This is a genomic window from Rhodococcus sp. O3, assembly GCF_048897285.1.
In the GTDB taxonomy this organism is placed as follows: Bacteria; Actinomycetota; Actinomycetes; order Mycobacteriales; family Mycobacteriaceae; genus Rhodococcus.
Genome location: NZ_JBMBTE010000042.1, coordinates 1 through 44,162 on the forward strand (window position 1 = coordinate 1; position 44,162 = coordinate 44,162).

Annotated in this window: 41 protein-coding genes and 1 pseudogene; 21 read left to right on the forward strand and 21 right to left on the reverse strand. The window is 69.7% G+C overall.

The genetic code is table 11. The features are described 5' to 3' along the window. From prcA to ACN675_RS13965, 5 genes are all read right to left on the reverse strand, one after another. The coding region (gene prcA / locus ACN675_RS13945) for a proteasome subunit alpha (RefSeq protein ID WP_420751407.1) at window positions 1-654 on the reverse strand (654 nt) is incomplete at its 3' end. Next, window positions 651-1,505 carry a proteasome subunit beta gene (gene prcB / locus ACN675_RS13950; protein ID WP_420751408.1) on the reverse strand — a complete coding sequence of 285 codons (855 nt, stop codon included), beginning with the start codon at window positions 1,503-1,505 and terminating at the stop codon, window positions 651-653. The genes prcB and prcA, both read right to left, overlap by 4 nt. Beyond that, window positions 1,502-1,693 (reverse strand): ubiquitin-like protein Pup, encoded by a 192-nt coding sequence (locus ACN675_RS13955; RefSeq protein WP_059384481.1) that lies wholly within the window; start codon window positions 1,691-1,693, stop codon window positions 1,502-1,504. Before ACN675_RS13955 ends, prcB begins: the two co-directional genes overlap by 4 nt. A 156-nt stretch (window positions 1,694-1,849) precedes the next feature. Next, window positions 1,850-3,343 (reverse strand): depupylase/deamidase Dop, encoded by a 1,494-nt coding sequence (dop, locus tag ACN675_RS13960; protein ID WP_248676276.1) that lies wholly within the window; start codon window positions 3,341-3,343, stop codon window positions 1,850-1,852. Between the two features lie 50 nt (window positions 3,344-3,393). Continuing rightward, the gene (locus ACN675_RS13965) at window positions 3,394-3,777 is read right to left on the reverse strand and encodes a nitroreductase family deazaflavin-dependent oxidoreductase (RefSeq protein ID WP_420751409.1); all 384 of its coding nucleotides are present in this window, start codon (window positions 3,775-3,777) and stop codon (window positions 3,394-3,396) included. Between the two features lie 81 nt (window positions 3,778-3,858). Between ACN675_RS13965 and ACN675_RS13970 the strand changes: the two genes are divergently transcribed. After that, on the forward strand, window positions 3,859-4,398 hold the full coding sequence (locus tag ACN675_RS13970; protein WP_420751410.1) for an NUDIX domain-containing protein: 540 nt from the start codon (window positions 3,859-3,861) through the stop codon (window positions 4,396-4,398). A gap of 51 nt (window positions 4,399-4,449) precedes the next feature. Here ACN675_RS13970 and arc read toward each other — a convergent pair whose 3' ends face one another. Next, window positions 4,450-6,219 carry a proteasome ATPase gene (gene arc / locus ACN675_RS13975; protein ID WP_420751411.1) on the reverse strand — a complete coding sequence of 590 codons (1,770 nt, stop codon included), beginning with the start codon at window positions 6,217-6,219 and terminating at the stop codon, window positions 4,450-4,452. Window positions 6,220-6,413: 194 nt separating this feature from the next. On the opposite strand from arc, the gene ACN675_RS13980 reads away from it, so the two are divergent. Further along, window positions 6,414-6,896 carry a nuclear transport factor 2 family protein gene (locus ACN675_RS13980; protein WP_420751412.1) on the forward strand — a complete coding sequence of 161 codons (483 nt, stop codon included), beginning with the start codon at window positions 6,414-6,416 and terminating at the stop codon, window positions 6,894-6,896. A gap of 68 nt (window positions 6,897-6,964) precedes the next feature. On the opposite strand, the gene ACN675_RS13985 is transcribed toward ACN675_RS13980, so the two are convergent. After that, window positions 6,965-7,816, reverse strand: coding sequence for a tRNA (adenine-N1)-methyltransferase (locus ACN675_RS13985; RefSeq protein ID WP_248676274.1), 852 nt, complete (start codon window positions 7,814-7,816; stop codon window positions 6,965-6,967). A gap of 195 nt (window positions 7,817-8,011) precedes the next feature. On the opposite strand from ACN675_RS13985, the gene ACN675_RS13990 reads away from it, so the two are divergent. After that, complete coding sequence (locus tag ACN675_RS13990) at window positions 8,012-8,839, forward strand: thioesterase family protein (RefSeq protein WP_420751413.1); 828 nt, start codon at window positions 8,012-8,014, stop codon at window positions 8,837-8,839. A gap of 99 nt (window positions 8,840-8,938) precedes the next feature. Here ACN675_RS13990 and hisG read toward each other — a convergent pair whose 3' ends face one another. The 6 genes from hisG to metH all read right to left on the reverse strand — a co-directional run bounded on the left by hisG (window position 8,939) and on the right by metH (window position 16,227). After that, entirely contained in the window at window positions 8,939-9,802 is an 864-nt protein-coding gene (gene hisG / locus ACN675_RS13995; RefSeq protein WP_420751414.1) for an ATP phosphoribosyltransferase, read from the reverse strand. 80 nt (window positions 9,803-9,882) lie between these two features. Next, the gene (locus ACN675_RS14000; protein WP_197250468.1) at window positions 9,883-10,164 is read right to left on the reverse strand and encodes a phosphoribosyl-ATP diphosphatase; all 282 of its coding nucleotides are present in this window, start codon (window positions 10,162-10,164) and stop codon (window positions 9,883-9,885) included. 34 nt (window positions 10,165-10,198) lie between these two features. Then, window positions 10,199-11,086 carry a pseudouridine synthase gene (locus tag ACN675_RS14005; protein WP_420751415.1) on the reverse strand — a complete coding sequence of 296 codons (888 nt, stop codon included), beginning with the start codon at window positions 11,084-11,086 and terminating at the stop codon, window positions 10,199-10,201. Window positions 11,087-11,088: 2 nt separating this feature from the next. Next, window positions 11,089-11,949, reverse strand: coding sequence for a rhodanese-related sulfurtransferase (locus tag ACN675_RS14010; protein ID WP_420751416.1), 861 nt, complete (start codon window positions 11,947-11,949; stop codon window positions 11,089-11,091). A 2-nt stretch (window positions 11,950-11,951) separates the two neighbouring features. Continuing rightward, complete coding sequence (locus ACN675_RS14015; protein WP_420751417.1) at window positions 11,952-12,665, reverse strand: HAD family hydrolase; 714 nt, start codon at window positions 12,663-12,665, stop codon at window positions 11,952-11,954. Continuing rightward, window positions 12,658-16,227, reverse strand: coding sequence for a methionine synthase (metH, locus tag ACN675_RS14020; RefSeq protein ID WP_420751418.1), 3,570 nt, complete (start codon window positions 16,225-16,227; stop codon window positions 12,658-12,660). The genes ACN675_RS14015 and metH overlap by 8 nt, the downstream gene beginning before the upstream one ends. Before the next feature lie 51 nt (window positions 16,228-16,278). Here metH and ACN675_RS14025 point away from each other — a divergent pair, with 51 nt between their 5' ends. Beyond that, window positions 16,279-17,172 carry a PAC2 family protein gene (locus ACN675_RS14025; protein ID WP_420751419.1) on the forward strand — a complete coding sequence of 298 codons (894 nt, stop codon included), beginning with the start codon at window positions 16,279-16,281 and terminating at the stop codon, window positions 17,170-17,172. After that, on the forward strand, window positions 17,169-18,392 hold the full coding sequence (locus ACN675_RS14030) for an MFS transporter (RefSeq protein WP_420751420.1): 1,224 nt from the start codon (window positions 17,169-17,171) through the stop codon (window positions 18,390-18,392). The genes ACN675_RS14025 and ACN675_RS14030 overlap by 4 nt, the downstream gene beginning before the upstream one ends. On the opposite strand, the gene ACN675_RS14035 is transcribed toward ACN675_RS14030, so the two are convergent. Then, entirely contained in the window at window positions 18,389-19,237 is an 849-nt protein-coding gene (locus tag ACN675_RS14035; RefSeq protein ID WP_420751421.1) for a FadR/GntR family transcriptional regulator, read from the reverse strand. The two genes, ACN675_RS14030 and ACN675_RS14035, sit on opposite strands and share 4 nt — an antisense overlap. 19 nt (window positions 19,238-19,256) lie before the next feature. Between ACN675_RS14035 and ACN675_RS14040 the strand changes: the two genes are divergently transcribed. From ACN675_RS14040 to ACN675_RS14065, 6 genes are all read left to right on the forward strand, one after another. After that, complete coding sequence (locus ACN675_RS14040; RefSeq protein WP_420751422.1) at window positions 19,257-20,480, forward strand: MFS transporter; 1,224 nt, start codon at window positions 19,257-19,259, stop codon at window positions 20,478-20,480. A 109-nt stretch (window positions 20,481-20,589) separates the two neighbouring features. After that, on the forward strand, window positions 20,590-23,097 hold the full coding sequence (nirB, locus tag ACN675_RS14045; RefSeq protein ID WP_420751423.1) for a nitrite reductase large subunit NirB: 2,508 nt from the start codon (window positions 20,590-20,592) through the stop codon (window positions 23,095-23,097). Beyond that, a complete protein-coding gene (gene nirD / locus ACN675_RS14050; protein ID WP_420751424.1) occupies window positions 23,094-23,420 on the forward strand; it encodes a nitrite reductase small subunit NirD in 327 nt (108 codons plus the stop codon). The genes nirB and nirD overlap by 4 nt, the downstream gene beginning before the upstream one ends. 83 nt (window positions 23,421-23,503) lie before the next feature. Beyond that, window positions 23,504-23,995, forward strand: coding sequence for a hypothetical protein (locus tag ACN675_RS14055; RefSeq protein ID WP_420751425.1), 492 nt, complete (start codon window positions 23,504-23,506; stop codon window positions 23,993-23,995). 561 nt (window positions 23,996-24,556) lie between these two features. Then, the gene (locus ACN675_RS14060; RefSeq protein ID WP_420751426.1) at window positions 24,557-25,078 is read left to right on the forward strand and encodes a pyridoxamine 5'-phosphate oxidase family protein; all 522 of its coding nucleotides are present in this window, start codon (window positions 24,557-24,559) and stop codon (window positions 25,076-25,078) included. A 5-nt stretch (window positions 25,079-25,083) separates the two neighbouring features. Continuing rightward, window positions 25,084-26,184 carry a serine hydrolase domain-containing protein gene (locus ACN675_RS14065; RefSeq protein WP_420751427.1) on the forward strand — a complete coding sequence of 367 codons (1,101 nt, stop codon included), beginning with the start codon at window positions 25,084-25,086 and terminating at the stop codon, window positions 26,182-26,184. Between the two features lie 36 nt (window positions 26,185-26,220). On the opposite strand, the gene ACN675_RS14070 is transcribed toward ACN675_RS14065, so the two are convergent. From ACN675_RS14070 to ACN675_RS14080, 3 genes are all read right to left on the reverse strand, one after another. Next, on the reverse strand, window positions 26,221-26,928 hold the full coding sequence (locus ACN675_RS14070; protein WP_420751428.1) for a hypothetical protein: 708 nt from the start codon (window positions 26,926-26,928) through the stop codon (window positions 26,221-26,223). Next, window positions 26,892-27,518, reverse strand: coding sequence for a hypothetical protein (locus ACN675_RS14075; RefSeq protein WP_420751429.1), 627 nt, complete (start codon window positions 27,516-27,518; stop codon window positions 26,892-26,894). Before ACN675_RS14075 ends, ACN675_RS14070 begins: the two co-directional genes overlap by 37 nt. Before the next feature lie 133 nt (window positions 27,519-27,651). Beyond that, window positions 27,652-28,110 (reverse strand): 6,7-dimethyl-8-ribityllumazine synthase, encoded by a 459-nt coding sequence (locus ACN675_RS14080; protein WP_420751430.1) that lies wholly within the window; start codon window positions 28,108-28,110, stop codon window positions 27,652-27,654. Between the two features lie 153 nt (window positions 28,111-28,263). Between ACN675_RS14080 and ACN675_RS14085 the strand changes: the two genes are divergently transcribed. Then, the gene (locus ACN675_RS14085) at window positions 28,264-29,349 is read left to right on the forward strand and encodes a helix-turn-helix domain-containing protein (RefSeq protein ID WP_420751431.1); all 1,086 of its coding nucleotides are present in this window, start codon (window positions 28,264-28,266) and stop codon (window positions 29,347-29,349) included. A 9-nt stretch (window positions 29,350-29,358) separates the two neighbouring features. On the opposite strand, the gene ACN675_RS14090 is transcribed toward ACN675_RS14085, so the two are convergent. Continuing rightward, window positions 29,359-30,417: an integrase gene (locus ACN675_RS14090; protein WP_420751442.1), complete on the reverse strand. Its 1,059-nt coding sequence runs from the start codon at window positions 30,415-30,417 to the stop codon at window positions 29,359-29,361. A gap of 238 nt (window positions 30,418-30,655) precedes the next feature. On the opposite strand from ACN675_RS14090, the gene ACN675_RS14095 reads away from it, so the two are divergent. After that, on the forward strand, window positions 30,656-30,973 hold the full coding sequence (locus tag ACN675_RS14095; RefSeq protein WP_420751432.1) for a hypothetical protein: 318 nt from the start codon (window positions 30,656-30,658) through the stop codon (window positions 30,971-30,973). 337 nt (window positions 30,974-31,310) lie between these two features. After that, window positions 31,311-32,384 (forward strand): hypothetical protein, encoded by a 1,074-nt coding sequence (locus ACN675_RS14100; protein WP_420751433.1) that lies wholly within the window; start codon window positions 31,311-31,313, stop codon window positions 32,382-32,384. 33 nt (window positions 32,385-32,417) lie between these two features. Here the strand turns inward: ACN675_RS14100 and ACN675_RS14105 are convergent, their stop codons facing one another. Further along, complete coding sequence (locus tag ACN675_RS14105) at window positions 32,418-32,780, reverse strand: Zn-ribbon domain-containing OB-fold protein (protein WP_420751434.1); 363 nt, start codon at window positions 32,778-32,780, stop codon at window positions 32,418-32,420. Window positions 32,781-33,308: 528 nt separating this feature from the next. Further along, the gene (locus ACN675_RS14110) at window positions 33,309-34,622 is read right to left on the reverse strand and encodes a PucR family transcriptional regulator (RefSeq protein WP_420751435.1); all 1,314 of its coding nucleotides are present in this window, start codon (window positions 34,620-34,622) and stop codon (window positions 33,309-33,311) included. A gap of 315 nt (window positions 34,623-34,937) precedes the next feature. On the opposite strand from ACN675_RS14110, the gene ACN675_RS14115 reads away from it, so the two are divergent. The 4 genes from ACN675_RS14115 (at window position 34,938) to ACN675_RS14130 (ending at window position 38,702) form a co-directional block, all read left to right on the forward strand. After that, window positions 34,938-35,714 (forward strand): ArsR family transcriptional regulator, encoded by a 777-nt coding sequence (locus ACN675_RS14115; RefSeq protein ID WP_420751436.1) that lies wholly within the window; start codon window positions 34,938-34,940, stop codon window positions 35,712-35,714. Between the two features lie 13 nt (window positions 35,715-35,727). Next, window positions 35,728-36,120: a VOC family protein gene (locus ACN675_RS14120; protein WP_420751437.1), complete on the forward strand. Its 393-nt coding sequence runs from the start codon at window positions 35,728-35,730 to the stop codon at window positions 36,118-36,120. A gap of 207 nt (window positions 36,121-36,327) precedes the next feature. Beyond that, window positions 36,328-37,812 carry a WS/DGAT/MGAT family O-acyltransferase gene (locus ACN675_RS14125; RefSeq protein ID WP_420751438.1) on the forward strand — a complete coding sequence of 495 codons (1,485 nt, stop codon included), beginning with the start codon at window positions 36,328-36,330 and terminating at the stop codon, window positions 37,810-37,812. Next, window positions 37,809-38,702 carry an aminoglycoside phosphotransferase family protein gene (locus tag ACN675_RS14130; RefSeq protein ID WP_420751439.1) on the forward strand — a complete coding sequence of 298 codons (894 nt, stop codon included), beginning with the start codon at window positions 37,809-37,811 and terminating at the stop codon, window positions 38,700-38,702. The genes ACN675_RS14125 and ACN675_RS14130 overlap by 4 nt, the downstream gene beginning before the upstream one ends. Window positions 38,703-38,712: 10 nt before the next feature. Here ACN675_RS14130 and ACN675_RS14135 read toward each other — a convergent pair whose 3' ends face one another. Further along, window positions 38,713-39,975 (reverse strand): PE-PPE domain-containing protein, encoded by a 1,263-nt coding sequence (locus ACN675_RS14135; RefSeq protein ID WP_420751440.1) that lies wholly within the window; start codon window positions 39,973-39,975, stop codon window positions 38,713-38,715. Between the two features lie 315 nt (window positions 39,976-40,290). On the opposite strand from ACN675_RS14135, the gene ACN675_RS14140 reads away from it, so the two are divergent. From ACN675_RS14140 to ACN675_RS14150, 3 genes and pseudogenes are all read left to right on the forward strand, one after another. After that, window positions 40,291-41,745: a TIGR02677 family protein gene (locus ACN675_RS14140; protein WP_420751443.1), complete on the forward strand. Its 1,455-nt coding sequence runs from the start codon at window positions 40,291-40,293 to the stop codon at window positions 41,743-41,745. Beyond that, the gene (locus tag ACN675_RS14145) at window positions 41,742-43,130 is read left to right on the forward strand and encodes a TIGR02678 family protein (protein WP_420751441.1); all 1,389 of its coding nucleotides are present in this window, start codon (window positions 41,742-41,744) and stop codon (window positions 43,128-43,130) included. The genes ACN675_RS14140 and ACN675_RS14145 overlap by 4 nt, the downstream gene beginning before the upstream one ends. Next, a pseudogene (locus ACN675_RS14150) lies at window positions 43,127-44,162 on the forward strand (TIGR02680 family protein); the annotation flags it as partial. The gene ACN675_RS14145 and the pseudogene ACN675_RS14150, both read left to right, overlap by 4 nt.

A 44,162-nucleotide genomic window follows, 5' to 3' on the forward strand; every position in this document is an offset into this window, starting at 1 on the left:
GCGGCGCGGCCGGGGCTTCTCGAGCACCGCGACCTCGAGCTCCCCGATGCCCAGGGTCCGCGGCGCCGCCTCCGATCCGGTGCCGCGCTGCAGCGCCGTCACCGCCACCGCGACCGCGGCATCGAGCTCGAGACCGGGCCGATAGGCCTCGCGCAGCGCGGTCGCGATCGGCTCGGTGGTGCCGCCCATCACCACGAACTGCGGTTCGTCGACGATCGACCCGTCGTAGGTGATCCGATACAGCTGCGGCGCGTCCTCGGTGTCGGACCGGCCCACCTCGGCGACGCAGATCTCCACCTCGTACGGCTTGGGCTGGTCGGTGAAGATCGACCCGAGGGTGGAGGCGAATGCGTTCGCCAGCGACCGGCCCGTCACGTCCCGCCGGTCGTACGCGTAGCCGCGCATGTCCGCGTGCATGATCCCGGAGCGGCGCAGGCTCTCGAACTCGTTGTACTTGCCGACCGCCGCGAAACCCACCCGGTCGTACAGTTCGCTGATCTTGTGCAGCGCCTTCGACGGGTTCTCCGCGACGAACAGCACCCCGTCCGCGTAGATCAGGGCGATCACGCTGCGGCCGCGGCCGATGCCCTTGCGTGCCAACTCCGAGCGATCGCGCATGATCTGCTCGGCGGACGCATAGTACGGAAGCGTCACTGCCCACCTCCTGCGGTGCGGTCGGCCACGATCGCGCGGGCCAGTTCGGACAACGTCGCCTCGGGCACCATCGTCGCCCCGGACGCGGTGATCACCGCGGCGGTCGGATAGATGCCGCGGGTGGTGTCGGGGCCGCCGGTGCCGCTGTCGTCGTCGGCCGCGTCGTACAGCGCCTCCACCGCGGTGCGCAGCGCGTACTGCTCGTCCGCGTCCGCCCGGAACAGCTTCTTCAGCGACGACTTGGCGAACAACGACCCGGATCCGACGGCGTGATAGCCGGCGCGTTCGTCGTACCGGCCGCCGACCACGTCGTACGAGACGATGCGACCGGCGCGGCGCGAATCGATGGCGTCGAGATCGAACCCGACCAGCAGCGGCACCACGGCCAGGCCCTGCATGGCCGCGCCGAGGTTGCCGCGCACCATCGAGGAGAGCCGGTTCGCCTTGCCGTCGAACGTCAACGGCACACCCTCGATCTTCTCGTAGTGCTCGAGCTCGACCGCGAACAGCCGCACCATCTCCACGGCCAGGCCCGCGGTTCCGGCGATGCCGGCCGCGGAGTAGTCGTCGGTGATGTGCACCTTGTCCACGTCGCGGCTCGCGATGAGGCTGCCCATCGTGGCGCGCCGGTCACCGGCGAGCAGCACCCCACCGTCGAAGGTCACCGCCACGATCGTCGTGCCGTGCGGGGCGATCTCGCCGAGCGTCCCGAGCTGACCGCCGAACCGGTTCTCCGGCAGCAACTCCGGGGCGTGCATCCGCAGGTGCTCGGTGAACGACGACATCTCAGACGCGAGGTGCAGCCGGGGCTGCACCTCGCGATAGGGAAGGGAGGAACGATCCGTTGTCACTGGCCGCCCTTCTGCACGTAGGCCCGCACGAAGTCCTCGGCGTTCTCCTCGAGCACGTCGTCGATCTCGTCGAGAAGATCGTCGGTTTCCGACGCCAGCTTCTCGCGCCGTTCCTGACCGGCACCACCGTCGCCGACGACTTCGTCGTCGTCGCCACCACCGCCGCGTGTGGTCTGCTCCTGCGCCATAGCCGCGACCTCCTCGATCACTGTGGTGTCCGGCTCCGGTCGACGACCGGACGGGCCACCATCCTGCTCAGAACTCCACCCTACCGAGCCGACCCGGTACCGAGTGCGACTTGTGGGTGCGGCGCGCCCGTGTGTCGGCGCGCACGCACCCTCCGGTCAGTGCGTCAACTGGTCCACCAGCTCGGCCGCCGACTCCACCGACTCGAGCAACGCACCGACGTGCGCGCGGCTGCCGCGCAGCGGTTCGAGCGTCGGGATCCGCACCAGCGATTCCCCGCCGAGATCGAAGATCACCGAATCCCAGCTGGCGGCGGCGATGTCCGCGCCGAAGCGGCGCAGGCACTCCCCGCGGAAGAACGCCCGGGTGTCCGCCGGCGGGGTGTGCACCGCGTCGAGCACCTGCTGTTCGGTGACCAGCCGCTGCATCGAACCGCGGGCCACGAGCCGGTTGTACAGGCCCTTGTCGAGGCGCACATCGGAGTACTGCAGGTCCACCATGTGCAGCCGCGGCGCGGACCACGCCAGCCCCTCCCGGTTGCGGAAACCCTCCAGCAGCCGCAGCTTCGCCGGCCAGTCCAGCAGGTCCGCGCATTCCATCGGGTCGCGTTCGAGCAGGTCGAGCACCATCGCCCACTTGTCGAGGATGTCGAGGACCCGCTTGTCCTCGGTGCCGTCGTGGAACTCGGCGGCCCGCTCGTGGTAGATCCGCTGCAACGCCAGCCCGGTCAGCTCCCGCCCGTCGACCAGCGCCACCGTCTTGCGCAGCGTCGGGTCGTGGCTGATGTGGTGCACCGCGGTCACCGGCCGCGCCAGCTGCAGATCGGACAGGTCGACGCCGGCCTCGATCAGGTCCAGCACCAGCGCGGTGCTGCCCACCTTCAGGTAGGTGGCCATCTCCGCCAGGTTCGCGTCGCCGATGATCACGTGCAGCCGCCGGTACTTGTCGGCGTCGGCGTGCGGCTCGTCGCGGGTGTTGATGATGCCGCGCTTGAGGGTGGTCTCGAGTCCCACCTCGACCTCGATGTAGTCGGCGCGCTGCGACAACTGGAACCCGGCCTCGTCCCCGGACTGCCCGATCCCGACCCGGCCGGACCCGCAGATCACCTGCCGGGACGCGAAGAACGGGGTCAGGCCCGCCACCACCGCCGAGAACGGGGTGTCCCGCGACATCAGGTAGTTCTCGTGGGTGCCGTAGGAGGCGCCCTTGCCGTCGACGTTGTTCTTGTACAACTGCAGCCGCGGCGCCCCCGGCACGCTGGACGCGTGCCGCGCCGCGGCCTCCATCACGCGTTCGCCGGCCTTGTCCCAGATCACCGCGTCCAGCGGGTCCGCGACCTCCGGCGCCGAATACTCCGGATGCGCGTGATCGACGTACAGCCGCGCCCCGTTGGTGAGGATCATGTTGGCGGCGCCGACCTCGTCGGCGTCGATGATCGGCGCCGGTCCGTTGAAGCGGCCCAGGTCGAATCCGCGGGCGTCCCGCAGCGGCGATTCCACCTCGTAGTCCCAGCGGGTGCGCTTGGCGCGCGGCACCCCCTCGGCCGCCGCATACGCCAGCACCGCCTGGGTGGAGGTCAGGATCGGGTTAGCCGTGGGTTCGTTGGGTGAGGAGATCCCGTACTCGACCTCGATACCGATGATCCGCTGCATGGCATCGAGACTAGGTGATCACCGCCGCGGCGGGAGTGCGGCGGCCCCGATCACCCGGCGGCGGCGGTGCAGTCCAGGTAGTCGTGGGCCCCGATCGTGGTGAGCACCCACCGCACCGGCGGCGGTGCCCACGCCGCGTGCGGGTCGTGGCCCGGCCGCGGGTCGGTCAACGGCACGGCGCGGCCGTGGGTGATCACGGTGCAGCCGCCGGCGGCCCGCACGTTGCGCAGCCAGTCCACGTCGGTGCCGTAGGTCAGCGCGAACCGGTACCGGTCGCCGTCGACGAAGACGTTGACCGGGGTGCGGTAGAGCCGGCCGGAGCGGCGGCCGCGGTGTTCGACGACCGCCATGTACGGCAGGTGCGCCGCCAGCGGCCGCACCAGGCGATTGGTGACGACCCGGTTGAATCGGGCCAGGGTCGTGGGCAGCGGCATCGGCGGACTCCCTCCGGGCGGTATGCCGGGCGCACCGCCTCGACGCTACGCCGCCCGGGCCCGGGTGGCAGCATGATCCCAATGGATGCGACACCCTGGTTCGAGCGCGGCTCCGACGAACTCGTCGTCGTGTACGACGCCGCCGGCCGCTGCACCGGGCAGGCCCCGCGCTCGCAGGTGTACGCGCAGGGGCTGTGGCACGGCAGCGCCGGCGTGTTGCTGCGCTCCCCGGACCGCACCCGCGTCTACGTGCACCGCCGCTCCGCGGGCAAGACGGTGTTCGCGGCGCACCACGACTGTCTCGCCGGTGGGGTGATCGACGCCGGGGAAACTCCGATCGAGGCGGCCCGGCGGGAGCTGGCCGAGGAACTCGGCGTGACCGGGGTGGAATTGACGCCGCTCGCGACGGCCTCGTGGGACGGCAGCTGGCGCGGCCATCCGCTGCGCTGTCACCTGTGGGCGTTCGAAACCTGCTGGGGCGGGGAGGTGACGCACCAGGACAGCGAGATCGCCGCGGGCTGGTGGTGGACCCTCGACGAGCTGCGCGCCCATCTGCGGAACCCGGCGTGGCCGTTCGTGCCGGATACCCGGGTGCTGCTCGCGAACCTGCTGCAGGCGTGACGGGGTGGGCCAGGAGTCGCCCTCCCGGCCCACCCCGTCATCGCACGCCGTTTACAGGTACTGGCCGGTGTTCGACTCGGTGTCGATGGCCCGGCTGGTGCTCGCGTTCTTGCCGGTGACCAGGGTGCGGATGTAGACGATCCGCTCCCCCTTCTTCCCGGAGATCCGGGCCCAGTCGTCCGGGTTGGTGGTGTTGGGCAGGTCCTCGTTCTCGGCGAACTCGTCGACGATGGAATCGAGCAGATGCTGCACCCGCAGGCCCGGGGCGCCGGTCTCGAGCACCGACTTGATCGCGTACTTCTTGCCGCGGTCGACGATGTTCTGGATCATCGCGCCGGAGTTGAAGTCCTTGAAGTACAGGACCTCCTTGTCGCCGTTGGCGTAGGTGACCTCCAGGAACCGGTTCTCCTCCGACTCGGCGTACATCCGGTCGACGACCCGCTCGATCATCGCCCGCACGCACGCGCCGCGGTCGCCGCCGAACTCGGCGAGATCGTCGGCGTGCACCGGCAGCGCGTCGGTCAGGTACTTCGAGAAGATGTCCAGTGCCGCTTCCGCATCCGGACGTTCGATCTTGATCTTCACGTCCAGGCGGCCGGGCCGCAGGATCGCCGGATCGATCATGTCCTCGCGGTTGGAGGCGCCGATCACGATGACGTTCTCGAGACCCTCGACACCGTCGATCTCCGACAGCAGCTGCGGCACCACGGTGGTTTCCACATCGGAGGACACGCCCGACCCGCGGGTCCGGAAGATCGAGTCCATCTCGTCGAAGAACACGATCACCGGGGTGCCCTCGGACGCCTTCTCCCGGGCCCGCTGGAAGATCATCCGGATGTGCCGTTCGGTCTCACCGACGAACTTGTTCAGCAGCTCCGGGCCCTTGATGTTGAGGAAGTACGACTTGGCTTCCTTCGAATCCTCGCCGCGGGCCTCGGCGATCTTCTTCGCCAACGAATTGGCGACCGCCTTGGCGATCAGCGTCTTGCCGCAGCCGGGCGGCCCGTACAGCAGCACACCCTTGGGGGGACGCAGCGCGTACTCGCGGAACAGGTCCTTGTGCAGGAACGGCAGCTCCACCGCGTCGCGGATCTGCTCGATCTGCCGGCCCAGGCCACCGATGTCGCTGTAGTCGACGTCCGGCACCTCCTCGAGGACGAGGTCCTCGACCTCCGCCTTCGGGATGCGTTCGAACGCGTACCCGGCCTTGCTGTCGACCAGCAGCGAATCGCCGGGGCGCAGCTTGAAATTGTCCTCGGTGTCGGCGAGGTCCGCGTTCCCCGGCTCCAGGGTGCGCGCGGCGGCGGCGGCGAGCGGCGCTGCCAACCACACCACGCGTTCCTCGTCGGCGTGCCCGACGACCAGGGCGCGGGTGCCGTCGTCGAGCAGTTCCCGCAGCGCGGTGATCTCCCCGACGCGTTCGAAACCGCCGACCTCGACGACGGTGAGCGCCTCGTTCAGCCGCACCGACTGTCCGGGTTCGAAATCCGCGGTGTCGAGATTCGGTGACACCGCCACCCGCATCTTGCGGCCCGACGTGAACACGTCCACGGTCTGGTCCTCGAAGGTGCTCAGCAGCACCCCGTATCCGCTCGGTGGCTGCCCGAGCCGGTCCACCTCCTCCCGGAGGGTGATCAGCTGTTGGCGGGCCTCCTTGAGCGTTTCCATCAACTTGCCGTTGCGGACCGTCAGGGAGTCGAGGCGTGCCTCGAGGTCGCGTACCTGGTCGGACGGCTCGGCGAGCCGGCGTCGCAACGCGGCGACCTCGGTTCGCAGTTCGTCGATCTCACGGGCGGCAACCGAATCCGGGTTCTCTGACATGTGCGACTCCCTCCACTGTGGGTGTTTCCACGCTACCGGCAGTCGGGCCGATGTGCGGGGGGACACGAAACAGGCGTGTTCCGAACATGTGTCGCCGCACTCACACCACCGGTGCCGGAACCCCCCGCGGCCACGATGTTAGCCTTGCCTATCTTCAGTTTCTGTTCCGACGGTTCACACGAAAGGTGTCCTCCGTGACCATCCGCAAGCTCGCCGCCGTCGCCGCGACCGCCGCCGCGCTCACCGCCCTCACCGCGTGCAGCAGCAGCGACGACGACTCCGCCGCCGAGACCACCACCTCGGCCGCCACCACGACGACCACGTCCGCCGCGGCCGCGGAGGCCCCGGTCACCGCCGAGGTCCTGCAGCAGCAGCTGAACACCTTCTTCGACCCGGCCGCCCCGGTCGACGCCAAGGCCGCCGTCGTCGAGCACGGCGCCGACCGCACCGCCGTGCTCGAGCAGTTCAACGGGGTGCTCGTCGGCTACCCGCTCACCGGCACCGTCGGCGAGGTCACCGCCGTCGACGAGGACACCGTCACCGCCACCACCGAGGTCGCCGGCCCGCACGGCGGCGCCCCCATGCCGCTGACCTTCGAACAGGTCGACGGCCAGTGGGTCATCGCCGACGACAGCGTCTGCTCGATCTTCGACATGGGCCGCCTGCCCTGCAGCTGAGCCCGGCTACGCCGTGGCCCGGCACGCACCGAGCCACGGCACCCCGGCGAGGCCGGGCCGTGTGACTGTCAGCCCTTGCTCGGGCGGCGCTGCGGCTTCGGGGTCTCCACCCCGTCCTGCAACCGGCGGGCACTGACCAGGAACGCGGTGTGCCCCTGCATCCGATGCTCCGGACGCACCGCCAAACCCACCACATGCCAGCCGCGCACCATCGACTCCCACGACCGCGGCTCGGTCCAGCACGTCTGCTCCCGCAGCGCCTCCACCACCCGCGACAGCTGCGTCGTCGTCGCCACATAGACGATGAGCACCCCACCGGGCACCAGCGCCTTCTTCACCGTCTCGAGCACATCCCACGGCGCCAGCATGTCCAGCACCACCCGATCGACCCGCCCGTGGGTCTCCACGTCGTAGTCCGCCAGATCCGCCAGCTGCGTCGTCCAGTTCTCCGGGCGCTCCCCGAAGAATGTGGTCACGTTCCGCTCGGCGTGCTCGAGATGGTCCTCGCGCACTTCGTACGAGATCACCCGGCCGGTCGACCCGACCGCCCGCAGCAGCGAACACGTCAACGCCCCGGACCCGGCACCCGCCTCGAGCACCGTCGCCCCCGGGAAGATGTCGCCCTCCTGCACGATCTGCGCGGCGTCCTTCGGGTAGATCACCTGTGCCCCGCGCGGCATCGACATCACGTAGTCCACCAGCAGCGGCCGCAACGCCAGGTACGGGGTGCCGTTGGTGGAGGTCACCACCACGCCCTCGTCGGTGCCGATCAGATCGTCGTGCAGGATCCCGCCGCGATGGGTGTGGAACTCCTTGCCCGGCTCGAGCACCACGGTGTACTTGCGGCCCTTGGCGTCGGTCAACTGCACGCGATCACCGACCTGGAACGGTCCGCTACGCCCGAGTCCGCCTGCTGCCATCGCCGTGTCCACCCTCGTCTGCTCGCCTGTCGAATCGGCCCTGACCCTGCGCCGGACCGTCCCACAGCCTGCCAGGTCCCGCTCCCGTCGCTGCACACACCCCACCCGCCGCCGCCCGGATCCGGCACTCGGTGTCATCATCGTCGGACGGCGGTTCACCCCCGGCCGCCGCGAAGTCCCGAGGAGAGAACCGAAGTGAGCGACGCGGCCTACTACGTGCCGACGACCGGCCCGGCCGGCACCACCGACAGCGCAGTCCACATCGAGTGGTTCCGCCCCACCGACCGCACCGTCAGCACATGGGGCACCACCCTGCAGCACGGTGCGCCCCCGTCGGCGCTGCTCGCCCGCGCCCTCGACCGGTGCGAAGCCCGCCCCGGCACCCGCCTGACCCGCATCACCGTCGACCTGCTCGGACCCGTCCCGCTCACCGACCTCGAGGTCCGCTCCTGGATCGAACGCCCCGGCCGCAAGATCGAACTCGTCGTCGCCGAACTGTGGGCCGCCGGACCCGACGGCACACACCGTGCCGTGGCGCGCGGCTCCGCGTGGCGCCTGGAAACCGTCGACCTGCCCGAGGTCGCGAACGCCGCCGACGAACCGCTGCCCCCGGTGTCCGAGGCCACCCCCGCCGAACCGGACGGCGACTTCTGGCACCACGGCTACGTCGAGACCCTCGACTGGCGGCTGCTCACCCCGCTCGGCCGGCCCGGCCCCGCCTCGGCGTGGCTGCGCACCGACACCGCCCTGGTCGAAGGCGAGGAACCCACCGGGCTCGAGAAGCTGTTCAGCGTCGCCGACGTCGCCAACGGGGTCGGCTCGAAGCTGCATCCCGGCAAGTGGCTGTTCCTCAACACCGAACTGACCGTGCACCTGTTCCGCGCCCCCACCGGCGACTGGACCGGCATCCGCGCCGAAACCTCCTACGGCCCCGACGGAGTCGGCATGACCGCCGGCTCCCTGCACGACGAGCACGGCCCCCTCGGCCGCATCGTGCAGAACGTGCAGGTCCGCGCCCGCTGAGCTGCGCCCGCCGACCCTGCCCGACCCTCGATGGAACGCCGCGGCGCCGCCCCCGAACGGGGACGGCGCCGCGGCATACGTCTACAGGCGCAGGCGGGATCAGTCCACGCCGCGCATCGCCCGGCACGAGCGGATGTCCGAGGCCAGGATCGCGCGGGCCCCGATCTCGGCGAGGCGATCCATCACCGCGTTGTGGCCCTTGCGCGGCACCATCGCCCGCACCGCCACCGAATGATCGTTCGCCAGCGGCGAGATCGTCGGCGACTCCAGACCCGGCGTCACCTTCACCGCCTCGTCCAGCAGGTGCTTCGGGCAGTCGTAGTCGAGCATCACGTACTGCTGTGCGAACACCACACCCTCGATCCGGGCGATCAGCTGGTTGCGGGCCGCATCGTCCCGGTTCGACCCCTCCCGCTCGATCAGCACGCCCTCGGATTCGCACAGCGACTCCCCGAACGCCACCAGCTCGTGCTGGCGCAGCGTGCGACCCGACCCGACCACATCGGCGATCGCATCGGCGACACCGAGCTGGATCGAGATCTCCACCGCACCGTCGAGCCGGATCACCGTCGCCTCGATCCCCCGCGCCGCGAGATCCTTACGCACCAGATTCGGGTACGACGTGGCGATCCGCAGCCCCGCCAGATCCTCCACCTTCCAGTCCCGGCCCTTCGGCGCCGCATACCGGAACGAGGACCGGCCGAACCCCAGCGACAACCGCTCGGTCACCGGCGCACCGGAATCCCCGGCCAGATCCCGGCCGGTGATCCCCAGATCCAGCTCCCCGGAGCCGACATAGATGGCGATGTCCTTCGGACGCAGGAAGAAGAACTCGACCTCGTTGACCGGGTCGAGCACCGTCAGATCCCGCGAATCGGTGCGACGCCGGTACCCGGCCTCACTGAGGATCTCGGCGGCGGACTCGGACAGGGAACCCTTGTTGGGAACGGCGACGCGCAGCATTCGGGACTCGGCCTCTCTGGGGGAACAGCGACAAACGGGGGCGGGACGGTTCGGGCAAACAGACTGGGATCGATCGACGATCACAGATGCTTGTAGACGTCCTCGAGCTTCAGACCGCGCCCCACCATCAGCACCTGCACCCAGTACAGAAGCTGCGAGATCTCCTCGGCCAACTCCTCGTCGCTCTGGTACTCGGCGGCGATCCACACCTCGCCGGCCTCCTCGATCACCTTCTTGCCCTGCGCATGGACGCCGGCGTCCAGGGCGGCAACGGTGCCGGACCCCTCGGGACGGGTCACGGCACGCTCGGACAGCTCGGCGAACAGGGATTCGAAGGTCTTCACGGGAGCCCATTGTTTCATGACCGGCCCGATGCCCTGCGCGCGGCGTCCCCCGTCAGAATTCCAGCACCCGGCGACTGTCGAAACGCCGCGGCCGCCCGGTCAGCGGATCGTCGAACTCGAGGGTGCGCGCGAGCAGCCGCAGCGGATCGGTGAAATCGTCGGGCGCGCGGCGCCGGAACTGCGGATAGAAGTTGTCCCCCACGATCGGCGCCCCCAGCGAATTCAGGTGCAGCCGCAACTGGTGGGTGCGGCCGGTGCGCGGAAACAGCCGGTACCGGGCCCGGTCCCCGGCCCGCTCGACCAGGTCGATGCGGGTCTCGGCGTTCGGCTCCCCCAGCACCTCGACGGCGGTGAGCTCCCCGTGCCGCTTCCGGATGCGGCTGCGCACCACCCGCGGGAACTGCACCTCGGGCCGGTACGGGGCGATCGCCTCGTACACCTTGCGGACCCGCTGCCGCTCGAACAACTCCTGATAGGGGCGGCGCAACGCCGGGTCCGTGGTGCACAACAGCACGCCCGCGGTCATCCGGTCCAGCCGGTGCACCGGCACCAGATCCGGCAACCCCAGGTCCCGGCGCAGCCGCACCACCACCGTCTCCCGGATGTGCGCACCCCGCGGGATCGTCGCCAGGAAATGCGGCTTGTCGACCACCACCAGGCCCGCGTCCCGATACAGCACGTCCACCGCGAACGGCACCGGCACCTCCGGCGGCGGCTCCCGGTAGAAGTACACGAACCGGGTCGGCTGATAGCGGGTGTGCACGTCCACGGCGCGGCCGTGCTCGTCGACCAGCTCCCCGGCCGCGATGCGCCCGGACCAGTCCTCCCCGGGATGCGCGGCATGCAGGTATTCGACGACGGTGCGCGCGGCGGCCCCGGCGGGCATCCGCACCCGGTCCGGGCCGAGCCCGTCCCGGATCGGCAGCGGCGCGGCCGGCACGGTCAGGAACCGACCGGGTCGGGCACGCAGTCCCCGCACACCAGCGTCTGCGCCCGCCCGTTGACGTCCGGATGGTTGCGGTACCGCGAGGTCGGCGCGTCGCACAGCGAGCACCGCCCCAAGGTCACCGCCTCGTCGGAGAACTCGACGTTCATGCGCCCGTCGAACACATACAGCGAGCCCTCCCACAGGCCGCCGTCCCCGAACGTTTCGCCGTAGCGGACGATGCCGCCGTCGAGCTGATACACCTCGGCGAAACCGCGGTTGCGCATCAACGCCGACAGCACCTCGCAGCGCACCCCACCGGTGCAGTAGGTGACCACGGGCTTCGACTTGAGGTGGTCGTAGCGGCCGCTGTCGAGTTCGGCGACGAAATCGCGGGTGGTGGCCACGTCCGGCACGATCGCATCCCGGAACCGGCCGATCTCCGCCTCGAACCGGTTGCGGCCGTCGAAGAACACCACGTCGTCGCCGCGCTCGGACATCAACGCGTGCAGGGCCAGTGGCGACAGGTGCTCACCGCCGCCGACGACGCCGTCCTCGTCGACCTTCACCTCGTCCGGCACCCCGAAGGTGACGATCTCGGGACGCACCTTCACCGACAACCGCGGAAAATCGGTGCCGGTGCCGTCCGACCACTTCACGTCGGTCTCCTTGAACGCCGGATAGCTGCGCAGCCCCCGCACGTACTTCTTCACATCGGCGATGTCCCCGCCGACGGTGCCGTTGATGCCGTGCTCGGAGATCAGGATGCGCCCGGTCAGGTTGTGCGCCGACGCGAGGGTGTGCTGCCACAACCGGATCGCCTCCGGATCGGGCAGCGGCGTGAACTTGTAGAACAGCACGATCTTCGGGACGGCCATGCTCAGCGCTCCCCGGAGGCGTGCAGTTCCCGCAGGTCGTTCACCGTCAACCCCTCCAGGGTGGACCGGAACACCCGCCGCGGCGAGCCCGGCACCGTCGTCAGCGACGGCACCACCAGCACCGTGCAGCCCGCGGCGTCGGCCGCGGCCGCCCCGGTCGGGGAATCCTCCACCGCCAGGCACTGCGCCGGATCGAGCCCCAGCAGTTCCGCGGCCCGCAGGTACGGCGCCGGATCCGGCTTGCCCGCCGGCACCTCGTCCCCGCACACCGTGTGATCGAAATGGGTGCGGTCGAGGGTCTCGAGCGCCACATCGCACAACCGGCGGCCGGTGTTGGTCACCAGCGCCTGCCCGAGCCCGGCCTCGCGGACCGCACCCAACGCGGCCCGCGCCCCGGGACGCCACGGCAGCCCCTGCGCGAACAGCTCCGCCATGAACGCGTTGAGCCAATCCTCCGCGGCGGTCTGCTCGTCCGGGGTCGGAGCGAGCCCGAGACCGTCGAAGGTGCGCCACACCGACAGATCCAGCGGCCCGCCGATCGTCGCGATCCGGGTCTCCTCCGACATCGGGCCACCGAGATGCAGCGACAACTCGCGCATCCCGATGTCCCACAACTGTTCCGACTCGAGCAGCGTGCCGTCCATGTCCCACAGCACCGCCCGCAGCGCACCGGACTGGGCCGATGTGCCGAGGACGGAATCGATCAGCTCAGACATTGAAGTACTTGGCCTCCGGGTGGTGCAGGACGAACGCGTCGGTGGACTGCTCGGGATGCAACTGCAACTCCTCCGACAGCTCCACCCCGATCCGCTCCGCCTCGAGCAGTTCGACCAGCTTGATGCGATCCTCCAGATTCGGGCACGCCCCGTACCCGAAGGCGAACCGCGCCCCCCGGTAGGCCAGCTTGAAGTAGTCCGCCACCTCGGCCGGATCCTCGTCGGCGGCGGTCCCGCCCCCGGCGAACGCCAGCTCCTGACGTACCCGCCGGTGCCAGTACTCGGCCAGCGCCTCGGTCAACTGCACCCCCAGGCCGTGCACCTCCAGGTAGTCGCGGTAGGCGTTCGCGGCGAACAACTCGTTCGCGAAATCCGCGATCGGCTGACCCATCGTCACCAGCTGGAACGGCCACACGTCGACCTGCCCGGTGCGCTGCGCCTCCTCCCGCGACCGCAGGAAATCGGCGATGCACAAGAACCGGGGCCGCTGCTGGCGCGGGAACGTGAACCGGTAGCGCTCCGGCGCGTCCGGCCGCGGCTCGGTCAGCACCACCACGTCGTCGCCCTCGGACACCGCCGGGAAATACCCGTACACCACCGCGGCGTGCGCCAGAATGCCCTCGGTCGACAACCGGTCCAGCCAGTACCGCAACCGCGGCCGGCCGTCGGTCTCGACGAGTTCCTCGTAGGTCGGGCCGTCGCCGCCGCGCTGCCCTCGCAACCCCCACTGCCCCAGGAACAACGCCCGCTCGTCGATCAAACCCGCATAGTCGGCGACCGCGATGCCCTTGACGACGCGGCTGCCCCAGAACGGCGGCGTCGGCACCGGCAGATCCGCCGCGACATCGCTGCGCGCGGGGATCTCCGCCGGGGTCTCCGCGGCCTTGCGCTTCTCCGCGATCCGCTTGCTGCGTTCGTGCCGGGCCTTGCGTTCGGCGGCCTTCTCCCGCGCGGCGATCGCCTCCGGGCTGTCCGGCGCCGGGCCCTCCCCACGCTTGACGGCCATGATGCGGTCCATCAACGCCAACCCCTCGAACGCGTCCCGCGCGTACGACACCTCGCCCTGGTAGATCTCCGCCAGATCGTCCTCGACGTATCCGCGGGTCAGCGCGGCGCCACCGAGCAGCACCGGGAACTGCTCCGCCACCCCGCGGGCGTTGAGTTCCTCGAGGTTCTCCTTCATCACCACGGTCGACTTCACCAGCAGCCCGGACATGCCGATCACATCGGCGCGCTTGTCGATCGCGGCGTCGAGGATCGTCGCGATCGGCTGCTTGATGCCGAGGTTGACGACCTCGTAGCCGTTGTTGGACAGGATGATGTCCACCAGGTTCTTGCCGATGTCGTGCACATCGCCCTTCACGGTCGCCAGCACGATCCGGCCCTTGCCGTCGTCGCCGGTCGACTCCATGTGCGGCTCGAGATACGCCACCGCCGCCTTCATCACCTCGGCGGACTGCAGCACGAACGGCAACTGCATCTGCCCGGACCCGAACAGCTCACCGACCGTCTTCATCCCCGCCAGCAGCGTGTCGTTGATGATCGCCAGCGGCGGCACCTCGGTCATCGCCGCATCCAGGTCCGCCTCGAGACCGTTGCGTTCGCCGTCGACGATGCGCCGCTCGAGCCGCTCGAACAACGGCAGCGCCGCCAGCTCCTGCGCGCGGGATTCCCGCGCCGACGCCGCCGACACCCCCTCGAACAGCTCCATCAGCTTCTGCAGCGGGTCGTAGCCCTCGCTGCGCCGGTCGTACACCAGATCCAGCGCGACCTGCCGCTGCTCCTCCGGGATCCGCGCCATCGGCAGGATCTTCGACGCGTGCACGATCGCGGTGTCCAACCCCGCCTCGGTGCACTCGTGCAGGAACACCGAGTTCAGCACCTGCCGGGCCGCCGGGTTCAACCCGAACGACACGTTCGAGATGCCGAGCGTGAAATGCACCTGCGGGTAGCGGCGGTGGATCTCCCGGATCGCCTCGATGGTCTCGACGCCGTCGCGGCGCACCTCCTCCTGACCGGTCGAGATCGGGAACGTCAGCGCATCGACGATGATGTCCTCCTGCGCGAGCCCCCAGTTCTCCGTCAGGTCGGTGATCAACCGCTCGGCGATCCGCACCTTGTGTTCGGCGGTACGCGCCTGCCCCTCCTCGTCGATGGTCAGCGCCACCACCGCGGCACCGTGCTCGACGACGTGCTCCATGATCCGCTGGAACCGCGACCCGGGGCCGTCCCCATCCTCGTAGTTCACCGAGTTCACCGCGCAGCGGCCGCCGAGATGCTCGAGACCTGCCTTGATCACATCCGGCTCCGTCGAGTCGATCATGATCGGCAGCGTCGACGCCGTCGCGAACCGCGACGCCAGCTGCGCCATGTCCGCCGCCCCGTCCCGGCCGACGTAGTCGACGTTCAGGTCCAGCATGTGCGCGCCATCGCGGATCTGATCCTTCGCGATGTCCAGGCACTTCTCGTAGTCGGCCGCCAGCATCGCCTCCCGGAACGCCTTCGACCCGTTCGTGTTGGTGCGCTCACCGATCATCAGGATCGACGCGTCCTGCTCGAACGGCACCGCCGCATACAGCGACGACACCCCCGGCTCGGACTCCGGCCGGCGCTCGGCCGGTGTCAGCTCCCGCACCGCTTCCGCGACCTGCCGGATGTGCTCGGGCGTCGTCCCGCAGCAGCCGCCGACCAGCGACAACCCGTAGTCGGTGACGAACCCGGTCAACGCCTCGGCCAGCTCCTCCGGCGACAACGGGTACTCGGCACCGTTCGCGCCCAGCACCGGCAGACCCGCGTTCGGCATCACCGACACCGGCACCTCGGAATGCTGCGACAGATACCGCAGGTGCTCGGTCATCTCCGCCGGACCCGTCGCACAGTTCAACCCGATCAGGTCGATGCCCAGCGGCGCGAGCGCGTTCAGGGCCGCCCCGATCTCCGACCCCAGCAGCATCGTGCCGGTCGTCTCCATCGTCACGTGCGTGATGATCGGCACCCGTCGGCCGGCACGCTCCATCGCGCGGCGGCTGCCGATGATCGCCGCCTTCGCCTGCAGCAGGTCCTGGCAGGTCTCGACGAGGATCGCGTCGGCCCCACCGTCGATCATGCCGAGCGCGGCCTCCAGATAGGCATCGCGCAACGCGTCGAACGGCGCATGCCCCAAGGTCGGCAGCTTGGTGCCCGGACCCATCGAACCGAGCACGAACCGGCCCATGCCGTCGGGGCCCGGACCCATCTCGTCGGCCACCTCCCGGGCCAGGCGGGTCCCACGTTCGGACAGGTCACGGATACGGTCGGCGATGTCGTAGTCGGCGAGATTGGGCAGGTTGCAGCCGAAGGTGTTCGTGGAGACGGCGTCCGCGCCGGCCTCGAAGTACGCGCGGTGGATACCGCGGATCACATCCGGCCGGGAGTCGTTGAGAATCTCGTTGCACCCCTCGAGGCCACGGAAGTCGTCCAGCGACAGATCCGCGGCCTGCAACATGGTGCCCATCGCCCCGTCTCCGACGACAACGCGCCGCGACAGCGCATCGAGCAAGGCAGAGTGCAATGGGGTGGACATGGCCACCAGACTAGTGGGCGCCCCATCGGCCGCTGGCCGTAGGCTGGACAGGTGAGCGAAAGTCAATCCGCCGACGGCACGGAAACGGACGTCCCCGTCCTGCGCAACCCGGTGCTCATCGCCGCGTTCGAAGGGTGGAACGATGCCGGCGACGCCGCCAGCGGCGCCGTCGAACACCTCGAGCTGATCTGGGACGCCGAACCGTTCGCCGAACTCGACTCCGAAGAGTTCTACGACTACCAGGTCAACCGGCCGCAGGTGCGCCTCGTCGACGGCGTCACCCGCGAGATCGACTGGCCGGCCACCCGCCTGTCCGTGTGCTCGCCGCCCGGCAGCGACCGCGACGTCGTGCTGCTGCGCGGCATCGAACCCAACATGCGCTGGCGCAGCTTCTGCGACGCGATCCTCGAACTCGTCGAGGAAATCGGCGCCCACACCGTCGTCATCCTCGGTGCCCTGCTCGCCGACACCCCGCACACCCGGCCCGTCCCGGTCACCGGCACCGCCTACAGCGCCGAGGCCGCCAAGAAGTTCAACCTCGAGAAATCCCGCTACGAAGGCCCCACCGGCATCACCGGGGTCCTGCAGGACGCCTGCGTCCGCCGGGGCATCCCCGCCGTGTCGTTCTGGGCGGCGGTCCCGCACTACGTGTCCCAGCCCCCGAACCCCAAGGCCACCGTCGCGCTGCTGCGCCGCGTCGAAGACGTCCTCGACATCGAGGTCCCCCTCGGCGAACTGCCCACCCTCGCCGAGGAATGGGAACAGACCGTCACCGAGATGACCGAGGACGACGAGGACATCACCGAATACGTCCGCACCCTCGAAGAACGCGGCGACGCCGAAACCGACCTCGACGACAGCATCTCCACCATCGACGGCGACGCCATCGCCGCCGAATTCGAGAAGTATCTGCGCCGGAGGGGACCGGGCGGCCTGTCCCAGTGAGCAGCGCCCGCACCACCCTGCAGCGCGCGGCACTGTACGTCGGAGGGTTCCTCGGACCCTTCGGCGGCGGTGTCGTCATCTCGATGCTGCCCGAGATCGGCGCCGACACCGGAGTGAGCACCGGCGACGCCGCCCTCACCATCACCGCCTACCTCGGCCCGTTCGCCCTCGCGATGCTCGTCTCCGGCACCCTCGGCGCCCGCTGGGGCCGCGTCCGGACCGTGCGCACCGCCTACGCCGTGTACGCCCTCGCGGCACTGGCCTCGGCGCTCGCACCCACCATGACGCTGCTGCTCGGCACCCGGGTCCTGCAAGGCGTCGCCAACGCCTTCACCACCCCGCTGCTGCTCGCCGCGCTCGCGATGATCACCCCGAAAGACCAGCTCGGACGCGCACTCGGCCTGTTCGGCGCCATGCAGGCCGCCGGCCAGACCATCGCGCCGCTCGTCGGCGGCCTCGCCGCGGAAGTCGGCTGGCGGTGGGCCTTCCTGGTGCTCGCCGCAGCCGCCCTCGTGCTCGCCGTGATCGGCCTGCCCAGCGGGATCGGCCGCCCACCGGACGCCGCCCCCGCCCGGCTCCGCGATGCCCTGCGACCACGCGTGCTGCGCATCGGCATCGTCGCGCTGCTCGGATGGGGCGCCCTCGGCGGACTGAGCTTCCTGCTGGCCTTCCGCGCCGAGGACATCTTCGGACTCGACCCCGCCCCCCGCGGCGCCCTGCTCACCGGATTCGGCATCGCCGGGATCCTCAGCGCACGGCGCGTCGGCGTACTCGTCGACCGCATCGGCGCGACCACGACCGTCCTGATCGGCTCGATCTCCGGGGCGGCGCTCGTGATCGTCATCGGTATCGCACCCACACTGTGGCTGGTCGCGGCCGCCTGGTTCGTCGCCGGCGTCGCCTCGCAGTGCGTGCTGGTCGGGGTCAACGCCGCGGTGCTCGGCGGGGAGGGACGCAACCGCGGCGGCGCCGTCTCGGTCGTGCAGGCCTTCCGGTTCGGCGGCGGCGCCGCGACGCCGATGGCGCTGACCCCGCTGTACGCGGCGGCCCCGGTCGCGAGCTTCGTGCTACCGGCGCTGTTGCTGGCGATCGTCGCGCCGCTGGCAATGCCCAAGGACGGCGCACCACCGAAGGAGACGGCGACACCCGAGGAGACCGCGCCACCGAAAGGCACCGCGACGCTCGAGGACAGTGCCGGTCCCCGGGAGGACCCGGCCTAGTCCGCGCGGCCCCGGTGCCCATCGTCGGCCCGGCCCCGGTGCACATTGTCGGCTCGGCCTCCGTGCACATTGTCGGCTCGGCCTCCGTGCACATTGTCGGCTCGGCCTCCGTACCCGCTCGCGGCGGATTCGTGCACAGCCCCGACTATCGGATCCAGATAACCGCGGGCCGCGGCCTGCGCCCGCACCTCGTCACGGGCCTCGATCGCGTCGACCACCTCATCGTGCACCTCGGTGCTCGACGCCGGATCGAACGCACCGTGGGTGAACTCGTAGGTCGCGCGGATCACCTCGGACAGGAGCGCGAACAGATCCTCGAGCACGGGATTGTGCGCGGTCCGCACCACCGCGGTATGGAAGGCGATGTCCGTCGAGGCATATCCGGCCTCGTCGGTGCCGTCACAGAAGCGGGCGCGCGCGGCCAGCGCCGCCCGCAACTGCGCGACGTCCTCGTCGGTGCGGCGTTCGCACGCCAACCGCACCGCCTCGAGTTCGAGCGCGCGGCGCACCTCGAACGCGTGCAGGATCTCCGCGACCTCGACGCGGCGGTTCAGCAGGCCGCCGAGTTCGCTGCGGGCCCGGACGTACGTGCCGTAACCGCGTCGGATCTCGAGCATGCCCGTGGAGGTGAGGTACTTGACCGCTTCGCGGACGGTGTTGCGTCCGACCCCGAGGATCGACACCAGTTCCGCCTCGGTGGGGATCCGGTCGCCCACGGGCCAGTCGCCCGATTCGATGCGCGTGCGCATCCACTCCAGCGCCTGCTGGTACACCGATTCCGGTCTCACGACCACCATTTCCCGATCCTCCCACGACGACGCGAAACAGATCGTACAATCGGACATGGGATGTAGGATGTCCTACGTGGCTTCAGCAATTTCGCCGATGAAGACGGTGACCCCCACCGACGAAACCCCGCCACGAAGCTCCGGCCGGCACTACTACGGCATCGGCTACGCCCTCACGATCCTCACGCTCGGATCCAACATCCCCACCGCCCTCTACGGGCTGTACCGAGCCGACCTCGGCTTCAGCCCCCTCACCCAGACCGCGATCTTCGCCGTCTACGTCGCCACCCTCGTCCCGGCACTGTTCCTGCTCGGCCCGCTCTCCGACCGCACCGGCCGCCGCCCCGTCCTCCTCGCCGGCCTCCTCACCGGAGCACTCGGCGCCGCCGTCCTCGCCGCCGCCCCCACCACCGGATGGCTCTTCGCCGGCCGCCTCCTGCAAGGCCTGTCCATCGGCGCCTGCTCCGCCGCCGGAGCCGCCGCCCTCCTCGAACACGTCCCGGCCGGCAACCCCCGGCGCGCGGCACGAGCCGCGACCGTCACCGGAGCAGCCGGATGCGCACTCGGACCGATCTGGGCCGGCCTGGCCGCCGAATACCTCCCGCTGCCGCTGGTCACCCCCTACGCCGTGTTCGTGCTCGCGCTCGTCCCCGCCCTCCTCGCCCTGTGGGCCCTGCCCGACACCGCGACCACCCGCCCCCGGGGCCGCCTGCTCGAACTGCCCCGCGTACCCGCAGCGATCCGATCGGTCTTCGTGCGCGCGGCACTCCCGGTCGCCGCCTCCTGGGCCGTCGCCGGACTGTTCCTGTCCGTCGTCCCGTCCTGGACCACCGATCTGCTCGGCACGTCGAACCTCCTGGTCGGAGCCATCGCGGCGTCCCTGATGCTGCTCTGCTCCGTGACGACCCAACTGTCGATGCGCGGCACAGATCCGCTCACCGCCCAACGCATCGGCCTCGCCTGCAACCTCGTCGGCGTGATCGGCCTGGCGTTCGTCGGCGCAGCCTCGAGCCTGGGCCTGCTGCTCGCCGTCACCGTCTGCGTCGGCATCGGACACGGCCTCACCTTCGCCGGCGGCATGCAACGGGTGAGCGCCGCGATCGCCACCGGCGCCCGCGACACCGGCGGCGCAGTCCTCGCCGCCTTCTTCACCTGTGCCTACACCGGAATGGCACTGTCCTCCCTGGCGGTGGGGCTGCTGATGAACCACCAGAGCGCCAGCACCGCCGTGATCGAATTCTCGATCGCCACCGCACTCGTCACCGCGATCGCCCTGCTCCTCAACACGCGGCGGTCCTGACCACGAGCGAGGCACCTGACAGCACCGGACTCGCCGCTGTGAGGTCTTCCTGATCGCCGCGTAACCCTCGTGCCGTCGAACCGTCACCGCGGCGTCCGACCCTCGACGCATGACACCGACACCGCCCACCCCGGAGACCCCGCGCCGGCGGCTGCTCGTCGTCGGAAACGGCATGGCCGGCGCACGCACCGTCGAGGAAATCCTTGCGCGCGGCGGTCGCGAGCAGTTCGACATCACCATGATCGGCGACGAGCCGTACGGCAACTACAACCGCATCATGCTCTCGCACGTGCTCGCCGGTGAGGCCGGCGTCGACGACGACGACCTCGTGCTCAACCCAATGAGCTGGTACCGCGAGAACGGCGTCACCCTCTACGCCGGCGACCGCGCGATCGAGCTCGACCGGTTCGCCAAGACGGTCACCTGCGAATCCGGCCGCAAGGTCGACTACGACCTGCTCGTCGTCGCGACCGGATCCAACACCTTCTTCCCGAACATGGACGGCCTCCGTGAAACCGACGGCCGCCTCGGACGCGGCGTCTTCGGATTCCGGACCATCGCCGACACCAACGGCATGCTGCAGATGGCCGAGGCCCACGACGACGTGTCCGCAGTCGTCATCGGGGGCGGCCTCCTCGGTCTCGAGGCCGCCTACGGTCTGCGCACCCAGGGACTCGCCGTCACCGTCGTGCACTCCCCCGGTCACCTGATGAACCAGCAGCTCGACGAGCGGGGCGGACGGGTGCTGCGCACCGAGATCGAGAAGCGCGGCATCACCGTCCGCACCGGCACCCGCACCACCGCGATCCTGCGCGACGACCGCGGCGCCGTGACCGGCGTGCGCTTCGCCGACGGGGAAACCGTCGCCACCGACATGGTCGTCGTCGCCGCCGGTATCCGCCCCAACACCGAATTCGCCCGCAACGGCGGCCTCGTCGTCGAACGCGGCATCCTCGTCGACGACCAGATGCGCTGCGAGGACGAATCCAGCGTCTACGCCGTCGGCGAATGCGCCCAGCACCGCGGCGAGGTGTACGGCCTCGTCGCACCCGTGTGGGAACAGGCCGTCGTCCTCGCCGAACACCTGACCGGCACGAACCCCGATGCCGCCTACACCGGTTCCCGCACCACCACCAAGCTGAAGGTCGCCGGGATCGACGTCGCCGCGATGGGCGTCAAGGGACCCGAACGCGAAGACGACGAGTTCGTCCAGTTCTACGATCCGCGCAGCGGCGTGTACAAGGCCGTCGTGGTCCGCGACGGCACCCTGATCGGCGCGATGCTGCTCGGCGACATCGGCAAGGCCTCGATGCTCGCGCAGGCATTCGACGGCAAGATCGACCTGCCCGAGGACCGCGCGGCGCTGCTGTTCGACATCGGCGAACCCCAGGGTCCCGACGTGGCCGCGGACCTGCCCGACGACACCCAGGTGTGCAACTGCAACGGCGTCACCAAGGGCGACCTCGTCGCCTGCGTCCACAGCGGCGCCGCCACCCTCACCGAGGTGTGCGCGAAGACCCGTGCCGGCAAGGGATGCGGCTCCTGCAAGGGCCTGGTCGCCGACATCGTGGCCTGCGCGGCCGGCGGTCAACTCGCCGACGACCCCGCCGCCGACTGGTACGTACCGTGCATCCCGCTCAGGAAATCCGACCTGATCACCGCGATCCGCGCTCAGGACCTGCGCTCGGTGTCGCAGGTGTTCGCCGCGCTCGCCCCCGCCGGGGAAGACGCGGCCGCGAAGATGCCGCTCGCGTCGCTGCTCCGCGTGGTGTGGGGACCCGACTGGATCGACGAACGCGGCGCCCTGTTCATCAACGACCGCGTGCACGCCAACATCCAGCGCGACGGCACCTTCTCGGTCGTCCCCCAGATGAAGGGCGGCGTCACCACCCCCGACCAGCTGCGCCGCATCGCCGACGTCGCCGACCGCTACGCGGTGCCGATGGTCAAGGTCACCGGCGGCCAGCGCATCGACCTGCTCGGCATCCGCAAGGAAGACCTTCCGAACGTGTGGGCCGACCTCGGCATGCCGTCCGGATACGCCTACGGCAAATCCGTGCGCACCGTGAAAACCTGCGTCGGCAGCGACTACTGCCGGTACGGTCTCGGCGATTCCACCTCGCTCGGCATCGCCATCGAGGACCGCTTCCAGGGCCTCGAGACGCCGGCGAAGCTGAAGTTCGCGGTCGCCGGCTGCCCCCGCAACTGCTCCGAGGCGCTGTGCAAGGACTTCGGGGTCGTCGCGGTCGGCGACGGCCGCTGGGAGATCTACGTCGGCGGAGCCGCCGGCGCGCACATCCGCAAGGGTGACCTGCTCGCCACCGTCGACTCCGGTGACGAGGTCCTGACCATCGCGGGACGGTTCATCCAGTACTACCGCGAGAACGCGCGGTGGCTCGAACGCACCTACGACTTCGTACCGCGCCTGGGCATCGACCGCCTGCAGGCATTGCTGCTCGACGACGAGGAGGACATCGTGACCGGATTGGACAAACGGATCGCCGCCGCGATCGCCGGCTACCGCGACCCGTGGCTCGAACGCACCGCACCGAAATCCCCGGCGCAGTTCGCCCCGTCGCTGCCGCTGCTCCCGCTCCCCCAGGTTCCGGTCCGATGACCGCCCTGCACGACGGGGTGACCGTCGACGTCGGAGCGATCACCGACCTCACCGCGGGAGAAGGCCGCACCTACGCCGTCGACGGCCGGCAGATCGCCGTGTACCTGCTGTCCGACGGCACCGTTCGCGCCACGGACGCGATGTGCCCGCACAAGGCCGGCCCGCTCGCCGACGGCCAGATCGACGACGCGGTCGTCGTGTGCCCGCTGCACCAGTACGCGTTCTCCTTCGACACCGGTGCCTGCACCACCCCCGGAATCGGTTCCGTCCGAACCTATCCGGCACACGTTGTCGACGGACGGATCCTGCTGACGGTGACTTAGAGGCGGTCGCAGACCGCGGGGACCTGGAGGCCATCGACGATCGCGGTGGCTACGGTGGGCGGAACCGGCGAAGGGACCGTCCGATGAGCCAACCCGTGATCGTCGAACACGACTCGATCGTCGCCGCCGAGCCGGCCGACGTGTGGACCCGCATCACCGACCCGGCCGGCATCAACGACGAACTGGCGCCCCTGCTCGCGATGCGGATGCCGCGCCGGATGCGCGGCACCACCGTCGACCGGGTTCCGCTGGGAGTACCGCTCGGGAAAGCCCCGCTGCTGCTGTTCGGTGTGCTCCCTGTGGAATACGACGCTCTCACCATCGCCGAACTCGAACCCGGGCGGCGCTTCCACGAGAAGTCGACGATGCTGACCATGCGCCGGTGGGAGCACGAACGCACACTCACCGCGATCGGCCCCGGTCGTACCCGCGTGCACGACCGGCTCACGATGGAACTGCGCGCGCCTCTCGCGCGGCTCCCCTACGGTCACGAGCTGGCCCGGCAGATCGTCACCCGACTCTTCCAGCACCGTCACCGGCGCCTCGCAGTTCATTTTGCGACCTCTGCCCTGTAGGGGTTGGTGAGAGGTCGGGAACGTGAGTTTGCTTTCTTGGGTGATTGGTACGGGGGTGGGGTGAGATTCGGTTTTTCTGTATGTTCCGTCATATTCGGAATATTTCCACCTTCTTCTTGCGGTAGCCCAGAGATCGACGTTGGAGGTCTGCAGAGTTTCGAAGTGCGAGGTCGACGACACCCCTGCTTCCGGCGGTCCCCGGGCATGTGCCCGTCGACGGCTCCCCTCCCCTCCCCTCAACGGCACATAGGCACGTGAACGCTTCTCCCCCTGAGGGATTCCACCTGGCCGGCGACGCGCGATCCTTGCCGGGAGCCGATCGAACCGACGTCCGCTCCCCGATCGGATCCGGAGACTGGGATTCTGTACTCCGGGAAGGATGCGGGCCGACGATCGAGTGTACCGCTCGGAAGAATTCTGCATTTCTGTAAGTTCCGTACGTTCCAGAGACTTGCCTCCCGCTGAAGTACTGCTCCGGAGCTCCGCTTGCGGGGATACGCTTGCTATCGCTGCTGATTCAGCCGGTCGACAGATCATTCCCACCGACTTAGGGACATTCACATGTCGGAAAACGAACCGGATGTCGTACTGGGGCCCTTCTCATCTCCGGATGCGCAAGCAACGCCGTGGGCGTGCGCGTTGACGATTCTCGATGCGGCGGAGGTGTTCTGGCTTTCCACGGTGCGCCCGGACGGGCGTCCGCACGTGACGCCGTTGCTGGCGGCATGGAGTCTGGGCGGTCTGTGCTTCACAACCGGTGCTCAGGAGCGCAAAGCGCTCAATCTCGAGCACAATTCGCATTGTGCGCTCACGACCGGCACGAATTCTCTGACAGGTGTGGATGTCGTCATCGAGGGCGTCGCAACCGCAGTGGGTGAGCGCACCGAACGTGCACACGCCCTCGCAGACTTCGAGCGGAAGTACGGCCCGCACCTGACCGGCCGCGACGGCGCCTGGAATCGATTGGGCGAAGCCGTCATTGCCGGTGACATCCGGCTCTATCGAGTCGAGCCCACGGTCGGATTCGCGTTCGGCAAGTTGCCGACATCCAGCCAGACCCGCTACACGTGGCCGAGGCGGTGAGGGCGATGTCGGTGTTGCAGCACCGGATCCGAAGTCTGCTCGACGAATTCGTCGACACCGGAGCCGAAACCGGCCTACAGGTCGCCGTTTATCACCGCGGCGCGCTGGTCGTCGACGCCGTCGCGGGCGTCGCCGACAGCCGGACCGGGCACCCAGTAGCCTCCGAGACCCTGTTCTTCAGCTTCTCCGCCGGCAAGACCATGACGTCGCTGATCGCTCACCTGCTCGTGCGGACCGGCGCCCTCGACTACGACACACCGGTCGTCGACCTGTGGCCGGAGTTCGGTGCCCACGGCAAGGAGACCGCGACTCTTCGTCACGTGCTGACCCACACCGTCGGGGTACCGGCCATGCCTCGTGACATCGGCCCGGCCGACCTGACAGATTGGCCCCGGGTCTGCACCGCCATCGCCGCCGCGAAACCACGCTGGCGCCCCGGCACCGAGACGGGGTACCACTCCTACACCTTCGGCTTTCTTGTCGGCGAGATCGCACGCCGAGCTACCGGCAAACCCATGCGGCAACTCCTCCACGACTGGGTCGCCGCACCGCTGGGTCTCGACCGTGAGCTGTATTTCGCAGTGCCGCGGACCGACCTGGACCGACTCGCACGGCTCGAAGATTCCGTCCCGCAACCACTTCCCCCGGACGTCGGCGGCATTCTCGCGCCGTGGGAAGGGCAGCCCACCGCGGCCATGGGCAACAGTCCCGGGATCCTGGAAGCGGACATCCCCTCGGTCGGCACCTTCACCGCGCGAGGAATCGCCGCCGTGCACGCCGCGGTCCTCGATGGCAGGCTGATCGATTCACGCCAACTCCAGGAGGTGACGGCGCCGGCTTTCGAAGGCACCGACCAGGTATTCGGCACCCAGGCGCGCATGGCCCTGGGCTATCCCCTCGGCCGCCTCGGTGCTCGACCGGACGAGACACCCACCACGTTCGGCTGGGTCGGGGGCGGCGGCAGCTACGTCTGGGCCGACACCGCCACCGGCACCGCTTTCGCCATGACCAAAGCCCGCCTCACCCCGCATTTCGACACCGCCCAACGACTCGCCGACGTGACCGCAGCCGAGATCACCCGGCATTCTCGAGACTCGACGCCATGACGGCTCTTCCGTCACGGAACCCCGTCGTCCGTCCCGTCAGGGTTCGGCGGTCACATCGTCTCCCGGGCTTTTCGGCTGCCCGGCCGGACGTCGCCGCAACCAACCGATTCCCATGCCCAACGCCACGATCGAGACACCCACCACCACTGCCGAAACCCGATGTCCACTACCGCTCGTCGTTCCGATCCCCTCTCCCTGCAGCGGCGCGTATGCGGTCCACCCGTATCTCGCAGACAGGGGCACGAGGATCGCTGCCGGGGCCGCGAGTGCCGTCATCATGATGGTCGGCGCCGCCGGCAGACACGAGGCGACGAGAAACGCGGCCGCGAGGGGAAGGACCCCGAGCACGGCGACCAGGTGGATGTTGTCCCACGGTGGGCTCTCCACCAGGCCGGTCACGGCCACGACAACGAGTCCGACGATGCCGAACCACGGGCGGCGCACCCGGATGCCCACCACCGACCCGAGCGCGGCCAGCGCCGCCGGAATCAGCAGCGTCCACCACTGCTCCGTGTACCACGCAAGTTCGCTCGGACCGACGAACGCCACCGCTGTCCCGGCGAGCAGCACAGCGCCCGACGGACCCGGAATCCATGCGGCCGCAGCGAGGGTGACCGGAATCAGAGCCAGCCCACCCCACCACCAGCCCGTGAACACCGTGTTTCCGTGCAGGCCGCTCACCGCCCCGACGAAACGCCAGTGCAGGATCAGCCAGACCGCGGGGAGAACGATCCCGACGAGCACTCCCTCCCCCGCAACCGGGCATCTTCCGTGGGGACGGTCCCGGTGTCCGCCTGCCACATCAGCACGAACACGGCGAGTACCGCCGCTGCGACGAGCACCAGGAGAACCACGTCGGGCTCGGACGACGCCGGCAGATAGTCGGCATACCGGCGCGGCGACGACTCACGTCCCAGCCGCGCAAGAGGTTCGGCACACAGGATCCCTGCGAGAGCTCCTGCTGCGACAGCGACCTGACCGCGTCCAGCGCCGAGTGGTGGAACAGTCCCGGCCAGGGCACCGAGGAGCAGGCCTGCCCCGGACGCTGCAGCGAACACCCCGTACTCGCCTCCCCACTGTGCCGCCGAGAGACCGATCAACACGAGTCCGACCGCGGCCGCAAACGCCCGGTGCGACCGAATCCGCATTCCCCAGGCGACCACCGCAGCGATGAATGCGCCCAGGGTCACTCCGACGGCGCCGCCGGAGAACAGCAGGCCGACCCTGCTGCCACCGGTGATGAACGCGAACGAGTCGGTGGTGGTCGATGCCAGGGCCGATCCCGCGGCGAACGCTCCGACGGCGAGACACAGTTGGAGACTGCGAGGGCGCATGAATCACACGTTTCAGGACGGTGTGGGTTTCGGACGGGCGGCGCGCCGAGCGGGTGATCAGTTCGAGATATTTCGGGTTTCCGTCTCGTCCGGATCAACGCCCGGACGAGACGGAACGGGAATGGGAGAAGCGCTACTCGGTCGGCAGCGACCGCAGCGACTTCACCGTCGCATCGACGGCCCGTGCAGCCTCGGCGCCCTTCTTCACGAAGTGCCGGGTGAAGTACTCGATGTGCTCGTCGTGCTCGTGGAAGTTGTGCGGCGTGAGCACGACGGAGAAGACCGGCACGTCCGTGTCCAGCTGGACACGCATCAGGCCGTCGATCACCGCGGTCGCGACGAAATCGTGCCGGTAGATGCCGCCGTCGACGACCAGCCCGGCCGCAACGATGCCGTCGTAGCGCCCGGTCTGCGCGAGCCGGCGGGCATGAAGCGGAATCTCGAACGCGCCCGGCACCTCGAAGAACTCCAGCGAGTCCGTGGAATGCCCCAGCGCCACCATCTCGTCGGTGAAGCCCACCCGGGCCTGATCGACGATGCTGCGATGCCACGTGGCCTGGATGAACGCGTACCGACCGAGACTGTCACTCATGGCGTCGAAACTATCGCATCGGGCTCCCCTGCCCCGCGCCGACAGGCGCAGCGGACTCCCCCGGGGCCGTCCTGGTGACCAAGGGCCCGCAACGGACACCGATTCCGAAATTCTTGCCGTTCCGTTGCGGACAGAGAGAGTACTGTGGTTGGTGTGACTGTTGCGGATGATTCCACGGGGTCGGTCGAGGTCGTCGGTCCTCGCCCCGAACGCCACATCGATATCTACCGCCGAGCGGTGGCGAGCCTCGAGGCCTGCCTTCCCCTCGGATGGTCGGTGACCGCCGACCGCGCCCGCTCCCCCGAGGCACCCAAGCGCATTCTCGTCACCGCTCCCGACGGCGACTCCGTCTCCTATTCCGTCATCACGTCCCGCGGTGTACTCAGCGGCGACATCGCGCGGATCGCGGCCGAACTCACCGAGTCCGACCGCGGGTTCGTGTGCGCCCACTACCTGTCCGATCCGGTGCGCCGCCAGCTCGACCAGCACGGCATCTCCTACGCCGACGCCACCGGCAATCTCACGCTCGTCGCCGCCCGGCCCGCGATCTGGGTGCGTAACCGCGGTGCCGATGCGGATCCGTGGCGTGGGCCCGGCCGGCCTTCGGGCGTGCTGACCGGCGAGCCGTCCGAGCGGGTCGTGCGGGCACTCGCCGACCATGTCGGCGACATGTCGGTTCCCGAGCTGATCAAGCTGTCCGGCGCATCCACCGGCGCCGCGTACCGGGTGGTCGAGGTCCTCACCGAACGCGAGCTGATCCGCCGGATCCCCCGAGGCCCGATCACCTCCGTGCGGTGGGAACCGATGCTGCGAGCCTGGGCGGCCGATCGGAAGCCTTGTGCCACTCGCAGTTTCGCCGCGCCCGACGGTCTCGATGCGGTGCGGACCCAGCTCGCCGAGCGAATCGACCTCGGGTATGTCCTGACCGGCGTGGGTGCGACCGACTACGCACCCACGGATCTGCTCGAGGTGTACGCCGACGATCCGGACGAGTTCGCCGCCGCCCTGGGGCTGCGCCCGGTCGACCGCGCCGCGGACGTCGTGGTGGCGATCCCGTGGACGCCGGTGGTCTTCGACCGGATGGAACGGCGGGAGGGGTTGCGGTTCGTCGCACCCGCGCACGTCTACGCGGATCTGCTGGCCGGACCGTTCCGCAATCCGGACGCGGCCGACCATCTGAGGTCCCGCATGGAGGCGGACGAGTCGTGGTGGCGGCGGCCGGTCGGACGCGGTCGGTGACGGTTCCGCTCAGAGCCCGAGCTCGGTGACGGCATTGCCGACGAGGCCGGCGTGGTGGCGGCTGTAGAGCGCGACCATCCGCTCGTCGGCGTGCCCGGTCTGCGTCATGATCGTCTGCGTCGTGGCGCCGTTGCGCACCGCCTGGGTGACGAATCCGGCGCGCAGGCTGTGCCCGCCGAGCGTGGCCACGAGTTCCGGGCTGAAGCCGGCCTGACGGGCCCGTCGCTGGATCATCGAGTGCACCGACTGGCCGGTGAGCACTCCCGAACCGATCGAACCGGTGCGATGGACCGGCCGGAACAGGGAACGGTCCGGGCCGGCCGTGTTCGACGCCAGGCCGCGGCAGTGGTGATCGCCGAGCTCGTCCGCCGCGTCCTCGAGCAACGACACCGCGGCCGCGCGACCACCGTCGTCCCACACGTCGAGCACCTCGCGCCACCGCCGGTACGCGCACACCGGGCACGTCTGCGGATCGCGGCCGTACGGCAGCGTGACGACACGGCCGTGGGCGTCACGGTCGGTCTTGGAACGGCGGATGGTCACGTAGAGGCCGTCCGAGCGGTGCGCGACGACGTCGGAGACCGCGATGGCGCACAGTTCCGAGCGGCGCAACGCGCCCGCGAGCCCCATCAGAAGCAGCGCCGAATCGCGACGTTCGGCGACCCGGTCCGCGAACCCGGTCGCGGTCGCACGCATGGTCCCGACGATGGCCCGCACGTCCTCGGTGAGCAGCGGCGTGCGCCGAGCGGCCGGGGTCGCGCGGCTGCGCCGGATTCCCCGCAGCAGGTCGCGCACGGTCTCGTTCCGCCCCGGGACCGGCAGGCCGGCGAGAGCGTGCACCTTGTTGATCGTCGCGACCCACCGCGCCAGAGTGGACGGCGCGTACGCCCAGCGGCCGTCGGGACGGAGTTCGCCCGACTTCTCGGTGAGATACCAGCCGAGCAGTTCCGGCGATGCCGGCAGCGGGGTGTTTCCAGATCTCTCACACCAGCGAACGAACTTGTCCCAGTCGGCGGCGTGCGCGGCACGGGTGTTGTCGGAGGACGCCTTCTCGCGCAGCCGGCGCATCGCGTCCTCGGCGCCGGCCGGGAGAGTCGGTGGCGCCCCGGCCGGTCCGGGATGCGCGGGAACGCCGGAGGACACCAGTTCTGCGCCACCGACATCTTTCGTCACTGTGACACTCCCCTTCGTCCCAGTCCGCGGCCCATCCGACTCAACGCACCGTATCCACCGCGGTGAAGCACCGCCCGATGCGACGGTGGATCGGCGTGTCGACCGGAAACCCACCACAGTTCGAGGGAGGGCCATGAACATCCACGCAGTCGCCGATCCTCTGCCGACCGCCGGTGCCCGCGTCTACGGAGAACCGCACGAGACGGCGGACGGCACCACCATCATCACCGTGACGGACCTCCGTCGCCCCCGGTTCCGGCGCACCGACGCGGCGCCGGTTCCGAAGCCGTTGGGGGTCTTCGTCGTGCACGGCGGCGAGGTCCGCTGGGAAGCGGCGGTCGACGGGACCCGGATCGCACTGGTGGGCGAACTGATCGGGCTGGTCGCCGCTACGATCGCCACCCTCGCCATTCTCCGCCGGCCACCATGGCCGGATCTGCACATCAGCTGACGCTCGCACGTCCGTTTTCCCAGGTCGAGGAACCCTTCTCGCCGGTACCCGCGGGGTGCCCGGCACCGCGGTGCCGGGGGCACCCCACCCCTACCCAGTTTTTCGATCCTCGTTGCGGTCTGATCGTCATAAGTGGGGATTATGACGATCAGATCATTTTCATGCGTACGTATGCATCTATGCATGCGTGGAACGAATTTTTCTGTGGTCGGGACGAACTATCCGATGACGCCGCTGGTAACACCCAACCTGACCTGCAGTTTTACAACCTCTCCTACTTTCATTTCATTTCATTTTGTGTTACGTTACTTGTGTTGCAACGATATAAATGGTGTTCATGACGCTGAAGGGTCGAAGAATGGGCGAGAACGACGCTGCCGAGGAGTCGAAGCCGCGTGTCGGCCGGCCACGCAAGTACGCCTCCCCCGCGGATCGGGTGCGGGCGCACCGCGAACGCGAACGGCAGCGCAAGGAAGCAGCCCAGCTCGCCGAACTCACGTCCCCCGCAGATCCGGCCGAAGGCGCGAGCAACCTCGCGGCAGCGGTGTCGTCACTGCGCGCGTTGACCGCGGCGAGTCTCGAGCAGTACAACGCCGTCGCGGCACAGATCACTGCGGCCCTCGACAAGCTCACCGATCCCGCCGCGCTCGAAGCGCAGCTGAACCGCGCGTCCACCGAACTCGCGAAGGTCAAGGCCGATGCGGACGCGAAGATCGTCCGCCTGCGTGAGCAGCTGGCGAAGGCAACCGAGGATCGCGAGAACGCCGATGCAGCCGTGAGCGCCGTCGATGCCGAACTCGCCGACGCCCGCGCCGCCCACGCCGAGCAGGTGCGGGAGCTTCGGGACGCGCACCACGCCGAACTCGCCCGAGTGACCGACGATCACGCCGCGACGTTGCGTCGCTGGCAGGAACAGCTGGACGATACCCAGGAGGAGCACGAGCAGATCACCGCGGAACTGCGGAGCACCGTCTCCGAGCTGACCGCGAAGATCACCGAAACGCGGGACCTTCTCGAGCGGGCCGCCGAGGAGCGCGATCGCCTGTCCGCCGACCTGCAGGCCACGCGCGCCGAACTCACACGTGTCCGCGCGTCGCTCGAGAGGGAGTCCGCCGCGCTGGAACGCGTCGAATCGGAACTGGGCTCAGAGCGGGAACGCAGCGCGGACCTCCGCGATCGGCTCGAGCAGGCACGCGTCGCGGCCGCGTCTTCGGCGGCCGCCGAGGCGGCCGCGCGTGAGCGCGGTGACGAACTGCGTGCCGAAATCGCCGAACTGCGGACCGAGCTCACGGCCACCCGAGCCCTCCGTGCCCCCGAAAGCGTAAGGGCCCCTGAAAGTACCGAAAGGGCCAGCGAAAGCACTGAACGAACCGAGAGCAGCGAGGAGGCGAAGCGTCCCCCGGCGCAGTGACCGGCACCGCGTGTGAGCGGCCGGCGTGGGGAGTCAGGCGGCGCAGACCTCGAACACGGGGAACCGTTCGGCGGGGCACACGGACCGCAACTCCACCCGCACCGGTGCGTCGGCGCAATCGGGGAACGACCCTTCGATCTCCGAGTAGACCCACGGTCCGTCGTCGAGTTCGACGATCGCGAGCGTGACCGGCTCCTGGTCGCGGTGCCGCCCGTTCGCTGCGTGGGGCAGCACTTTCCAGGACACGATCGAGCCGGCACCGGAACAACACACCGACCGGAGTTCCGAGCTTCCGCACGAGGAGCACTTCGGTGTCTGAGGTGCCAGGGGCGTGTCGCAGTGCTCACACCGCAAGATGGTCATGCCGGAGCGAACTGGTTCGAGGTCGGCGGCCATCGAGGTCCTTTCCGCGCTAGGGATCGTCTACGAGACACAGCCGGAGCACCACGTCGCGGCTGCGTCTTTCCCCATCGAGAGGGTGACGACGGGACTCCCGTCATCACCTTCGTTCGACGGTAGGTCGCCTCCGTCCGGATTCCATCGGGCTGCCGGCACACAGAAGCCTGCGGAGCACTGGGCTGTCCGCACAGAAAACGTGGCCTCGTCCGGCTCTGCCATGGGGGTTCGTCCCGCTCGGGGCCTCCGGTGAGGACTGTCACGCCGCCGACCGCGTGCCGGGCGACGACGGCACTGTGCGCTCCGCCCGACCGGAGCAACATTCAGTGGGCACGCAGACCGGTGAATCCTCCGTAGCGCACTCCGAACTGCAGGTCCGGGGTCGGCAGATGCACGTCCTTCAGGCCGCGGCCGACCTGTTTCCCGAATCTTGCGGGCAATCGCCGAGATCGGAGAGTTCGTCCGGGCCACGGTTCCGAGCTCTCCGGCGGCCGCCGGTTGGACGGGGGTTGTCGGCGGGATTTTCGTTCACCTGGCGGGTGCGGGAGCCGCGGCCGACGGGGTGAGCACAGCGGCGCCGAGCCAGTGACACAGGGCCAGGGCGTTCTCGAGGTCGAGCCGGGATTCACGCACGCTCCGGCCGAGCAGTTCTTCGGCCTTGTTGATCCGATAGGCGACGGAGTTGCGGTGCATGTGCAACCGGGCCGCGGCGGCGATGTAACTGCCTCCGCTGGAGAGGAACTCGTACACGGTGCGGCGTAGCTGCTCGGCGCCGAGATCGTCTGCGGCGAGCGGCCCGAGGACGTCACCGACCCACGACCGGGCCGCGTCGAGGTCGTGGCACATCAACGCCACCGCACCGACCGCGCTGATCGGAACGAATCGCGGTCCCGGCAGCTGCGAGGCCTGCGCCACCGATCTGGCCTGAGCGGCCTGCCGATGGGTGCGGACGAACCCGTCGACTCCGTCTTGCGGGTCTCCGAAGGAAACGATGAACGGACGCTCCCAGCTCGCGACGATCGAGGGCAGTTCCGTGAATTCGACCTGCGAGACCCCACCGAGCGGAATCGACGCCCAGCCCGTGTGCTCGTCGAACGGTTCGAACAGCGTCCGGCTTCCCGCCCCGAAGTGGTCCGCGAGGGTGGTCACCGCCTGTTCGAGTTCGGTCAGCTCGTTGTCGACGGTCTCGGTCTCGTCGGTCCAGATCATCACGCCGAGGTGGTGCTGACCGAGCCGGTAGCCGAGTGTGGCTTCGGCGTCCGTCACCTCGATCGGGCGGCCGGCGAGGATGTCGTGGATCCGCGCGGAACGGGACGCGTTGCGGTTGAACAGCCACATGTCGCGCTCGGCCTCGTACACCGCGAGCAGGCGCTCGGATATCCCGTCGATACCGACGGACAGTTTCGTCAGGATCGCCACGCCCGCCTGCATGACCGCCTCCGCGTCGTCGCTGAGGCCCGCGAGCACCTCGAGGCACCACCGCAGGATGCAGTCCTGGGCGAGGCGATTGCTCCGGTCCACGACCGTGACCGGAAGTCCTTGCCGGGCGAGCATCCGGACGAGACCGTACGACGCGTCGGGGATCTCGATCTCGTCGAGGTCGTCGCGCAGGAACCGCGTGATGACGGCGACGCCGTCCTCCGCGGCCCGGTCGAGCATGCTCCGGGTCGGACGATCCGTGGACATCGCGCCGATCTCGGAGGTGAGCCGGTCGATCATGGCTTGCACGATCTCGGCGTGTCGTGTGACCGACAGTTCGGCGACTTCGGTCACCAGTGCGCGGGCAGCAGCACCGGGTTCGGCACCACCGCGGGCGTCTGCACGAACCTCACGAGCGGTCATCATCCTCGTTTCGGGGAGAACCTTCGATGACCGAGCGTACTGCGCTGCCGGGAAGCGGGGCGGTCGATGCCACGGGAGCCGATCCGTGAACCCCGACCCTGACCACGCGCGCCGAGCGCACCGAGGATGCGGGCTCCCGCGCGATCGAGATGCTCGGGCGGCAGACCTACCTGGGCGAGGTGGAACCGGCTGGGAACGTGCTGCCGACGCAGTTGGTGGTCCGTGGGTCCAGGGGTGCGGCCCCGTCCTGATTGTTCTCGCGTAACCCGGAAATTACATCGAATTGGTTTGATGTAATGGTGATACCCTGGGGTTATGGAGTCGGCGCGCTCTGTCCCGTCCTTCGTCCAGCTGGCCGCACATCCGGTGCGGTGGCAGTTGATGACCACCCTGTCCGGAAGCGACCATCGGGTCCGGGAGATGGTGTCCCTGATCGGGGAGCCGCAGAACCTGATCTCCTACCATCTGCGCCTGCTCCGCGACGGCGGGCTGGTGCGGGCCACCCGCAGCAGCTTCGACGGCCGCGACAGCTACTACCACCTGGACCTGGACCGGTGCACCGAGATGCTGGCCGGCGCCGGCGCCGCACTGCATCCGGCGCTGGGCCGCACCCTCGTACCCCCCGTGCCCATCCCAGGTCCTGCACCCGCACAGGTGCTGTTCGTGTGCACCGGCAACAGTGCCCGCTCGGCGATCGCGGAGGCGCTGCTGCGGCGGCGCACCGACGGCGGCGTCGAGGCGATCAGCGCCGGGACCCGGCCCAAACCGGACATGCACCCCAACACGGTGCGGGTGCTGCGCGAGGAGTTCGGGATCGACATCGCCGATCGACGTCCCCGCCATCTCGATACCCTCGCCGGCCGACGGTTCGGCACGGTCGTGACCTTGTGCGACAAGGCCCGGGAGGTCTGTCCCGAATTCGGCGACGACGACACCCGCCGGATCCACTGGAGTATCCCCGATCCGGCAGCGGCCGGCGGTTCCGACGAGGACACCTATCCGGCCTTCCGGGCCAGCGCCACCGAGATCGACACCCGCATCCGCTACCTGATCGAGGCTCTCACCGCCCCAGCACGACCCGCCCGACCCTGACAGGGAGTATCCGATGACCACCTCCGACGATTACGTCAGCGTCCGCTACCTCGTCGACGACGTGCCCGCGGCGATCGACTTCTACACCCGCCATCTCGGCTTCACCGTGCTCACCAACCCCGCACCCGCCTTCGCCGACGTGATCCGGGGTTCGTTGCGGCTGTTGCTGTCCGGGCCGGCCAGTTCGGGTGCTCGCGCCACGCCCGCGGAGTTCGCGGATCCGGGCCGCAACCGGATCCATCTCGTCGTCGGCGACCTCGACGCCGAGATCGCCCGCCTGCGCGGGGACGGCGTCGAGTTCCGCAGCACGGTGGTGGCCGGGCCGGGTGGCCGGCAGATCCTGCTCGCCGACCCCGCCGGCAACCTGGTCGAGCTGTTCCAGCCCGCCGATCGGCCCGCCGCCTGAGCTCCCTCCACCCAGCAGAATCGGACGAAAACCCCACCGATCCCCGAATCGGACCCTCCGGTTTGGCGGAACACCCCCGGATGCCGTACAAATTGTGTCGCGTCACACAACTGTGATGTGAATCATGGTTCGAGGGCACATTCCGGCGGGGTCGCAGGGGAACCCGCCACGACCTGCTCGTAACCCGAGCGGAGGAAACACATCCACATGCGTCTACCCATGTCGCCCACCGATTCGATGTTCCTTCTCGGCGAGACCCGTGATCGCCCCATGCACGTGGGCGGCCTGATTCTTCTGCAGCCCCGCGAGGGCATGACGGCCACCGACCTGAGCGCCCGGTTCACCAACTCGCTCCGCGACGACCACGTCGATCCGCTGTGGCGGAAGCGCGCGGTGCGGTCGCTCGGCACGCTCGGCCAGTGGGCCTGGGAGGAAGACCGCGAGTTCTCGCTGTCGTACCACGTCCGGCGCAATGCGCTGCCGCGGCCCGGCGGCCTCGACGAGCTGTGGGACCTGGTCTCGCGGCTCCACAGCACCTTGCTCGATCGCCACCGCCCCCTGTGGGAGGTGCACCTCATCGAGGGTCTCGCCGACGGCCGTCTCGCGGTCTACACCAAGATCCATCACGCGCTCGCCGACGGTGTCGGTGCGATGAAGTTGCTGCGCCGGGCCCTGAGCCCGGACCCGGACCGCACCGGCATGCCCGCGCCGTGGGAACCGATCGAGCCGCCGAGCCGCACCCATACCGCCGGGACCGCACTCGGTCTGCCCGAGGCCGCGATGCAGACGATCCGTGCCGCCGCCGGGGAGGCGATCGGTCTCGTTCCGGCCCTCGTCGGCACGGTCGATCGCGCGCTGCACGGCCGCGGTGGCTCCCTGTCGCTCGCCGCACCGAACACCATGATCAACGTGCCCATCTCCGGAACCCGCCGGTTCGCGGCCCGGTCGTGGCCGCTCGAGCGGCTGCGCGCGGTGGCGAAAGCGGCCGACGCCACCGTCAACGACGTCGTGCTCGCCATGTCGTCGGGGGCCCTGCGCGCGTTCCTCGGCGATCACGACGAGCTGCCCGACAAGCCGCTCGTGGCGATGGTGCCGGTGTGCCTGCGGCCCGACAAGGGCTGCTCGGGCAACGAAGTCGGCGTCCTGATGTGCAATCTGGCCACCGACGTCGCGGATCCCGCCGAGCGGCTCGCGGCGGTGTCCGCGTCGATGGGACAGGGCAAGGACGCAATGCACGGCATGTCCACGCTGTCCCGGCTCGCCACCAGCGCACTCGGCGTCGCCCCGCTGGCGGTCGGCATGCTCACCCGGAACCGGGCGCTGCCGCGACCTCCGTTCAACGTGATCGTCTCCAACGTGCCCGGCCCGGCGCACCCGCTGTACTGGAACGGCGCGCGCGTGGACGCGGTGTATCCGCTCTCCGTTCCGGTCGACGGCCAGGCCCTGAACATCACCTGCACGAGCACCGACGACTCCATCGCCTTCGGTCTGACCTCGTGCAGTCGGAGCCTGCCGCATCTGCAACCGCTGCTCGACCGCCTCGACGACGCCCTCGGCGCTCTCGAACGCGCCCATGGTCTCGCACCCGGGGCGAACGCAATCACCGTCGACCCGCTGCCCCTCCGCTCGCCGGATCCCGGGCACCGACCCGTGCAGGTGGTGGCCGAACCGGTCCCCGCGCACGCGGGGTGAGCCCGGGCCCGCGCGAAGCCGTGGACGGTGGCCCCGAGTGGGCCGCCTGGGTCGACGAATCGCCGCGTCTGCTGGCACGGATCGTCGACGAGTGGCGGCTGACGCCGGACGGCGCCGCGATCCACGGCCACCGGTCGCGGGTCCTGCCGGTGCGCGACGCCTCCGGTGGCCCGGCCGTCCTCAAGGTCGGCTTCCCCGACGAGGAGTCCGCACACGAGTACCTGGCGCTGCAGCACTGGCACGGCGACGGCGCGGCCAAACTCGTCCGGGCCGATCCCGCGCGCCGCGCGCTGCTGCTCGAGCGGCTCGGTTCCGAGGACCTGACCGGGTTGTGGGATGTGGAGGCGTGCGGGATCGCCGGGGAGCTGATGCGGCGGTTGCACCGTCCGGCGGTCCCGCGGCTGCGCCGGTTGTCCGCGCACATGGGGCGGGAGGCCGAGATCCTGGAACGGCTGCCCCGCGATGTTCCGATCCCGCACCGGCTGGTCGAGCAGGCCGCGGCGCTGGCGCGGGAGCTGACGGCCGACGAGGACGCGGCGGTGATCCTGCACGGCGACCTGCACTACGGCAACATCCTGGTCGGGGACCGTCTGCCGTGGCTCGCGATCGATCCGAAACCGCTGGCCGGGGACCCGAACTTCGAGCCGGTGCCGCTGTTGTGGCACCGCTGGGACGAGCTGGCCGGTGATGTCCGGGGTGGGTTGGTGCGCCGGTTCGAGGCGGTGGTCGATGCCGGGGGGCTCGACGAGGACCGGGCCCGCGGCTGGGTGGTGGTGCGGTCGGTGGTCGGCGCGCGCCGGACGCTCGAGAATGCTCGGGGTGCGCTGACCTCGGAACAACGCAATCGGGTGACCCGGTTCGTGACGATCGCGAAGGCGGTGCAGCGCTGATCGTCGGGGTTCACTCCCCAGCGTCGAACTGCGCGAGGGAGGCCAGGGCGTTGTCGAAACCTTCCCGGACCGTGTCGACCAGATCAGCGGTGATTTTCGTCGGGTCCGGTACGGGGATCGGCGGGATCGAGGGCGCCGGCTCGACCGGTGTCGGCCGGCCGGGGCCGGTGGCCGGTCTCCCCGGAACGGCCGGGGCGTTGCCGACGGCCTCCCTGACCGCGGCTGTCAGGTCTGCGGCGACCTTCGCCGGGTCCAACGGAGGGATCAGGCGTGCCGGGGTGGGCTGCCAGGGCGGGATGCTGCGGTCGTAGCCCTGTTCCACGATCTCGCGGGCGGTCGGCTCCACCACGTCGATCGCCGATTCGGGGACACCGAGTGTGCGCAGCGGACCGAACAACGGCAGGTCTTCGGTCGGGAAGAAGTAGTAGCTCGTGTCGCCGTGGGTGCCCTGGAAAGCCGACGACGCCGCAGGATCGGCCAGGCTGACGTCGAACGGGTACGAATGCACGTAGAAGAAGCCCAGAAGCGCGTTCACATCGGCGACGAGGTTGAGCGGATACGCCGGGAAGTCGGCGAAGAAATCGTACTGCCGGGTGACCACCACCGTGTCGAACTGGGTGTCGGTCGGCTCGGGGCCGTCGAACGACCAATCGAGGATCGGGATGTAGAGGCCGGGGAACCGAGCGAAGAAGCCACCGTTCGGAACGTTGAAATCCCCGCCGAGCACGAAGTCGACATCGGGAGCCGGGGTTCCTGCCGGATATTGCTCGGCGAGCTTGCGCTTCTCCATGTTCGCCAGGATCGCGCTCTGCGAGTACCCGTAGATCACCAGATGGTCGTTGCCGTGCGCGGCCATCGCCTGCTCCAGATCGTCCAGCCCTGCCCGCAGCGACTGGTTCAGGGTGCGATCGAAGAGCCCCGAAAGTTTCCACCACGGCTCGTCCGGCCAGCCCGGGGCACCGGGTCCCCAGATTTCCGGGGGTCCGAGCACGAATTCGAGGACGCGCAGGACTCCACCGAGGGGCCAGCCCTCCTCGGGGGTCGTCACCGCGACGGGCGTGATCGTCTGCCCCGGATGAGTCGGCACGATGAACTTGTCCATCACGTTCTCGACCCAGTAGTCGTCGGGGGTCGGGACGGTTGAGGTGCCCATGATCAGCGCGGTTGTCGCCGACAACGTCACCGGCGGCGCCACCGTCGTCGTGACGCCCAGCACGATGCTGCCGAGCAGCGCCATCGCGGCGAGGCCGACAGCCTCTGCGGTGCGTGCCACCGCGCGACCCGGACGCTTCGACCGGACCGCGAAAACCGACGTCTCGAAGCATCGTGGGTGTCCCATGACAACGCCTTTTCGCTGGCCCGGGGTCTCATTCCATGATCGACGGATCGGCAGTTCCTGTGGGCCGGATTACGAAAGTTGGGCTCGTGGCCGATCGTGCCGCTCGGGAAGCAGTTCGAGATGGCGTGACCGACACGGTCGGCGGGTGATGCGGGTGCGGCGCCCCGGTCCGCCTACCCTGTCACGGTGAGTGAAACAGTGCAGTCCCATCCCGGCAGGGTCGAGGACCCGATCGCGCGGGGTGAGCGGCTGCGGCTGTTCTCGTTCGCGACCGCGGAGAAGCGCGCCGAGTATCTGTGGGTGTTGCGGGCGTTCGACCATGCCCGCGCCAACTATGTGGTGTTGCTGCATGCCGGGGAGGTCGCGTCGATCCTCGGGCGGATCGGCGGGGACGATCCGGCGGCGGCGTTGTCGGCGCAGGACGTCACCCCGCTGCTCGAGCAGCTGCACGCGTGGGGTCTGCTCGAGCGCAGCTACGACGGGACGCGGGCGGCGACGCTCGCCGAGTACCGGAACCGGCATTTCGTGTATCAGTTCACCCGGCCCGGTTATCACGCGTTCCGGGCGGTGGAGGACGTGCTGAGCGGCCGCGGGGAGGATGCGTCGCTGTCGCGGCTGGCGCTGGCGGATCTGCTGGCGGATCTGACCGATCTCGCGGCGGCGAACGAGGCGGGTGACGGTGAGCTGGTCATCCGCAAGCTCACGCGGCTCGATGCGACGTTGTCGGACATGGCCGAACGCGCGGCCCGGTTCTATCTCGTGCTCGGTGACATGGTGCGGACCACGGAGATCACACCGGAGGTGTTCCTGGCGCACAAGGACGCGTTGCTGATGCACATGCGCGAGTTCAGTTCGGATCTGGCGCGGTTCGCGCCGAAGCTGACCGCCGCGCTCGAGCGGGTGCAGGACACCGGTGTCGAGCAGCTGCTGGCGCGGGCCGCGGCACACGACGAACGGGTCCTGTTGCCGGTCGAGGAGCGGGAGGCGGACTGGCGGTCGCGGTGGCGCGGCATCGAGCACTGGTTCGCCGGGGTGGGATCGGCGCCGAGCGAGGCCGATCGGTTGCGTGAGGGCACGATGAGCGCGATCGCCGCGGTGCTGGCGTTGCTGCGGCGTGTCACCGAGACCCGCAAGGGCGGGGTGAGCCGGGAGTCGCAGTTGCGGCACCTGGCGGGGTGGTTCGCGGCCGCGCCGAGCGAGGAGGCGGCGCACGCCCTGTTCGGGGTGGTGTTCGATCTGGGCCGGCCGCGGCATTTCGCGATGCCGCACGCGGATGCGGAGGCGGTGCCGATCGGGATGTCGTGGTGGGAGGCGCCGCCGGTGGAGATCTCCCGGACGCTCGCCGAGACGGGCCGCACCCCGTCGGCGGGGGCGCCGGGCAAGGTGGTGCGGAACGAGTCCGGGATCCGGCGGCTGCGGGAGGTGCAGCTCGAGGCGCAGCGTCGCCGCGCGGCGGCCGCGGCGTCGCTGGCCACCGGGGGTGTGCGGGAGCGGGAGTTGTCGGAGGCCGAGACCGAGGTGCTGTTGGGTCTGCTGGATGCGGCGTTGTCGGCGCGGGTGCCGATCAGTGCGCGCGTGGGTCATTCGGCGACGGGTTCGGGGAACGGGGTGACGTTGACGTTGACGCCGAGCGCGGAGTCGATGGTGGTGCACACGGCGCGGGGCCGGTTGCATCTGGACGGTCTGTCGGTGGACGTGCGGTGAAGGCGCGGAGCATTCCGTCGCTCGAGCTGGATTCGTTCCAGCGGGCGGTGCGGTTGATTCTCACTCACCATCTGGTGACGGTGTCGTATCCGGATCCGAATGCGCTGCCGCTGGTGCGGCGGTGGGCGACGGAGTTGCGCGCCGATCTGCTCGAGGTGTTCGGGTATCGGCTCGAGGTGACCGAGACGACGGCCCGGTTGTTCACGGTCACGGATCGGCTCGACCCGGGTGCGGGCACGTCGACGGTGTCGGATCGGCCGTTCGATCGGCGTCGCTACGCGTATCTGGCGTTGGCGCTGGCGGCGCTGGGGCGGGCCGGCAACCAGATCAGCCTGTCCGAGCTGGCCGAGCACGTGGCGGCGGAGGCGTCGCAGGTCGACGGGGTGGAGCTGGCGGCGGACCGGGCCGCGGACCGGGACGCGTTCGTCGATGCGGTGGCGTGGTTGTGCACGCGGGGTGCGATCACCTTGGCCGACGGGGATGCGGGCCGGTGGGCGTCGGATCCGGAGGTCGGTGAGGCCCTGTACGACATCGACCGGGCGGTGGTGACGGCGTTGTTGCGGCCGCCGCGGGTGTTGCAGCATCTGCGGTCGGTGCGCGGGTTGCTGGCCGACGGCGGCGTCCCGGCGGATCCGGAGCGTCCGGTCGCGGCGGCGGAGGTCGCGCGGCGGGTGCGCCGCGCGCTGGTGCAGCGGCCGGTGCTGTACGCGGAGGAACTCGACGACGCGGAGGCGTTGCAGTTGGCGTTGCCGCGGACCGCGGCGGATGTGGAGTTGCTGACCGGTCTGGTCGCCGAGCGTCGCGCCGAGGGCGTGGCGCTGGTGGATTCCTCGGGCCGCCTGTCGGACCTGCGGTTTCCCGGTACCGGGTCGGTGGCGCAGTTGGCGTTGCTGCTGGCCGGGGAGATCAGTGTCCGGGTGCTCGAGGACGGGGACGACGGGCTGCTGCGCATGCCGTTGCCCGCGGACGGTCACGAGGCGCTGGTGGCGGCGGTGGATGCGGCGATCCCCGCGGCGGGGGTGTTCGCGGCGCTCGTCGTGGAGGACGGCGCAGGGTCGGGTTCCGATCCGCTGCCGGAGCCGGCCGAGGAACGGCCGGCGGCGCTGCATCCGCTGATCGAGGACGGCTGGCTGGCCTCGACGGTCGGGCAGCTCGTCGACGCCTACGGGCGCACGTTCGCGGCGCAGTGGCAGGCGGATCCGGCCGGGTTGGCCGCGGCGGCGCTGGATCTGCTGGAGAAGCTGCGGCTGGTGGTGCGGGTGCCCGGTGGGGTGCTGGCGTTGCCGGCGCTGGCGCGCTACCGCGGGGTCACGGTCACCGTCCGGGAGCGGGACCCGCAGATCGATCTGTATCCGGGAGACTCGAGCGAGGCGGAGTTGTCATGAGCAGTGCCCGTTTCCGGCCGACACGGGCCGGGATCATCAACCTGTGGGACTACCGGGACCAGGAGTTCTCGTTCGCCGACGGGCGCCTGGTACTGCGCGGTCCGAACGGGTCGGGCAAGACCAAGGCCCTCGAGGTGCTGTTCCCGTTCGTGTTCGACGGCCGGATCGAGCCGCGCCGCCTGAATCCGTTCGCCGGTGAGGAACGCACGATGCGGTCGAACCTGCTCTACCGCGGGCAGGACAGCGCGTATTCGTATGTGTGGATGGAGTTCTGCCGCGGCGACCGCGACGATCCGGAGGCCGTGACGGTCGGCATCGGGATGCGCGCCACCCGCGGCAACGACAAGGTCACCCGCTGGTATTTCGTCGTCGACGGCCGGGTCGGAGTGGACTTCTCGCTGCTCGACGCCGAGGATCGGCCGCTGACCCGCAAGCAGCTGATCGACGAGGTCGGCGCGGACGCGGTGTCGGATCGGCCGGTGGACTACCGGGCGGCGATCGACGCGCGGCTGTTCGGGCTCGGCGCGCAACGCTACGAGCAGCTGATCAATCTGATCCTCACGCTGCGGCGGCCACAGCTGGCGAAGAACCTCGACCCGAAGGGGTTGTCGCAGGCGCTGACCGACGGTCTGCGCCCGCTGGACGACCGGCTGGTGCTCGAGGCGGCCCGCTCGTTCTCCGACATGGAGGAGGTCGCGCGGGTGCTCGAGTCGCTGTCGGCGGCGGACGAGGCAGCGCAGCGGTTCGTCACGGTGTACGGGAAGTACCTGCGGCAGCAGGCGCGGGCGGACGTCGAGCAGGTCGCGGCGCGGCTGGCGGCGGTCGACGCCGGGATCGAGACGCTGCACGCCGCGGCGGCGGACCGGCTGCGGTCCGGGACCGAACGTGCGAGCGTCGAGCAGCAGCTCGCCGAGACCGAGCGGGAACTCGAGCAGGCCCGCGCGAATCTCGAGGCGCTGCAACGGTCGAGCGCGTACGAGGGCAAACAGCAGCTCGACGACCTGGCGCAGGCCGTCGCGAATCTCGAACGCA

What these genes read in the sequence shown, in the direction of transcription:
- ACN675_RS14105 (WP_420751434.1), bottom strand. Translation starts at nt 32,780, where the DNA reads ATGGCCGCCGACCTCGAACCAGTTCGCTCCGGCATGACCATCTTGCGG.
- arc (WP_420751411.1), bottom strand. Translation starts at nt 6,219, where the DNA reads ATGTCAGAGAACCCGGATTCGGTTGCCGCCCGTGAGATCGACGAACTG.
- nirD (WP_420751424.1), top strand. Translation starts at nt 23,094, where the DNA reads ATGACCGCCCTGCACGACGGGGTGACCGTCGACGTCGGAGCGATCACC.
- ACN675_RS13965 (WP_420751409.1), bottom strand. Translation starts at nt 3,777, where the DNA reads ATGCCGCTGCCCACGACCCTGGCCCGATTCAACCGGGTCGTCACCAAT.
- ACN675_RS14000 (WP_197250468.1), bottom strand. Translation starts at nt 10,164, where the DNA reads ATGAAACAATGGGCTCCCGTGAAGACCTTCGAATCCCTGTTCGCCGAG.
- ACN675_RS14055 (WP_420751425.1), top strand. Translation starts at nt 23,504, where the DNA reads ATGAGCCAACCCGTGATCGTCGAACACGACTCGATCGTCGCCGCCGAG.
- ACN675_RS14065 (WP_420751427.1), top strand. Translation starts at nt 25,084, where the DNA reads ATGTCGGTGTTGCAGCACCGGATCCGAAGTCTGCTCGACGAATTCGTC.
- ACN675_RS14120 (WP_420751437.1), top strand. Translation starts at nt 35,728, where the DNA reads ATGACCACCTCCGACGATTACGTCAGCGTCCGCTACCTCGTCGACGAC.
- dop (WP_248676276.1), bottom strand. Translation starts at nt 3,343, where the DNA reads ATGCAGCGGATCATCGGTATCGAGGTCGAGTACGGGATCTCCTCACCC.
- ACN675_RS14010 (WP_420751416.1), bottom strand. Translation starts at nt 11,949, where the DNA reads ATGGCCGTCCCGAAGATCGTGCTGTTCTACAAGTTCACGCCGCTGCCC.
- ACN675_RS14110 (WP_420751435.1), bottom strand. Translation starts at nt 34,622, where the DNA reads ATGACCGCTCGTGAGGTTCGTGCAGACGCCCGCGGTGGTGCCGAACCC.
- ACN675_RS14090 (WP_420751442.1), bottom strand. Translation starts at nt 30,417, where the DNA reads ATGCGCCGGCTGCGCGAGAAGGCGTCCTCCGACAACACCCGTGCCGCG.
- ACN675_RS14075 (WP_420751429.1), bottom strand. Translation starts at nt 27,518, where the DNA reads ATGCGCCCTCGCAGTCTCCAACTGTGTCTCGCCGTCGGAGCGTTCGCC.
- ACN675_RS14035 (WP_420751421.1), bottom strand. Translation starts at nt 19,237, where the DNA reads ATGTCCGATTGTACGATCTGTTTCGCGTCGTCGTGGGAGGATCGGGAA.
- nirB (WP_420751423.1), top strand. Translation starts at nt 20,590, where the DNA reads ATGACACCGACACCGCCCACCCCGGAGACCCCGCGCCGGCGGCTGCTC.
- ACN675_RS14100 (WP_420751433.1), top strand. Translation starts at nt 31,311, where the DNA reads ATGACGCTGAAGGGTCGAAGAATGGGCGAGAACGACGCTGCCGAGGAG.
- ACN675_RS14060 (WP_420751426.1), top strand. Translation starts at nt 24,557, where the DNA reads ATGTCGGAAAACGAACCGGATGTCGTACTGGGGCCCTTCTCATCTCCG.
- ACN675_RS14095 (WP_420751432.1), top strand. Translation starts at nt 30,656, where the DNA reads ATGAACATCCACGCAGTCGCCGATCCTCTGCCGACCGCCGGTGCCCGC.
- ACN675_RS14080 (WP_420751430.1), bottom strand. Translation starts at nt 28,110, where the DNA reads ATGAGTGACAGTCTCGGTCGGTACGCGTTCATCCAGGCCACGTGGCAT.
- metH (WP_420751418.1), bottom strand. Translation starts at nt 16,227, where the DNA reads ATGTCCACCCCATTGCACTCTGCCTTGCTCGATGCGCTGTCGCGGCGC.
- ACN675_RS13985 (WP_248676274.1), bottom strand. Translation starts at nt 7,816, where the DNA reads ATGGCAGCAGGCGGACTCGGGCGTAGCGGACCGTTCCAGGTCGGTGAT.
- ACN675_RS13970 (WP_420751410.1), top strand. Translation starts at nt 3,859, where the DNA reads ATGGATGCGACACCCTGGTTCGAGCGCGGCTCCGACGAACTCGTCGTC.
- hisG (WP_420751414.1), bottom strand. Translation starts at nt 9,802, where the DNA reads ATGCTGCGCGTCGCCGTTCCCAACAAGGGTTCCCTGTCCGAGTCCGCC.
- ACN675_RS14015 (WP_420751417.1), bottom strand. Translation starts at nt 12,665, where the DNA reads ATGTCTGAGCTGATCGATTCCGTCCTCGGCACATCGGCCCAGTCCGGT.
- ACN675_RS14125 (WP_420751438.1), top strand. Translation starts at nt 36,328, where the DNA reads ATGCGTCTACCCATGTCGCCCACCGATTCGATGTTCCTTCTCGGCGAG.
- ACN675_RS14115 (WP_420751436.1), top strand. Translation starts at nt 34,938, where the DNA reads ATGGAGTCGGCGCGCTCTGTCCCGTCCTTCGTCCAGCTGGCCGCACAT.
- ACN675_RS13955 (WP_059384481.1), bottom strand. Translation starts at nt 1,693, where the DNA reads ATGGCGCAGGAGCAGACCACACGCGGCGGTGGTGGCGACGACGACGAA.